The following is a 57,671-nucleotide window of genomic DNA, read 5'->3' as shown; positions in this document are numbered from 1 at the left end:
CACGGTTCCGGCAAAAGCATTGAGCGTACGCTCGGCATAGCCGCGCAGCTCCTCATCCTGGGTAACAGCCGCTAGACGGGCAAGCGTCCAGGCGGCTACCGAGTTGCCGGATGGCATGGCGCCGTCGTACGTTTCTTTGGTCCGGGTGAGCAGCTGTTCACTGTCATTGCCAGCAAAGTAGAATCCGTCATTCTCTTCATCCCAGAAGAGAGCGATCAGCTGATCCTTGAGAATCAACGCCCGCTCTAGCAGCACGGTCTGCCCAGTTGCTTCATACAGTTCCTGCAGTCCCCAGATCAGATAAGCGTAATCATCCAGATAAGCCGGATAGGCGGCATGTCCATCCCGGTAGCGGGCGAGCAGTCGTCCATCTTCGCGGCGCATATGCTGCCAGATAAAGTCCGCTGCCCGCATTGCTGCCTGTGCATATTCCGGCTTCTGCAGACGCTTGCTGCCACGTGCCAGGGCCGCGATCATCATGCCGTTCCAGGAAGTGAGTACTTTGTCATCCTTGGACGGATGGATGCGCTGCTCCCGGTAGTCGAACAGCTTTTGCCGGGCTTCTTCCAGATCGGTCAGCAAAGCCAATTCGTTCAGATCACGCTGCTCGGCAATCTCGGCTGCAGTGAATGGGATCAGATTCGGAATATTTGACCCTTCAAAATTGCCTTCCGGCGTAATATCGTAAATATTGCAGTACTTGTGCATCTCTTCCAGACCGAGCACTTCCTCGATCTCATCCCGGTCAAAGACGTAGAACTTGCCTTCTTCCCCCTCGGAATCGGCATCTTCTGCACAGTAGAATGCCCCTTCCGGTGAAGTCATATCCCGCAGTACATACGTAAAGACCGATTCGGCGATCTGGGCATAGCGTCGCTCATTCGTCAGCTGATACGCATCCAGATACGTAATCGCCAGCAGAGCGTTATCGTACAGCATTTTCTCAAAATGCGGTACCAGCCACTTCTCATCTGTCGAATACCGGGCAAAGCCAAAGCCGATATGGTCATAAATGCCGCCGCGATACATGCTGTCCAGCGTATGCTTGACCATCTCCAGCGCCTGCGGTTCCTGGTAAGTCTGGTAGTAGGCGCTGAGGAACATCAGATTATGCGGCGTCGGGAACTTGGGTGCTGCACCGAACCCGCCATATACCTCATCAAAGGAACTGACGAACGTCTTGTACCCGCGGTGAATAATATCTTCACTGAACTCGCCATGCTGCGTCTCGTTCGCATACAGCATCATGCGCTCGACGATATCATCGCCTGCCTTGACGATCCGGTCACGATCACTGTTCCATTGTTCCCGGATCTGGGTGAGCATATCGATTACACCGATGCGCCCGTACTTGGTCGTTTTCGGGAAATAAGTGCCTGCATAAAATGGCTTTTGCTCGGGTGTGAGCAGCACGGTCAGCGGCCAGCCCCCCTGTCCGGTCAGTGCCTGACAGTAAGCCATATACAGATTGTCGATATCCGGACGTTCCTCCCGGTCGACCTTGATCGGAACAAAGTACTCATTCAGAACAGCTGCTACCTCTTCATCTTCAAAGCTCTCGCGCTCCATGACGTGACACCAATGACATGTGGATGTAATCCTCCGCTAGGAATAACCTACAGACAGAAACACCGGCTTGCCCTCCCGTTTGGCTTTGGTGAACGCTTCGGTCCCCCAGGCCATCCAGTCGACCGGATTGTGGGCGTGCTGCAGCAAGTACGGAGACTTTTCATGGATCAGGCTGTTCGTATGTTGATGGTTACCTTCGATAAATTCGCGCATGATTGATTCCTCCTTGGGTTTGTTATTGATAATATAACCGAATATGAGAGGAAAGAAAAAAGAACCGTCTATAAAAGACGGTTCTCTTTCTGGTATGCCATCCTCTTCTAGTGATCCAGGAACACCAGCTGAATAAAGAACAATACCGCAAAAATATAAAAGATCGGATGAACTTCTTTGCCTTTGCCGCGAAGCAGCTTGAGCAGCGGATAGAAAATAAATCCGAATCCGATCCCTGTCGCAATACTGTGGGTCAACGGCACCAGGATGATGATCAGGAAAGCTGGAAAAGCTTCTTCGAGATCTTTCCAGTTGATTTTGCTGATCACGCTAATCATGAAGTAACCGACAATAATCAGTGCCGGTGAAGTGATCGCCGGGATACCGGAAATAACACTTACGATCGGGGAGAAGAACAATGTGAGCGCCAGCAATATGCTAACTACGATCGCTGTCAGTCCGGTTCTTCCTCCTGCAGCAACACCTGTACTCGACTCAATATATGCCGAGGTCGGACTTGTTCCGAGCAGAGAGCCAGCCGTCGTTCCCACTGCATCTGCGAGCAGTGCGCCGCGGGAACGCGGGAATTTCCCGTCTTTGTTAAGCAGTCCTGCCTGCTCTGCCACGCCAAGCATTGTCCCTGTCGTATCAAACAGAGTGATCAGCAGGAAGGTAAAGATAATCGTGTACAGCCCACTTGAAAATACACCTGCCAGATCCAGCTGGAACGCCGTTGTTGCCAGACCATGCGGCATTGCCACAATCGATGCCGGCAGCTGGAACAGTCCGAGAATCCAGGCCAGAATCGTAGTTACGACCATACCGATAAACAGATACCCTTTGACATTATAGGCCATCAGTACAACCGTAATCAGCAATCCGATAATCGTCAGATACGTCATTGGTGACGCCAGATTACCGATCGTGATCAAGTTGGATTCCGAAGCGATAATCACACCGGAATTCTGCAGACCTACCGTCGTAATAAATAATCCAATACCTGCTGTAATCGCATGCTTCAGACTCGCAGGAATCGCATCCAGCAGCATATAACGGAAAGAAGTGACCGATAAAACAATAAACAAAAGCCCTGCAATAAATACCGCTCCCAGAGCAACCTGCCAGGTCACTCCGTATCCACTCACCACACTATATGCAAAAAACGCATTAAGCCCCATACCGGGTGCCAAAACGATCGGATAATTCGACCATAATCCCATGATCAGGGTCGCCACAATACTTGCCAGTATGGTAGCAATAAATACTCCGTTAAAATCCATCCCTGTGCTGCTCAATATGCCAGGGTTAACGATCACAATATAAACCATCGTGAAAAAGGTAGTGAGCCCCGCAATAATTTCAGTTGAAACGGTCGTGCCTCTTTCTTTGAGCTTGAACCAGTTGTCCATGTAAAGCCAGCCTCCACGCCATCGGTTATTCATAAACGCCAAAAATCCTAATTCTTTTATTAAGAACGCAATTTTCGCGCTGCTGTATTGGTCATTAGGATTCAATAAGAGCAGTGTATGAATAAAATCAAGGCATCTATTTATTATTTTTAACCCGATTCACCTTTCGAATTTTAATGAATTTAACATGCTTTGTCAACGAAAATTGTATCTTTACTTCATTATTCACGAACTATTCATCTGACACATTCATTATTCATTCGTTTTTTATGCATGAGAGATGGGAATATGATCCACCACAATTCAACACGGCGACGCTGTATGCAGGGCACTATGGCAAGCAGAATCACAGACTTTGATAGAATGATAAATCGTATTTGCAAACGGAATATGCGTCTGATACTGGGTATCTTGGTTAATCATTCTTCAACCGAGCATATCCGGCTGCAGGCATCGTACCATCCAAAGATGCTGTATATATCCAAATAATTATTTTGCAGCACTCCTGCATCGGATGATGGTTCCCCTGGCAATAACCGACCAAATCAGGCATTTCTTCTAGCAGTACAAACAAAGCGGCAGGTTATGCTATATGACCCTGTTTGGCAGTACAAAGGCTGACTTCAGCCAGAAAAGCAAGAAAGTATGATCGAAAGCAGTCTACTTTATTTTTTTATGAGTTTGAAACATTCAACAAACTGCTGTTCACATGGCATACGAATTACATAGGCGGGGGCTGGAATGCACCCTTCTGAAACTACCATGATTTACCACACGTCCTTTCGCTTTTGCAGGCTACAGATCATCCTGGGCTGCAAGTGTCAGCGCGCCGACTTCGATGCTGCAGGAAGCGCAGATATGCCAGAAAATGCAAGACATGCGTAAGGGAATCATTCATTTGCTCGAATGTCATATCTTTTAAATATGGGGTAACCCGGGAGTTTGTCCCGTATGAGCCCAAAAGAATGGAGATGAACACATGTCGGTAAAAAGAGAAGATGTTGAGAAGATTATTGAAGCCATTGGCGGCAAGGATAACATCGAAGTCGCTACGCATTGTGTCACACGGCTTCGTTTCTCGCTGCTCGATGAAAGCAAGGTCAACAAACAGGCGCTGGATGATAACGAGCTGGCCAAAGGCCATTTCTCCACACAAGGGCAATTCCAGGTCATTATAGGGCCGGGTATTGTGGACAAGGCTTATGAAGAATTGATAGCGATTACCGGAGGCCAGCGTGCCAGCAAGGAAGATGTCAAAGCCGCAGCCATCAAGCATAAAAGTCCTATCCAGCAATTTATCAAAACCCTGTCCGATATATTCATTCCCCTGCTGCCTGCACTCGTCACCGCAGGTCTGCTGCTCGGGATCAACAATTTGCTCACCGGGCCAGATATTTTCTATAAAGGGCAATCTCTTGTTGAAGTGTTTCCGCAGTGGGCGGACTTTGCAGCGATCGTCTATACGATTGCCAGTACGGCCTTCACCTTCCTGCCTGCACTGGTCGGATGGTCGGCAGCGACGAGGTTTGGCGGCAGTCCGCTGCTCGGCGTCCTGCTCGGTCTGATTCTGGTCAACCCTTCCCTGCTCAGCGCATACGATTATGCCAAAGCCTATAATGCAGGAACCGTACCCACCTGGAATCTGTTCGGTTTTCATGTAAATGCCGTCGGTTATCAGGGACAGGTCCTGCCGATGCTCGTCGCCGCCTACGTATTGGTCGTGATCGAGAAATGGCTCAATCGAAAGGTACCCGATTCGTTGAAGCTGCTGGTCGTAGCGCCTGTCGCTCTGCTTGTCACCGGATTTCTCGCTTTTGTCATTATCGGTCCGGTTACCTTTACGGTCGGTAATTGGCTCACTGCCGGCGTGGTGTGGGTTTTCTCCACGGTTCCATGGCTCGGTGGTCTGCTGTATGGCGGTCTGTATGCCCCGCTCGTTATTACCGGGATGCATCATACGTTCCTCGCGGTCGATCTGCAGCTGATCAACTCGACCGGTGGTACATTCCTGTGGCCGATGCTGGCGCTCTCCAATATTGCGCAGGGTTCCGCAGCACTGGCGATGATGTTCGTAATCCGCTCACAAAAGATGAAAAGCCTTTCTGCCACGACTTCGATTACGGCATTTCTCGGCGTAACCGAACCGGCGGTATTTGGTGTCAATGTTCGTTTTAGATATCCGTTGTTTATGGGTATGCTCGGTTCGGCGATCGGCGGCATATTGCTGACGATGAACAATGTCAGAGCATTTGCTGTCGGTGTCGGCGGATTGCCCGGATTCCTGGCTATTGATGTAGGCAACTGGGGTACGTTCTTTATCGGTATGGCGATATGTCTTGTTGTTCCTTTTGCCGGTACACTGCTCTGCCGCAAGCTGATTATACGCAAGCAGGAAGCCGCTGGAGAGTCTGTGGAAGAGGATATTGCCGATGATGATGTGAGAAAGGTTGAGAACGGTCGCAGTCCGATGAAGGATTCCGATCAGGTACCTGCTTCTGGCTCTTCCGCATCGGCCAACGATGTGGATGTACTGGAACTGCTGGCTCCCATCTCGGGTAAAGCGGTTACGCTGGATAATGTTCCTGACCCGGCCTTTGCCGAAAAACAAATGGGTGAAGGTATTGCGATCGAACCAACAGATGGCAAGGTATATGCTCCATTCGACGGTACTGTAGCCCATGTCATCGACAAGAGCAAACATGCTGTTATTCTGGAACATGCCAGCGGTGTGCAGATCCTCGTTCATATCGGTATTGATACGGTAGGTTTGAAAGGCGAAGGATTCAAAGCCCATGTCGCTACCGGTGATACCGTGACCAAAGGACAACTGCTGCTGGAGTTCAATATGGAGACGATCAAGGCAGCCGGTTATCCGACGATCTCCCCGATCATTGTACCGGTCGGTCAGGATATGATCGAACGTATTGAAGAGATTCCCGGTTCTGCCGAAGCCGGCAAAACACCGGTCATCCGGATTCATCTGACCAAAGCGCATGTGTAACTCATCCGTGGATTACCGAATTTAATAGTATGTACCGTATCGTCTGCTGTTCGGCTCATTGCTGGCAGCAGGCGTTTTTTGCGGTTTCAGTCTTTTGATTTTTTCGATAAATTGTCTTCTCCCAGTCTTCGATCTGAAGCACGGACACCGGGGAACCTGGCATGATACTCGCCTTCAGGAAGATGACATCCACTCTGCGGAATATGAATTTGGCAAAGTCGATTAGAGACCGGTTATCCTCATGGCTGGTTACCTCGGTCACATGGCAGGCTGCTCCTCCTTCATTTGTCCGAATATCCTGTAGCAGCTGGGCCGCTTGCTGGATCGGATGCTGTAGGATTTTTTTTCGGAAATCAGGCAGATGGATATGATATTGTTCGGTTCTACTGAAAAGCGACGTAAAAAAGCGAAATTAGCTAATTGGGTGGAAACCTTGCTTTGCTGCTCGTGAGGTCAACTATTGCGGCGCTGTGAGGAGATGCGCTTCGGAAAGAGATTCTACCACTTCCTCCGGTTAAAAAGGGAGATCTTGAACAACCGCCTGCAGCGGTCGATCTCCCTTTTTAAATGTCGGGCGTTGGTAGAATTCTCTTTCCTGCGCTCTGTGCAGGAAGCTGCTTTGAGGGATCTAACCTTTGTGAGGCAAATAAGTCGGCTTATCTCTTTTGACAGACGTATACCATGTGTTCGCTGGTGGCAGACAGTGGTGTCTTGCGCCAATCTTCATAACGATGCAGAACTTCGAATCCATGCTGATTGAGCATTCTTTCCAGCTCCTGTGGTTTTACTTAAAATACCCTCTGGCAAAGATCAGATTATCGTTATAATCGATGTATATTCCCTCCAGATTGGATCGGGATACATAGAAATTCTGGTAATAATACAGCGGCAGGATAACCATTTGATCAATTAGCATTTTTTCCGCTTTGCGATACAACTGATTGCGGATTTTCTCATTGTCTGTCTGACGGGCTTTTTGGAGATAGCTATCATAGGTTTTACTATGCCAGCCTGAATTATTTTCAGGGCTATCTGTAGTGAAATAATTCAAAAAAGCAGCAGGATCATTGTAATCTCCGCTCCAACCTTCCCGATACAGTTGAAAATCACGGCTGCTGCGGATAGTAATATAATCATTTAGAGGATAAACTACATATTTAGCGGAAATCCCCAGATTGCGCTGCCAATCGCGAATAATCGAGTTAGCTACATCGGTATGTGTTTTGCCTTCATTCAGCGTTATGATTACGGTAGGCAGTTTGTCCATTCCTTCTTCAGCCAATCCCTGCTTTAACAACGTACGGGCTTTGTTGAAGTTTTCTTTGAAATACTTCTGATCGTTAACTTCGGAGCGGAACTCCTGATCCACACCCTGAATGCCCGGCGCCACAAAGCCAAAAGCAGGCTTGCCGATCTGTGAACGTTGGATTGTCATTGCCAGCGCCTGACGTATTTTCAGGTTATTAAAAGGCTTTCTGTCAAAATTGAATTGATAGTAATATGTCGATCGAAGATCATACGGATGAAAATCCTGATGAGAGTAAAGTGAACCATACAGATCCAAATAATCATAATTGCCACCAAACCAGTCAACTTGCTGATTGGTATAAGCTTTCAGCGGGTTACTCGTTACGAGAAACCGGACTTCTGTAAAATGAATGGAGTTTACATCATAATGATAAGGATTCTTTATCAGTACAGCACTTTGATTCGTATGCTCTTGGAGCATAAAAGGGCCATTCGATATCAGTGCGTCTGGCGCATAAGCCCGATCAGGATCAGTCTTGGCAGCTGAGGAATAGACCGGCGCGTAGACAGGCTCTGCCAGTTGTTTGAGAAAATACGATGTTTTCTTTTTTAACTTGATCTGCAGTGTAGAATTATTGATTGCTTTCACGCCAACCTTATTGAAATCTTTGATTTTGCCTGTACGATAGGATTCTGCATTGACAAGCTCATACATAAGAATGTCATAGTTATTCGGCGTATCAGGCTTAAGAGCCAGCTGCCATCCATATTCGAAATCTGCTGCCGTCACGGGTTCATTATTGCTCCATCGGGCATCCTGACGCAGGGTGAAAGTATAGGTCCGCCCATCTTCCGATACTACCCACGACTCAGCCATTCCCGGCACTACATTGCCCTGGCGATCCAGTTGTACAAGTCCTTCAAACAGAGCTTGGACCATCGTCTTGCTTATGCCGCTCATTGCCTCGGATGGTCGATAGGAATCTGGCAAACTCTTTACGCCCATGCGAAAAGTTTGTTTGTTTTCCACTGCAGCAGCCGTCTGCCCCCCGTAAACTGCTGTAAGCCCTGCTGTAATTACAAATACCATAATTGCTGCTATAATTCTTCTTAACATTGGTCCCCTCCGGCGTATGTAATAGGTGCTACTTCTATTGCGGGTGTTATTCACTTAGCAATCCTTTTTAGATCATAGTATCAAACATCTTAAAAAGGGAAAAATAAACAAAATTACCGTTTGCTTATGCATCAGGATCGCGAATGCTAAAAATCCCCTTCTTTCCGCTTATTTATACTATGCTCCATCCGACAACTATATTCATACAACAATACGCAGAAGTCCGGTCCCGGCATTTCTGCGTATCTATTTCTCTAATGATATCCATCTATTTTATAGCAATCTCCCTGCCCTACGAGATAAAACAACTTGGCGACCAGCTGGCTGGATTATTTGCTGTCCGGCATGTGATAGACTTCCTCGCCTCTTCTCAGGTAATAAACGATATCGTCGATAATCTTTTCTGCATGCATCTGGCTGTATTTTCCGTAGACCTGTCCGTTGATCCGGACAATACAAGGAGAATGTGAGATATCCACCGTCGCTTCCTTCAATTCCACAATAGACATCTTGTCTTGCGAGCAAACAAACATTCGAATCTCCTCCCGGCGGGTATCTGCCTGTTAGTTTATTATGATTTCCATTATAAGGTATAAATTATTAAATAATACATGAATTTATCAATCATTATATAAAGCGATTAATAAAGTGTTCCTATTTATTCATAATTTCTTTGGCTGCACTATATCAGTACCCTCCGTATCCGCATTGCTAACACGAATAACCACATTACCCTTTTTATGACCTTGTTCCACGTAGCGGTGGGCATCCGGTACTTCATCCAGCGTGTAATAACGGTCAATGACCGGCCAGATCTCTCCCGCTTCTGCGCGTTCTCGAATATAGATAAGGTCGTCTCTTGTAGTACGGATCATGCCCTGCCCATCTACCGTTATATACGTGCCACCCGGCACAAGAGCTGGAACTGCCTGCTTCTCCGATAATTTCCCTACTGCATCGAAAATAATATCGTATCGTTCCGGCTGTTCCTGGAAAACGGTTTTTGTATAATCAATGACCTTGGACGCTCCCATGGACTGGACCATCTGCAGATTGTTCGGACCGCATACGCCGGTGACGACCGCTCCGTAATGAGCCGCCAGCTGAACGGCCGTGGAACCGACGGCGCCCGATGCGCCATAGATTAATATGCGCTGGCCGGGTTGAATGCGTGCCCGCCGCAGGAAGCATAGCGCGGATGTGCCGCTGTATGGCAGAGCAGCCGCCTGCTCATAGGCCATCCCCTTGGGCATCCGGGTAATCTGGGCACTCTCGGGCAGGCGTATATATTCGGCATGGGCACCGAAGCGCATTCCGGTAAGCGCAAATACACGATCTCCCCGCTGGAACTGGGTGACTTCACTGCCGCAGTCCACCACCTGTCCGGCCAGCTCTACGCCAAGCACCGGATTGCGGGGCTTGCGTATACCGAGCACCAATCGCATAGGTATCCACAGCAGGAGTGGACTCTGGAACTGGCGTACCCGTATATCACCTGCAGATACGGTTGTGGCGTGGATCTGGACAATAATATCCTTCTTACCGGGAACAGGGGTATCCATCTGGGCTATTTCCAGGAAATCTGCCGAACCATAACGGGTACATATAACTGCTCTCATTATTAGCCTCCAACTTATATTTATTTATATTCGTACTGCCATGGTAAAATGTCTCCACAATCGGTATGCTAATGATCAGAAACCACTTTCTACTTTCTTGTAAAAAAGGAGCTAATCATGAATCCAAAACTGCTCAAAGTACTCAAGAAACTGTACAAGCATCCCAATTATACCTATGATGCGGATCGGCGGATCAGTCTCTACCGGACAGACACACTATCCTCCGACGAACAGGAACTGATACTGCAGTATCACTGGGAAGCCAATGCACTGGATACATTTACTCATGACAGCATCCATAAACGCCTGATATCGCTGCAAACCCTTCCTGTACTTTCCTGGGAATCGGCTGCTGCCGCCTTTATCGCCGGTGTAGGCGGCAGCTTCCCGCGCGGCATCTCTTCCCTCGAGAGCTACCACCGGATGATTCACGCCGCTGCGCACCCTTACGAACAGGCTGACAAGTTTATTTGCTGCGGCGTATGCGGATTCAGTGCCCATTCAGCCGGCTGGAAGAATCTATCGTATTTGCGCTATGTGCTTCATCTGGGCAATGCGTATGGCAGTGATTCGATTGGAGCGCTGGTTGATCTGACCGAGCTGGCAGAGATGATGAATGAGCAGCCTGTGCGACCTTCTGCTGAAGATATTGCGGTATTCCGCAGCCTTTTGCAAGTATTGGATGAAGCACCTGCAAATGAGACACCCGGTCAGCTGGAGAAACGGCTCACTGCAATGAAGCTGGTCAAAGGCACTGCCGGTATCCGGCGCGGCATTCTGCAATCGCTGGCTACCGTCGGCATTCTGCCCAATGTGATTGTAGAGCTGTATCCGGATCGCTGGACAAACAAGGAGATTATCATGAATGGAGAACTACAGCTCAGCAATACCCGTGGACGCTCGGATATGCAGATGCCCTGGGCCGGCTGGCAGGGCGAACTGGGACTGGATCACAATAAGTTGCAGCAAATTTTCGGACGCTGGATATAGTCACACGCCATAGTAAAAGCCACAAAGAATCCTGACTCTGATGCAAGATCCTTGTGGCTTTTGTAGATATGTTGGTCCGGATACGCGAATGGGATAAATAAATAGTAAGATAGTTTATTTCTTTTATTCCCGTAAATTATTAAGCTGTATACATACCATCTTGCATTCAACGAGGATGGGCACTTGATACAGGAGATGATCGCACAGGACAAAGCAGATAACTACCTATTCCCACCATCAACAATGAAAAGAGGTCTCTTCCATGAATACATACTGCCAGAGTGTTTTTGATCAAATGGATATGGCGATCGAATCCATGGTTCAACTCATCCGCATACTGGATGAACAGGATCTGCATATTCGGCCGACTCCCGGCAAAATGTCCATCGGCGAGCTGATCGCCCATATCGCCGTATTGTGCAAAGCGGACTTCCTGATTGGCGCAGGGGTTTCGGAGGAAGAGATTGATCGGTTCTATGAGCAGGCCGAACCGGCTATGCAGCCGACAGCACTGGAAACGGCTCTGCTGGAAAATTACGATTTCCTGCGAAAAGGCATTGCTGCGCTGGATGATGTCGAATTGATGCGCAGAACGACCGCTTTCTGGGGAGGTATCCATACCCGTTTTGAATGGCTGCTGGATACGCAGGCCCATCTGTATCACCATCGTGGACAGCTCCATGCCATGATGGTACATGTAATGAAGATCGAGCCGGGTGTACGTTTATTCGAATAATCGCCAGCTTCTTCCGGGTCAGCGGGAACCTTACGGAAGACAGCGAGGCAAACTGGCAGAATGAAGAATTCCTTACAGACAGGGGCGGATGGCATGAAAGAAAACTGGGAACATTCGGGCTTGGCTGCAGGCCTTACACAGCCGGAGATCGAACAGATGATAGCGGCCGCTTTTCCGGATCAGAAGCTGCTGCAAGCCGAGCGTACAGGCACAGGTCTGAGCAGCGGAACATATAAAATCCATCTGGAACATACAGACACCCCCTACTTGCTGCGCATCTCTGCCGGTGGCGCTGCTACCGCGCAGATGGAGCAGGCGATTGCAGCCAAGGTCGAAGCTTCAGTTCCTGTCGCCCGGTATATCCGTCTGGATACCAGCGGTACTGTATCCCCGCATGCGTGGTCGATCCTGGAATGGAAAGAAGGCATTCTGCTGCGGGATATGTTGCAGTCTGCCGGAGAACAACAGATTGCCGAAGCGGCGGCAGCGGTAGGAACCGCGCTGGCTCGTATACATGAATATTCATTTGAGGAACATGGATTCTTCGCGCCTGATCTGAGTATTGCTGATCCGTTTGTCATGGGAGCGGATGGGTTCCTTTCGTTTATTGAAGAAAGCCTGCAGCCGGATCAGTCCGGACAGTGGCTGGACAAGCCGGTACAGGAGGCACTGTGGGACTTTTGTCTGCTTCACTCTCCTCTGCTGTCTGGCTTAACCGAGCTACCGCTGCTCGTTCATTCGGATTTTAACGGTCTGAATCTGCTACTGACGACCGACTCGGCAGGTATAAAGGTCTCCGCTGTGCTTGACTGGGAATTTACGTTCTCGGGCAGCCGGTATGTGGATATTGGCAATATGCTCCGGTATGAGCAGGAACAGTCGTTGTATGAGCAGCATTTTATACAGGCTTATCGTCAGGCAGGCGGACAGCTGGATGACCAGTGGCGGCTGTTATCCAGATTGCAGGAGCTGATTGCGCTGCTGGATATGCTGAACCGTTCTACCGCAGAGATGCCTGTTCGGATTGCCGATTTGCAGCGGCTTATTGCGCGTACGATTATATTGCCCACGTTATGATGTTAATATTAGGAATTGTGAATTTGTCGGATCATTCTTTTGAAATATATGGAAAAAGGGTACAATGAAATGAATCTACCTATAGAGAGGAAGGCCAACACGCTATGGAACATAAATCTGCTTATAATCTTGTTATTGTTGGATATGGCGGCATGGGAAGCTACCATGGGCAGTTGATCGAGAAAACGGAGCGGCTGAACGTATCAGGAGTATATGATACCGCCGATTACCGTATGGATCTAGCCAAAAGCAAGGGATATCAGACGTATGACAGTATGGAAGCGGTATTATCCGATGACAATGTGGATATCGTGCTGATCGCCACGCCCAATGATGTGCACAAGGATCTGGCGATTGACGCGCTGCGTGCAGGCAAGCATGTTATCTGTGAGAAACCGGTCACCATTCACAGTGCCGATCTGCTGGACATTATCAAAGTTGCCGAGGAGACAGGCCGTGTCTTTATGGTCCATCAGAATCGCCGCTGGGATGAAGACTTCCTCATTGTGCGCGAACTCGTCCAAAATCACAAGATTGGCCATGTATTCCATGTAGAATCCCGCGTACAGGGAGCAAACGGCATCCCGGGTGACTGGCGTCAACTCAAAGCTTACGGCGGCGGTATGCTGCTCGACTGGGGCGTGCATCTGCTCGATCAGCTGCTGCTGCTGACCGACAGCAAAATCGATAGTGTCTCCTCTCATCTGAGTACCATTCTGGATACCGAAGTGGATGATGGGTTCACTGCCTTTATCCGGTTCAAGGACGGCCTTACGGCACTGGTTGAAGTAGGTACGACCAACTATGTCAAGCTGCCGCGCTGGTATGTGAAGGGTACGGAAGGAACTGCGGTTATTCGCGACTGGGATCTGAGCGGTGAAGTGGTACGCAACAATCCGGACGTCGACAAAGTGGAACCCAAGCCGATTCAGGCAGGACGCGGGTTAACCAAGACGATGGCTCCTCCTTCGGAAGAATCGACGATCCGCAGTTCGATTGAACGAGCCAAAAACATTCCCGAGGAATTCTACAACAACTTTGTTGCCGTGCTTGAAGGCACAGCCAAACCGGCTGTTCCCAATGAAGAAGTACACCGGGTGCTGGTACTGATCGAGACCTTATTCGAGGCAGCAGAGCAGAACCAGATCATCCACCGCGAGATCTGATCCATCTTCCTCCCAGCTATTCATCAGGGCTGTGGCAGAGGCTGATCCAGTCAGCAGCTGGCGCAGCCTTTTTGTCATGGAAATATGGATTCGCCGCTGTGTTGAATCGCCAGGCTGTACATACTATACTGTAAGGCAATGTGTCATCAAGCCTGAAAAGAAAGGAAATCGCCATGATCCCACAAATCGGAGATATTTATTGTGTCTATTCGCAGCAGCTGCAGCAGTATACGGCCTGTCAGGTGACCGACTATCAGGAAGATGAATCCGGAGGCGGCGGGCTGCTCGCTGCCGTGCTCACCCTGGACTGGACCGGGCAGGAGCTGCCTCATAACGATCAGCTGCACCGGATGCAGCCGCTTGTATGCAATTATTTTTTCTGGAAAGACAAGCTGGATCACAGCTATGTGAATGCCCTTGTGCCTCCAGGCTATATCTACGTCGGCAATATTTCGCCGCTCACCACGAGCAAAACAAACAGTTATGGCGGCGGCTGGAGTAACGGGGACAGTGTCTATCGCCAGCGGCAATGGGAGCAGATTGACCCTGTACGGCGTCGGGAATTCAAAGAGGCTGCCGACGATTACAGTGAAGTGCAGATTGGTCATGCCTCTCTTCCCCGCCGCACACACCGGCTGGATGTGAAAATGCTGTCCGGACTGGAAGACTGGTCGGAGCTACGCAGGCTGCCCTGTCTGACCGAGATTCATACCGACCGCTATGATGAGAATCTGCTCGCCTATCTGCGCAGCAATCCATTTCTGATCAAACTGTCCCTGTCCGGAGAATGTCCTGCTGTAATGGATCTCTCGGGAACCCATATTACGGATCTGAGTCTGAATGTTGACGGGGTAGAGCAGCTGATTACCGGCGAACAAACCACGCAGCTGCATCTATCAGGATCTGCAGCAGCTCCATGGACCATTCAGACACCAGACCAGGGACGCGGAATGACTCTGTCGGTTGGTCATCCCGGACTGCTGTTCAGCTTCCAGGGACTGCAGCGGCTGCATAGTCTGTATGTATACCAGATTCAGGAGCTGGATATGCAGGAGCTGATCCAGCGGTTTCCCCGGCTGCATCAACTGCGGCTCTGGGGCAAGCCGGGACTCATCAGCCGGATGAACACACTCACCCGGCTAAGCAATCTGCATGGGCTCAGTACGCATGATCTGTTCGGATTTACCGGTGAGGAATTTCCTTCACCGGAGCAGATGCCCCATCTATCCTCGCTGTGGCTTAGCAGTCTTCCTGCCGATGCCGCGAAAAGCATCAAAAAAGCATACAAATCCCGGATTCCACTCGGACTGGATCTGTCTGTCACCAAGCCCCGCAACCCGCAGTGGCTGGAGGAGAATCTGCATAATCCTTTTCGGGACTGGGACGGCCGGGAACATATTACCACGGCCCATGCGCGCAAAGCGGCCCAGCTTTACAAGAAGATGCTGTCTGCAATCCGCAAGCTGGACACACAGGCTGCGGAACAAGATATTGTAGAGCAGCTCGCCGCGCTGGTCACCGAGTATACGGAAGCTTTTAACAAAATGGATAAGCGCAAATCATTTATTGATACGATTGAACGTGAGGAAATCTATGCGGTACTGGAGCAGCTGCTGGATCAGGCAGAACTGCGATACGAGCAACAGAAAAAGCCGCTCCCCGTAGATCGGGAGCAGCTGTATTCACTGTTTGACGAATTACGTGATTTTTAAAAGATGGATTCGAATACGGTAAGTCGATTGGGTAGACAGACTGCAGGTCCGCCGAAATCAGATAGAGGATCAAGGAAGCGGCTGGTATCAGCCGCTTTTTGCAGTTACCTCCTCCGGATCATAAATCATGCTGTCCGGGAGCAGCTGATGAAGCTGCTCGGCAACTGTGCTCTTGCCTGTACCAAAAGCACCATTGATCATAATTATCATGGATATTCCTTCTTTCTGCATATATGGATTTGCAGTATTTATCTATTTTATATATTCTCTATGCAGCTACAGATTATGCAGTGTCTGTCCAGTTCCGGACTGTTCTGTTCACATATATAGAGATGCTGTCTCGTCCATTGCCGGGTTGTTCCATCCTACGGTACATAGTCATCGGTTTGGCCGAATGCTGCTCGGCCTTCTATCCGCCACCTATCTGCTATGCTGTCAGGAACAGAGCGATGGATACAAAGCTGTAAACCTTTACACACAAACGCCAAAATGTGTTTTAATAAGACTATTATTGATTACATTAGATGTAAAGGAGTGTCAACCCATGCAAATATCCTACTTTCTGCTGCCCAAAGAGCAGGTCGCCTATATAACTTCCTCTATATCAATGATGGAGGCCATGGAAGATCTGGAGCGCCATCATTACACGGCAATCCCGATCATCGATGATGAGGGTAAATACGTGGGCACCCTGTCCGAGGGCGATCTGCTCTGGAAACTAAAAAATTCGTTCAATCTGAACTTTGAAGCGATGCGCGATATTCCGATCGCCCATCTGCAGCGGCGTGTACATAATGAGAGCGTAGAAATCACTGCCAATATGGAGGATATGCTCACGCTGGCCGCGGATCAGAACTTCGTACCGGTCGTCGACAGCCAGGGAATCTTCCTCGGCATTATTCGCCGCAAGGACATCATCGCTTATTATACCGATAATATTACCGATTAATACACAGGCGCCTTTCCTTTTTGAAAAGGGATATTAACCGAACCTTCGCATCATGCCTGTTCATTATACAGAAGCTCTGCTCTGCAGCAGGGCTTCTTGTTATATGCAGAGAACAATACTATAGCGTATATAGAACTTGAATATATAGATAATTTGAATGTATAAAAGATGAATATGCCAAACTTGAAGATGCAGAACAGGAACTTCGCCCACACCATAATATCGACACAAAAGGAAGATGACCATGTCCATAAAAATACTGATTGCCGATGATGAAGTCAGCATTCGCAACTCAATTGCCTATGCGCTGAAGCGGGAACACTTCACTGTGGAGACCGCTGTAGATGGCCGGGATGCACTCGCACGAGTCACTACGTTCAAACCGGATGTACTGGTACTGGATGTGATGATGCCCGGCATGGATGGCTATGAAGTATGTAGGCAGCTGGATCATCGCAAAGGACTCGGCATTCTGCTGCTCACCGCCAAGTCGGATATCGTGGATAAAGTGATCGGGCTAGAGCTTGGAGCCGATGATTTTGTGTCCAAGCCGTTCGATATTCGTGAATTGATCGCACGGATCAAGGCACTGGCCCGCCGGGTGGAACGTGAGAGTGCTCCCGCTTGGCCGGATACACCGCAGCGGCTCGGCACTGTGGAAGTGCAGCCTTCCAGCCGCCGCGCTGCAGCCGGACAGCAGCAGCTGGAACTGACTCCCAAGGAATTCGATCTGCTGGCTCTGCTCATTACACATCCGAGCCGTGTATACACCCGGGAAGAACTATTGGAGCTCGTCTGGGGAATCGACTTTCCCGGAGAGACACGGACGGTGGATATTCATATCCAGCGGCTGCGCAAAAAGCTCGGTGAGCACCAGGCCATCCTGCAGACCGTGTACGGAATCGGCTACAAGGCGGAATCGGTCTGATGGCCGGGTCGTCTCCTTCTCCGCAGCTGCCGGGTTCCAGAGCAGATCATGATCGTATGCCCCCCGCTAACGATGCAGAGGCTGCATCTGCAGGGGATACGCGGCTATATCGTCGTCAGGGGCTCAGTCTGCGCTGGAAGTTCCCGCTGTTTCTCGGCGCCCTGCTTGTTTTTACCATCGTCATACTTAGTACGCTCGTTCTATCCGGAATCCGGGCCAATCAGCGTGAGCAGACAGAGTACCAGCTGCAGGATCAGAGCCGGAATATGGAGATGCGCATCCGGCAGGAATATCTGACCGGGGCGCGTCTGACACCCGAGCAATTTATGCAGCGCCGCGGTTCGGAACTGGCTGTTGATCTCGGTCTGTCCGGCAATATGCGTGTGATTGTCTATGATGCGCAGGGACAGCTGGTTGGGGACTCCCAACCGCTTGCCCGCCGAACGGATACAAGCTCTGCCCTACCGTATGCGCTTCAGGGCAAGACGGCTTATATTACCCAGGGCTCCTCCATCCTCTATCTGGCTCCGGTGCAGGGACCGGATGGGCTGCTTGGCGCGGTGCAGCTGCATCTGTCGATTGCACAGCAGCAGGATTTTTACCATAATACACTGCTGCTCTGTATGCGGACAGGTGCGGTTGTACTGCTGGTGAGCTTTGTGATCGGCTGGTTCTATATCCGGCGGCAGACATCGGACATTCACAAGCTGATGGCAGAGTCCCGTTCAATTGCTGGCGGCCAGTATCCGAATGAGCAGCAGAGCCTGCTGCGACGCAGGGATGAACTTGGACAGCTCGGGGACGGGATTGTGCATATGGGCGGGATGATCCGCCGCAGCATCCAGGAGCTGCAGAGCGAGAAGCAGCAGCTGGAGCAGGCAGTCACCCGGCTGAGCGAACTTGAACAGCTGCAAAAGGCATTTATCGGCAATATCAGTCATGAGCTGAAGACGCCGGCCACTTCCATTCAGGCCTATGCGGATCTGCTGGAGATGTACGGGGATGATCCCCAGCTGGTGCACGAAGCAAGCGCCAGCATCTCATCGGAGATCCGGCGGCTGATCAGTCTGATCGAGGACTCCATCCGGCTCTCGCTGCTGGACAAGTATGATTTTGAAATGAGTACCGAGGCGCTGCAGCTGAATGATGTGCTGCAGGAGGCTATCGAACGAACCTGCGGCAAAGCCGCTGCCGCAGGTCTGCAATTGACTGCTGAACCGATTATCACCGAAGTGCAAGCGGATCATGGGCATCTGATGCATATCCTGCTGAATCTGCTGGACAATGCGGTCAAGTACAATTTACCGGAACAGGGCTGGATTCACATTGCTCCGCTGGATGATCATGCTCATCTGACCGCTCCGGCTTCTTCTACCCCTCCGTCTTCATCTCCAATGAATAAGATACGAGTAGCGATCAGCAATTCGGGACCGCTGATCCCGGAGGAAAAGTGGGAAGCCGTATTTGAGCCGTATACAACGCTCAGCAGCGACCGCTCCCGCACAGGCAGCGGCACCGGGCTGGGACTGCCTCTCGCCCGCCGACTGGCGGAACGAATGGGCGGACGATTGTATATTCATGCTTCGGGTTCGCAGGGCAACCGGATCATTCTGGAACTTCCGCGCACATGAAAAAAGCCGTTCCGGCAAAAGCGGAAGCGACTTGGGGATATACCGGGAACCAAGCTTATCACTTGGCTGTTTCTTCGATGACATCAATACCGTAAGGCGTAATGGAAAAGTGGATAAAACCGACAACGTCCTTGATCTCAATCAGGCCTTTTTTGCTGAGATAATCGTAGGCGAGCCGGGTCTCCTTGTCCGTGAGCGGGCCGGTATTTTTCTTGGGTCCGGGCAGATTATAGGACTTCTCATCCGGGCCGAAATGGTATTCGTACAGATCCTGGAGCAGCTTCATTCTCAATTGCTTTCTCTCTTCAATCGTCATTGTCATGGATACGTTCACCTCCAGTGCAGCGTGCATCTCAAGCCAGAGTGTCTGCCGACCAACCGGCTGTATGTAAGCGCCTTGTATAATCTAATGATAGCACGAAGTGAACTATTTGTATGTTGCTGCCGGAAAGTTTGTAAACCGGTTTTATTTACAAGTTGGATACATTCCGATATATTGCGGCAACTTTTCCCCTCTATACTTACCGAAGCAGCTGCCTTTTCCCAGTTATCTTACCTGTGTCAGCGACCACAGCCTGATGGCAAAGGAGATATTTGAATGATTGATTTTAGAAAATTCACTGCAAGACGCCCCCCTTCTTCCCGGCGATATGGACTGACCAAGGCAGGCAGTATAAGCAGCATGATGCTGGCGCTGATGCTGCTGCTCGGCGGATGCGGTAGTGACAGTGTGACTACAGGCAGCGGAGAACAGCAGCTTACGGTTATACAGGATGATTCCGCTGCAGCCGGCAAGCAGCCGACTGTCATGCTCTCTTCGGTCGACAAGCTGGACCATGTGTATGCCCGTACCTGGCTCAGCGCCGATGAGTTGCTGCTGAACAAAAATGATCGGCTGCTCGTCCACCATCTCTCTACCCGACAGTCGACTCCGCTCACTCCCGAGCGCAAAGCTCCGCAGTATCTGGCCGAAGCTTCGCCGGACGGCAGACATGTGTATTTTACAGAAGGCCAGGCAGATGATAAATATGTGATCCATGGCTATATTCTGGACCGGGATACCGATAAAGTGACCCCGATCGGAGATATGGATATGGTCAATGAGATACGATGGGCCGATAATGAGCAGTTAATCGCAGGGTCACCGAAGACCGGTGTACGGCTGATCGATCTGCAGGGCAAGTCCACCCTGCTGAAGTTCCGTGAGCCCCATCCGACTGAAGGCATCAGCCATGTAGAAAAGGTTGGAGACCGTATCTATTATCTCGCCAGTGACGGCCAGGGATATACTACGCTGAACCGCTTCACGACAGCCGATCTGCAGGCGACCGTGGTCGCTTCCAATGTAGCCGATTTCTCGGTCTCGCCGGATGGTCAATCCATTGTGATCCAGCAGGTGAAATGGAATACATCGGAGCCTTTCCGGCTGATCGTGATGGATGCCAGCGGCAAAGTCAAAGGAAGCGTCGGTGAAGGAACCCTGCTCGGCCGTCCCGCCTGGTCGCCGGATGGAGAACTGCTGGCGTTTACCATTTATCAGGAAAGTCAGCAGGGCCTAAAAGGTCTGTATATTTTTGATCAGCGCACAGGCAAGACCATTCCGCTGACAAGCGAGATTCAGGGATACAATGAGTCGATCCGCTGGAGTCCGGACGGTGATCATCTCTCGGTGTATATGGAAGACCAACAGGTGGTTACCGATATTGTCGGCATTATTCGCTGAACTCGGGCAAGATCAGTTATACTCAACAAAAAGTAGTCCAGGTTCTAACGCAGTGGACAGCTGTGATTACGAGAGAGCGCCTGTCGGATAGCAAAAAAAGCAATCCTCCTACTGCATACTGGCAGTTATCTGCCGTGTCAGAGGGAGGATCGCTTTTTTGGCTTTTATGCTTATCAGTGCTTCTTGTAACTCATTCTTTTTATGCTTTGCTTATACTTCGGTATACCCCTGCTTCAGTCTGGCTTCGTACTCCGCATCCTCTTCTGCACGCTTGGCTTTGCGCTTGTCATCACGGCGGGCCATTACCATATACAGCGATGGCACGACGAATAGTGTCAGTACAGTGGAGAATACGAGACCAAACACGATGGCAATCGCCAGCGGACGGAACAGTTCCTCTCCCACGGTAGCCATCGGCAGCAGTGCTACAATCGCGGCGAGCGACGTCAGCAGAATCGGACGGAATCGGGCCGAGGCTGCCTGAATAATCGCTTCCTTCATCTCCAGCCCTTCATGCCGGGCATCCTCGATAAATTCGATCAGTACAATCCCGTTACGCACCACGATACCGGCCAGAGAGATAATCCCCATAATGGACATGAAGCCGATTGGCGTCTGACTGATGAACAGCCCCAGCACCCCGCCTGCTGCCGCCAGATAGACGGTCGTCATGACGATCAGCGGAATCCACAGCGAGTAGAACTGCATCGTAATCAGAATTAGAATCAATACCACGACCACAGCGAACAGCTTGGCGAGATCGATGAAAATATCCGACTGCTTGGAGGTCTCACCGCCCGCTTCCCATGAATAGCCCTGCGGGAAATTGATTTTGTTCAGACCGGCGGTAATATCGGACATCGCTTCTGTGGCGGTACGTCCGGTTACGTCCGCTTCGATTGTATTCACACGGGACAGATTGTAATGGTTAATCTGCTTGATCGAAAAGTCCGGGCGAATATCGACGAGCTGGGACAGCGGAACCTGAACATTATCCGAGTTCGTCACATTGACCTGCTGGAACAGGATCGATGGGTCCACCGTAGAGGCATCTTTCATAAAGATCTTGATATCGACCAGATCTTTGCCATTATCAAAGTCACCCACACTGACACCGGTGCCCATCATGAGCAGTGTTCGAGTCAGATTCTCGTAACTCACATTATACCGGTCCAGCGCAGGCTTATTCACCTCAAAATCCAGCGTGTAATTCTGAATGCCCATGCTGTCGGTTACGTTGCTGGTACCGCTGGTCGCTGCAACTACATTTTTGACCTGTTCGGTCAGCTTACGCAGCTCATCCAGATTGGTACCGGTGACCCGGATCGAGACTGGCTTGCCGACCGGAATGCCCAGCTCGGTCTGCTTGACCGCTGTGCTGACTTGCGGGAACTTCTCTTTGAGCAGCAGCGGCCAATCGGTCACTGCCTTGGTGCTATCGAGCTGTTCACTGTCCCCTTTGAGCAGAATCTGGGCCTGAGTCGTAGAGAAGCTCGCTATATTCGTAATATTGTAAAAGAGCGGCGCTGCCGTGCCACCAGCGGAATAGGAAATATTCTGCACTCCCGGCTGCTGCTTCACCCAGGCGGCCATTTCCTGTACTGTCTTGTTCGTATCCTGGATCGACGAACCGGTAGGCATCGTAATATCCATCGTCAGCTCCGCATTACTGGAGCGCGGGAACAGCTGCACCGGTGTAAATACTGCCAATCCGTAGATCGCCGTACTGATAATCAATCCGAGCAGCGCGATCAGCATCGGCCGTTTCAGCACGCCGGGCATCATTCGGTGGGCATACGTATCCGAAGCCATCTGAATCTGCTTGCCCAGCAGGCCGACAGGCTTGTCGCTGAGGCTTTTTTTGCCTTTCAATATATTGCGGCGTTCATACCATTCCCGGAAAATCGGGATAATCGTCAGCGACATTGCCATGGAGGCAAGCATTGCCAGCGAGATCACGACCGGGATCGGCTTGATAAATGCACCGACATCCCCGCTCAGGAACATCAATGGTGCAAAGGCGGCAATCGTCGATAGCGTCGCTGTCAGAATGGAGATCGCGACTTCCTTGGTTCCCCGGATCGACGCATCATGCGGATTCTCCCGCAGTACGGACAGCCGCCTCTCAATATTATCGTTGACGACGACAGCATCATCGACCAGAATCCCCAGCACGATAATCAGCCCGACTACCGTAATCTGATTGAGCGTAATGCCCATCACCGGCAGCAGGATCATCGCGATAGCTACCGATATCGGTATCGCCAGCGCGACAAAGGACGACGTGAGCCAGTTCAGCCCGAGCATGCAGACGATCACGACAACCGCAATTGCGATCATGGTCTCATGCAGCAGATTGTCGAATATGCGATCAGTCTCGTCTTTTTGGGCAAATAAGGAAGTGATCTTCATCGTGGCAGGCAGTGTCGGTTTCAGTTCATCCATCTTGGCGTTGACCCGTTCATACACCTGTGGCACGTCCGAGCCGACTTCACTGTTGATCAGGATGGAGATGGACGGCTGGCCGTTATAATAGCTCATATACTCGGCTTTTTCGATGGTCATTTTGACGGTGGCTACATCTTTGAGGTAGACGGGCGTACCCTGGGAAGTGCGGAATACGACGATATCCTTGAGGCTGTCCACCTGATAGTTGAGCGGCACTTTCAGCTGATAGCTGCGGTTCTTGTAATCCAGTGTACCGGTAGGTACCCGGTTATTCTCGGACTCGACCGCCTTCATGACTGCTTCCCAAGGAATGCCGTACTGCTGCAGTCTGGACATATCCGCTTCGATTCGTACCTGCTGCTCCGGCAGTCCGTTTACCGTTACATCCGTCACGCCTTCCACCGAGCGCAGCTGATCTTTCCAGTCGGTCATCAGATCCTGCAGTCCGAGCAGGCTATTGTAATCCTTGTTGTAAATAGCAAACGATTGGACGAACGACTTGGTCAGATTATCATTGATCACCGGTTTGTCGGCGGAGTTTGGCAGATCCGACTCGGCATCTTCCACTTTTTTGCGCAGCTCATTCCACACGGCTGGAGCATCGGCTTTGGGCTGTGTCTCAAGGGTGATCACCGATACCCCGGCTCCAGAAATGGAACTTACCGTTTTTAGATTGGATACTTCCTTGATTTTGGATTCCAGGACACGGGTGACCGTCGTCTCCATCAGCTCCGGTGTGGCGCCCGCATAGGTCGTCGTCACGGTGGCCTGCTTGACGATAATATCCGGCATCAGCTGTTTGGGCAGGCCCAATCCGCTAACGGCACCTACGAGGATGAGCATCCCGAAGAACAGCAATGTGATCTTGCGCTTTTTGACGATATATTCAATCATTGCTGGCTGGCCCCCTGTGCGGCGGATGCAGTCTGTCCCTTGATCTCGTCGCCATCAAATAACCGGTCCGCTCCCGAAGTCACAATCTGATCTCCCGGCTTCAGTCCACTTGTAATCACCAGCTGGTTATCGTACAGACCACCGGTTTTGACCGGTGTACGAACTGCTTTGCCTTTTACATTTTTGAATACATAAGGGGCATTGTCCGTGCTGATCACCGCTTCGATCGGGATCATGATGCCTGTTTTGGATTGGGTCTGACGGGAAGCTTTGACGACCTGACCGGGCTTCCAGTCCAGCTTGGGGTTGGCGATGCGTACTTCCACGCTGATGGAGCCGGTATTGTCATTTGTTTTGGGGTAAATGCTGGTGACTGTTCCGGTGCGCTGCTCATCGTAGAGTGTAATGCTCACCTGCTGGCCTTTTTTCCATTGTCCGATTTCATCATCCGGTACAGGCAGCAGGACTTTGAGCGGATTAATCTCTCCGATCGTAAATAAGCTTGTTCCTGCACCAGCAACCTGTCCGGTCGAGATACTTTTCTCCAGAATAACGCCGCTGATCGGAGACTTCAGTATGGACTTGGAATGGGCAAGCTTGGCCTGGGCGAGAGCGACGCCAGCCTGATCATAGCTCGCCTGGGCCTGCCGGGCACCAGCTTGAGCCTGCTCAATCCCCGCCTCGGCCTGGGATACACTCGCCCGGGCGGATTCGATACCGACCTGCGCCTGCTTGACGGCTGCAGCTGCACTGGCACGGTCGGATGTACTCGCGCCTTCCCGGACGAGTGACAGCTGTTCTCTGGCGTCTTTTAACGCTGCATCTGCATTGGCAAATGCCGTCTGGGCCTGTTCATTCTCCTGCTGGGACAATAGACCATTCTGGTACAGCGTTTCGGCCCGCTTGGCAGCAGATTCTGCCTGGTTATAGGCCGCCTGCGCTTTGTTTACCGCATTTTGCGCCTGCGCTTTCTCCTGGCTGCGTGCTCCGTCGAGTACACCCTGCTGCTTACTCTTCGCTCCTTCGACCTGTGCCTGGGCTGCAGCTACACTTGCTTCGGCAGCGGCACGTACTGCCTGGGCATTTTGCAGGGAAGCTCTGGCGGCGCTGACTCCGGCGGCGGCCTGCTGCACCGCCTGCTGTGCCTCGGCTACTTTCAGATCCAGATCATCCGTATCGAGCCGTGCGAGTACGGTGCCTTTATTTACGGTATCGCCAATATCAGCGCCCAGTGAATCGACAGTTCCACCCATTTCAAAGGATACCGGTGAGGATGTCCGGGCCTGCAGGGTGCCGGACAGATCATAGACGGCGGTCAGCGGTGCTTCCTTTACTTTCATCAAGGATACCGTATTGGCCGGATGTTCTGCGGCCGGTGCTGGCGAACATCCAGCCAATAATACACTTAACAGTATTCCACTTATCCATATCGAACTAGATTTTTTGCTCATGCGTATGGCTCCTCCACAGTACAATTATCGTCTCTGATCAAGACCACTATGGTCCCGGGTTACATCAGTACTTTGCGCAGCATTTCAAAAATCACTTCGTCTTTCAGCGGCTCATGATGCAGTTCCCACTGCGCAGTAAGGGCATCATACAGATGAGCCAGCGCAAAGGCTGTCACTTCCGTATTCTCGATATGCACGAGGTCACGCTCCACTGCTTTGTCCAGCAGTTGTCGCACCGAAGCGATAGTAGCATTGTTAAATTTGTTCAGTGCATTATGGGAGACTACCGTACCGAATTGTCCGGCTTCCAGGGTGAGCTTATCCAGAATGCATAGATTTTTGCGGTACATGATACAGGCGTAGATCGCACGATACAAGCGGTCTTCCGGGGTGCCTTCCCCATTGATTGCTTCTTCGGCCTTACCGATCATCTCACGGATATAATTATCCATGACTGCAATCAGGATCTCTTCCTTGGTCTCAAAGAAAAGGTAGATCGCCCCCTTGCTGATTCCTGCTGTTTTGGCGATTCGGTCAACCGTCGTCGCCTTGTAGCCTATCATGGAGAATACCTCTGTTGCTGTGTTAATAATCTTCATGTATCTCTCGTCCGTATGGTGATTGGTCATCTGTATACATCCTTCCTCAGGTAAATGGTCCAGCATAAATGATAATTTAATACTCGGTTCATCCCATTCCATCTCGTTCATGGTTTCCTCTCCAATCCTGTACCCGTTAAACTATTGGATAGTTAGACAGTTAGCATCACGCAGAGTGCTATCCCATTTGCTTGTCCATCTGGCAGGTTCAGCAATGATTTTCTTTTTGACCAAAAAACTATTTTGGTTTTATGGTCAAAATATAGCATGGATAAACAGTGATTGCAATTTTTGATTCTTTTTTGTCGAAATCACGAAAAAGACTGCCCAAATGCTTCCGTTGTACATACGGTCAGGAAGCTGCATTCAGGCAGCCGTTGTCAGCGCATGATGGCTGTTGGCTGGATCTATCATTTGATATACGACTTGTCCTCCCTACTCTTTATCCGGGTAGAGGACGACATACAATCCATTCTCTTCGGACCATTCCGCGCAGAAGATCCGGCTGATATCGGAATAACCGCCTTCTTGCAGCTTTTCCCTGACCCACTCTTCATCCCGCTGGCGATCCTGATCAAAATCCGCTATGACATACTCGCCTGTATTCGCCAGCAGAATAGAGGGTGTACGGCAGAGCTGTTCTTTGTGAATCACACTGATACCGCCATTCGTCTCCAGAATCGCATACGTCACATCCGACATGGAGAAGACTCCTTGCTGACGGAGAAGGGTGCGGTACTGCTCCACTTCCATTTTATGTTTAATAAAAGCCTTTACTTTCATTTCAGAGTCGGATACGAGCAGGACTGCCGCTCCTTTGATCAGACTACGGGCCTTTTCTTTGCGGCTCACAAAATATTCAATAAGATAAATCATGATGCACCAGAGCGCAATCGCTCCCAGCAGATGATACAGCTGTACCTGCTCATCATATACCGCCTGTATCAGTACTCCACTCAATACAACGACATATATAAGATCAAGCGGCGTGGTTTGAGCCAGTTTCTTTTTGCCCAGCACTCTTGCCCCAATAATCAGAGCTACCAATCCAATGACCAATTTCATCACTATCATTAGGAAAAACATCGTATGACCGCCTTTTCTCTCTAGTTGCAAGGTATATAAGGTATAAGGATACATTGCATACATGTCCCTGTTCACCTGGGCGCATTTCTTGCTGCCCAGGACACAAAAACGAACCGCCTGCAAAGACGGTTCGTTTGGGAAAACCTATCGTGCGTATTATCCGTTATGTGAATTAATCGTTGTCGTTATTGTTGGAGCGCGCTTGGCCGCCTTTGCGTCCTGCTTCTTCACGACTCATGCCGTCGGAATCGCTGCGGGCTTTGCCGCCTTCGCTGCCGATTTCCTGATAGAACTCCTTGCCATGGGATTCAGAAGTAGCTTCGCCGCCTTTTTGACCGATCTCCTGGTAGAACTCTTTACCATGAGAATCTGAAGTTGCCTGGCCACCTTTTTCACCAATCTCCTGATAGAACTCTTTGCCATGAGAATCAGAGGTTGCCTGGCCGCCTTTTTCACCGATTTCCTGATAAAATTCTTTGTCGTGAGATTCGGATGTTGCTTCTCCACCCTTTTGGCCAATTTCCTGATAGAATTCTTTGTCATGATTCTTGGAAGTTGCTTCGCCACCCAGACGGCCTGCTTCTTCTCTGCTCATTTTGTTATCATCATTATTATTTGCCATTTGTACTCACTCCTTGAATTTATTTTATAATCTGTAATGTTTTGTAAGCGTCGACACTATATCATTACCCCTGCATCTGCTAAATAAACGGCATTTGTCGCTTTCTTTATATTCGTGACTTTGTTCATTGGTAATGATGGGTCTTCCACACTATCCGGGTGCTGACAATCCCGACATTTTACCCGTCTGTCGCCAGCAAAACAGCCGCTGTGACAAAAAGATAGCATCCGCGAGGATGCCATATGTAGTTCGTCTGAAGTTAGATGCTGCCTGAGCAGGTATATGGGTGTATCCTTTTCAATGTACTCGTTTAAAATGTTTTCGAAAACTCATCCAGCAGCAATTCCTGTACGACCTCAAGCGTATCCCGATCATGGCTGTGAATCAGTCCGTTGCTGTCATAGACTTCTTTGTTCCGATAAATGTCATTGCCTTTGAGGATAAATTTCTTGAGACCGATGCAGACCATCCATTCCAGTGGATAGTGACTGGTTAGCGTCTGGCTCGTCGGTACACCAAGACCCTCAAGCTCCTCCAGGCAAATTTTTAATACGGCTTCAATTTCTTCCTTAAGCTCTTTGTGCACTCTGTATCTATGGGATATAACCTCCGCCCAGCTCATTTCTCTCACTTCCCTGTTTGTCTGTCATTTTGCTTATTATTATCTGCAGTCAGATTATTGTCTGTTAGCCATCATTTACCTGTATAACTACCAGTTGAATCTGGATTTACTGTAATAATTTCACTTTATTTAATTAATATATTATCTATACCAGCCTTTTTATAATGTATTCTCCAGAAAATTCAGCCTGACCGGAACGATATACTCCTGCGGGTTGTATTCCCCTTCCATCTGGGATTGCAGCAGCTTCACTGCCCACATCGCCATCGTCTGCTCATCCTGCATAATGCATGCTACCCCCGGCAGCCCCGGATCGTCAAAGGAAATGATCTCCGTGACTCCGATCCGGCCCAGCTGCTGCAATGATGCATGCGTCAGATCCGCCGCTTCCGCAGTAAGCGCAAATACCGCCGTAAGATAAGGATACCTCTGCAGGAAAGCAGTGACATATTCCTGTGCTCCCGCCGTTCTCAGAATATCCAGTGGTACATGGCAGAGCAGATTTTTGTCGATAGAAATATGCTGATCCATATAGGCATGCTCCAGACCGAGCGTGCGATCCTGAATCGCTGTATTGGTATTATCCGGCGAGATCAGCGCGATATGCCGATGTCCCTTTTCCAACAAATAAGAGACCGTCTGGTACGCTCCGGTAAAATTATCCGAGATCACCCTATAGGTCTCAATATTGCGCAGATACCGATCCATGAATATAAAAGGGAACTTGTCCAGCGACAGGCGCAGCAGCGATTCGCTGTATTTCTCGTCTTCGGTAGGAAATACAATAATCCCCTGCACATGCCGATCGATCAGCTGACGAATCGCTTCAGTCTCATTAGTAGCGCATTCACGTGTTATATGCAGGATCAGCTGATAGCCGGCCTGGTTGGCATAATACTCTGTATAATCGACCAGCTTCTGAATAACGCGCGTCTTCATCGTCGGAATAATAAGACCGATTACCGGAGCCGGCGCGGTGTTCTGATGATAGGGGAAACAGGCGATGCCAGCCTGTCCGGCAGTGAGCGTACATGCTCCCGGCTCTAGCGAGACAAATGTTCCTTTGCCCTGAATACGCTTGACCCATCCCTCTTCGGCCAGTTCGATCATGGCATTTTTGACTGTGATTTTGCTGACCTGGTATTCCTCCATCATCTCCTGTTCCGAAGGCACACGGTCACGATAGCGCAGTTCACCGGATGCGATTTTCTGCTGAATATGCTGCTTGATCTGTTTATAGAGAGGAATCTTCTTCATTACGGATCACCCCATTTTCCTGGAAATTAAATTTACTGAACTGTTAGAAATCACAAAATTTTATCACTTTTTTACGTATTTATTTATAGTATCTGCTCTTCCCTTAATTTCTCCTCTCTATGACACGTCCCTGTTGGTGTTGACATTATCTTACAAAATGTTAACGCTTTCAATATTAATTTTATCGTTAATGTAAAAATATATTTTTTATAAATTTATAACCAATTGATTATATAAATTGATGGATGCGCATTTTATAATACACGAATAAAGCGCTTACAATACTACTTTGCTGGAGGTTGGATAATGAAAAAAACCGGATTCTTTCTCTCTCTGCTGCTCGCTGGTTCGATGGCTCTCACCGGATGCGGCAATTCCGGAGCATCTTCAGGCTCGGGTGGTGACGCAGATGGCAAGGTAACCCTGACCGTTACTCACTACATGGTCGAGAAGCCCAAAGTCGATACGTTCAAAAAATTGACCGACCGCTTCACCGAGCTTCATCCCAACATCGAGTTTGATATCCAGGTCATGCCAGTCGACAAGTATAATGACAATATCAAGATGAAAGTCGCTGCCGATGACCAGCCGGATATCATTTTTGGACGTCCGCAGGGCATGATTGATATTACCAAATCAGGTGCCTTTCTCGATCTGACCAACGAAGCGTTCATGAAGCGGGTCAATCCGGATTATCTGCCTAATGTCTCGTACGAAGGCAAAGTATACGGACTACCGGTGGATCTGATGACCAACGCCGTCATTTACAACAAGGATCTGTTCAAGCAGGCTGGTGTGGAAGTACCCACAACCTACTCCGAACTGGTCGACGTATCCAAAAAGCTGCAGGCCAAAGGCATCACCCCCTTCGCCGCTTCCTGGAAAGATGCCGCTTCCTACATGAGCTTCATGTTCCCGGATATGTTCGGCAACCTCCTCAAGGACAACCCGGATTATCCCGGACAGATCATGGCTGGAGAGAAGAAATTCTCGGATATCCCGGGCTATCGCGAGTTCCTGACCCGTCTGAATGAACTGAGCAGCTATGCCAACAAGGATGCCAAGGATATCGATTATGACCGCTCCCTCCAGTACTTTGCCCAGGGCAAGGCTGCGATGGACATTATGGGCAGCTTTGCAATCGGTACGATCCGCAGCTACAATCCGGAAGGCAACTTCGGCGTCTTCATGTATCCCGCGACTGACAACCCGGACGAGAATGTGATGACCTATTCCACCGATGACACGTGGATGATCGGTGCCAATTCTGAGCATCTGGATGCCTCCAAGCAGTTTTTTGAATTTATGGCTTCCGATGAAGGTGCACAGATCTGGGCCGATGGTGTCCAGACGATCAGTACGATCTCCGACGAGATCAAGCCCAAGCAGCAGGACCCGATCGCCAGCGAATTCCAGGACATTTTCAAAACCGGCAAAGTCGTCAACAACCAGGTCAAGCCGCTCTGGTACGGACAGTATGACACTACATTCGGACAGGATATGACGTTCTTCCTCGTCTCCGATCCGGCGACCCGCAGCGTCGATGCACTGCTGCAAAAGCTTGACGAAGACTTTGTTAAAATCAACCGCATGAATTAGACACTGAGCTGACAGCGTCAGACGGGTATCATCCTTTGCCGATATCTGCCTGACGCTACATACGATCCAGACAATCCATTGATTTCAATCCTGATGAACCATGGAGGTGAGCGTTATGACGCATAGATTCCGGGACGAGTGGGTCAAGTTTACCTTTATCATCCCTGCCCTGTTGTTCTTCCTGCTCGTCGTAGTCTTTCCGTTCCTGCGAGGTCTGAATATTGCCTTTACCAACTGGGATGGTATCGCACCGACGTATGACTATGTCGGCCTGCGCAATCTGCAGCTGCTGTTCTCCGATACCGAACTACTTGATCCGATCAAAAATACACTTCTCTTCACCGTCGTCACCACAATCTGTATCAATGTGTTCGGCCTGCTGCTTGCTGTTGCGCTGAACAGCAAGTTCCCTGGTGTCAATCTGCTCAAGAGCTTTATCTTTATGCCGATGGTGATCAGCCTCGTACTGGCCGCGATTATCTGGCGGTATATTTACAGCGATATTTTCCCGATTCTGTTCCAGACCGACGGCGGACTGCTAGGCAATCCGACTACCGCCATGCTCGGGATCGCCATTATCTGTGTGTGGAAAGAAATCGGACTCGCCATGGTCATCTACTATGCCGGTCTGCAGACGATTCCCAAGGACATGTACGAATCGGCCCGCATCGACGGAGCAACCAACTACAAGCAGTTCACCAAAATCACCGTTCCGCTGCTGCTGCCGGCCTTCACCTACTGTATTCCGCTCTGGATCGGAACCGGTCTGCGGCAGTTCGATTACCCGATGGTCGCTACCAAAGGCGGCCCCGGTACCTCTTCCCAGACGCTGGCCATGTATGTGTACAATTATGAATTTCCGTATTTCAAAGCTGGCTATGGACAGATGGCGGCACTGGTGCTGTTTGTCTTCATCCTGATCGTAACCGTGATTATCACCAGCTATTTCCGGAGAAGGGAAGTGGAGTATTGAATACAACTCATCCGACTGCCGCTGCCGTCCAGGTACGCGAGCCGCGTCCACGCCGTAAATGGTCGCATATTCTGCGAATAGCGCTGTTGTATCTGATCGCCATTTTGTTCCTGTTTCCGTTCTACATCGCCGTCATCTACTCAATCAAGACACCGGTCGAGACGGCGCAGAGTCCGCTCGCCTTCCCGACGCATATCGCCTGGTCCAACTATGCGGAAGCGATCGAAGCCTCAAACTTCTTTCTCGCGCTGCGCAACAGTGTGCTGACGACTGTCGGTACGGTGGCGCTGACGATTGCCGTCTGCTCAATGGCTGCCTATGTGATCGCGCGCAACAATACGCGGTTTTATAATTTCTTCTATTATCTGTTCATGTCCAGCATCATGCTGCCGTTCCAGGTGCTGATGTTCCCGCTGTACAAGACATGGAGCGAGCTGAGTCTGCTCAATACGATTCCGGGGCTGATCATCGCGCTGACGGGGGTGCAGATCGGGTACTTTGCTTTTCTGTATGTAGGATTTATCAAGACCGTGCCGCGTGAGCTGGAGGAATCGGCGGTGCTGGACGGAGCATCAAGGTACCGGACGTTCTACAGCATTATCTTCCCGCTGCTCAAGCCGATCAACTCGACGATTCTCGTGCTGAGCGCACTCGGGGCGTGGAATGACTTTGTCGTGTCGATGATTCTGGTGCAGAAAAAGGAAGCTTCCACCCTGCCGCTGGTGCAGTTCCAGTTCTTCGGGGAGTATACTTCTCAGGTAAATATGGCCTTTGCGGCGATTATTCTGTCGATGATCCCGATCATGCTGTTCTATCTGTTTGCGCAGAAATGGATTATTGGTGGGGTGACAGCCGGGGCGGTGAAAGGGTAAGTATAGGTTATTGTACTCGCTTCACGCTTCAATATTATCGGGAGGCATCAATCACTCCAGAAAGGAATAAGGACACGTCCTCCGGTGGAGCCCGGGAATCTACGAAATAGGCAAGAATGTAGATTCCCGGGCTCCAATCTCGTCCTTTGCCCTTATTTCCTTTCTTCCGTTTTGTGCATATTGCATCATTTGTTATGTAGTCATAGCATCATTTCAGATCACGGATATGCTTTTTGTTTTTACCTTACTTCTATACATATTCATTAATAAGTCTCCAATTATATTTGCGCTGTATTCTCTAGTCATCATCGTCTAATCAAGTGTCGATTTTTCGCCAATCGGTATTTTTTTTGTATAGCCAATCATCTTGCTTTATCATGAGAAAGAAAGATAGATCATCCACACATATTCCTTTTACATACCAAGCGAGGTGCATACCATGATACACATCCATCCTCTCCAACCCGGGCAAAATCCGCCGATGGAGCTGCTGCTATCCGCCGACCCTTCACCTACTATTATCAAAGACTATCTCTCTCGCGGACAGTGCTACATTGCCAACCAGCAACAAAACCAAGAAATGATCGGCGTCTATGTGCTGCTGCCAACTCGCCCGAAGACCATCGAACTGGTCAATGTAGCGGTTGTCGAATCCTACCAGAACAAGGGAATCGGCAAGCAGCTCGTTCAGCATGCAATTCGAACCGCGAGGGACCAACAGTATCATACGATAGAACTGGGCACCGGCAATTCCAGTGTATCCCAGCTCGCCCTGTATCAGAAATGTGGATTTCGGATTATCGGCGTCGACATGAATTTCTTTGTCCGGCATTATGAGCAGCCGATCTATGAACATGGCATCCAGTGCCGGGATATGATCCGACTGGCCCTGGATCTTCATAGACAGGAATGAAACAGGATTAAATTCCAACAAAGACAACTGTATCTTCGACTTGTTATCCATTTTGCTTTGGGAAGCCTGTATCATCAACTAAAATTGAGGTGAAACCCTATGGACTCATCCAACGATCTGCCTCATTCCAACCTGCAATCTCCGAACAGCCTATTCCATATCGACCGCCAGCATGTCCCTGCGCTGCTGTCAGCCATGCAGACCGGACAGCAGGACGAGATTGCCGAGCAATTCGCCGGCAAAGACTATGCGCTGCCTCTCCTGCTCGCTGTAGAAGCCGCACAGCAGCGGGCGAACGAACTGGCAGAGCTAGCACGGAACTGGTCTCCCCCTCTGTCCATTGATCTGGCACTCTGCTCGATCGATTGTACGGAGGAATACTCACCGACAGCTGGTCATCTGCTGATCTTCTGGTTCTATTCCGAAGAAGGTCCCGAGAACTGGATAGATGGCTATTCCGATCAATTTTATGATATAACGGTGGAGATCAACGCCGATCTGCTAACCGTTCACCGTACAGCCGGACCGAGCCGTTGACTCTAGCTGTATGCAGCAGCTTGTAACCCAGTATGTATTTACCCATGATCAGAATACAATCGTAATCTCTATCTTACTCTCCTGAAAAAGCTGCAGGAACAGCGTCCCTTCAATCTCGGCCTCATTCGCCAGCCGAGTATAATCCATATACACCGGAGTAATCGACCGATTCTCGCATACGAGTACAAATCCACCTTTCATCTGCAAAAATGCATACAGCTTGCCCTGATACATGAATTCAATCTCCCGCTGCTGTGTAAAAAATTCCATTAACTCTTCATAGGTTATATGATGCTCATCCATTCTATTCACCGCCTCTCATTTCTGCTTGGAGCTGCGTACCTTTCTCAGCTCCATGATTCCTTCCATATCTATCAATAAATAGGCAACGACATAAATTATCACAGCCAGCCGGACCAAATCCATAATATCCTCGGGTCTCCTCATCTATTGATCGATATGTACTCATAATGAAATGCCGGGCAGAAGGTCTTCCCTCTCCCGGCATTCGTTGTTCCTGTCATCTGCAGGAGTATTTATGCTGCTATTTTATCTATTCCACTGCTCTGTACAGCTTCGTTCAATCGTCTACTCAGAAATTCTCGTTCACAATCCACTCCGCCTCGGCATCATCCGCGCGGTAATGGGTTAGCAGCTGATTCATCGCGTGGCGGATCGCTGCCTCCGGGGTATGCTGGCCCTGCTGTTCCAGTACATCCGGCGCGGACTGCTTGCCCGGCTGGTAGAAATGGCTCACATCATGGAAATACTGTCCACTGCGGTCCTGCTTGACCCGGATCGCTACGCGGCTCTTGCCCAGCCTGGCGTGCTGCAGCCAGATCTCCCACTCTCCGACAATCGTATAACAATCTATTATCTGCTCATAATCTGCGAATAGTTCGATAGGTTGGCTCATGTTCGCACCTCCGTTGATTTGTGACAGGTCGCTTGTCTTTCACAGGTTCCATTACCCATATTCAGCACCTGTACCCTTTGCGGATGCCTCATATTATAAAAGCCCCGGCAAAAAGAAGTCAAATTCCGCGCCATCTGCCCATATGGAGAATACACTGTACATACAGCCGCTATCCCATGATCTATCCGCCTATTCCACCGCTGCCACTTCTTCCCGGTAAGCACGAATATCGTCAAAATACAGCGTCCCTTCAGGTACTTCCACCCCATCTCCCTTGTTCACATAGATCGAGAACATACGGATATCCCGCAGCGCATCACCATCCATCGTCTTGCCGGCATTCGCCGTATCCCACGGTGCCGGCTTGAACGCACTGAATGGAATCTTCACCACTCCCGCCTCGGTACCGTTAAGCGAAGGATACGCTTCAAAGGAAGTCCCGCCCGCATTGACCTGAATGACCAGCTTGTTGCCGCTACCATCTGGCTTGAGCCAAAACTGCAGCGCATCTGCACCGGACCAGTCGGCACCTTGCATATTAAGCGACTCTCCGGTATAGCCCTGCGCAGCCAGCATATATTCATACTTCAGCCCATAGCGTCCATCCTGCTTTTGCTCTGCATCCAGTGAGATTCGGTTGGCATCCCCAGCAGGTGTATAGGCATTATCCAGCAGTTCGTTACTGCCTTTGTAATGTTCAAAGGTATCCACGACAAGCGGATCAGTCGTTCCATCATTGTCGCTCACATACACCTGGATCGTCTGGGTGAGCACTTTTCCATTTTTCAGATAGGCTTTGACAGTCAGCGGGGTACCGTCCTCTGCCAGTGAAGCATCCGGCTGCCAATTGGCTGTGTAATACAGACCATTCCGGTCACGCGTCAGCTTGTGCTCGGCCGGGTCTGTCCGGGTCTGGTACGTCACCCGGTCGATCTTGGCCTCCACTATGCGTACCCGCAGTGTGGATGGTGTGCTCAGCCGCACCGTCTCCTGATTCGTCGGAGACACAATATGCAGGAAAGGCTGCTCCGCCGCCGTCTTCACCCGCAGCGCATACGGCTGGCCCGCCTGTACTTCCCGGTCAAAAGAGGTATAGTCATCGTCATAGAATGCCGTAAAGTCCGGCAGCAGTTCATGGTCACCGAGTCCATTTGGCGCATCCCGGTAAGGGACGAAGATCGAATCCGTACCAAAGTTCGCCCAGGTCAGCATATACGTCAGCTTGCTTGCTTCGGGATCGTTCTTGATCGCAGACAGCAGCCGGGTGTAGAACTGCAGGTCTTTGGTGCCGGTTGGCTTGACATTGGAATAACCGAATTCCGTCAGCGCCGGAACCTTGTGCTTCTCCTCGGCCAGCTGCACGACGAGCCGTGCATCGCGGACGACACTGTCATACCAGGTCGGCGTATTGCCATCATAGTAAGCATCCAGCCCGAGAATATCCACGTATTCATCTCCCGGATACGTCTCCAGATAGGTCTCCCTGCTATCGTTAAACGGCACATTCGGCGAGTAGGCATACAGGAAGTTATGTACCCCTTTGACATCGCGCAGATATTCGACGGTGTAGCGGTAGATCTCGATATACTGCTCCTTGGTCCGGTATGGTGCACCCCACCAGAACCAGCCGCCACTTTGCTCATGGAACGGGCGGAAGATCACCGGAATCTCCTCGCCGCGATCATCCTTCAGATGCAGGGCAAAGTCCGCGATCTTGTCCAGAAAGGCATTGTACTCCGCGTGCTTGTCCCCGCCCGGCAGGATATGGCTGATCACATTGCCCTTGGTATCGTAAAAGTCATTGCCGGTCACAAAGTTCGGCATATGCGAACTGAGCGCCAGCACGCCGCCCTGCTCGTAGGCCTGCTTCATTACCCGTACCAGCTCATCCCGGCTCTGCTCCGCCGTTCCGCCATATATACCCGGCTTCTCCTTGCCTTCCAGACTGAGCGTATCCCAACCAAACATCCCCGGCAGATCCCCGACCGAACGCTGCACTTCCGACTGGCTGCCATCATGAGCCGTGATCCCGATTCCTTCGGTCGTAGCATGCTGGTGTCCGAAAATAATCTCCTTGCCCTGCAGCTGATCCAGATAGGCGAACAGGGATCGTGTCGACCGTGTCGCATTACGGTCTGCCAGGTCGACCGTTGGCTTCCTGGCATTACTGCTTTCCGTGATCATAGAGGAAGCTGGTGTACTTGCGGATTGTGCCATGGCAGACAGCGCTGGCGTCAGTGCCAGCATGGCGGTGAGGATACCGATAGTGCAGTGCCTGAGATTGCTCATTTACATCGCTCCTTTGGAGTTGGTGTGGTATAGCAGACGGAGGCATGATAATTGACAGGATGCAGCAGAATCATGGATACAGTACAATTAGCATAGTAGGGTAAGCGTTTTCAATATGAATATAACAAAGTTCCATTAATTCCTGATATAGCGAAATAACGAACTACTCCGGCAGAAATGGGGTAATAGAGAATGTTCTTTGCATTCAGCTGACTCTGATGTTGGTACTAATTAGATGCTTCTTACTCTCATGGATAAGGTGTGATTTTATGTATTTGACAGCGTTAATCGTTCTGATCGGTAGCGGGATCATTGTCATAGGCGATATTATTCTCGGATTACAGGATATAGGCGGCGGTGCTGCTCTGTCTATTCGCATAGCTCGTTTGTTGTTTGTGCTGTCTTTGCTATTTTTTGTTACGAAACTGCCTGTTAAGAAGAAAAAAACCTAGAAAAGAACAAAACTATTATACTCCTGTTCTTTAAAATTAAAGTAAGCCGGGTGATCATATGGTAAATGTTGCAGCCTATTACTCACTTTGGTTTCAGCTGCTATGCTCCTGCTCAGCTAAGCTCCAACAACAGCAACCCTGTACAAGATGATTACCATCTTTGTCGTTTTGAAGATGACCTGCATATGTTTAACACTCCTCTCTAAAATGGCCAGGAGAGGAGTGCAGGATAAATTTAGTGAAACAGCATGAATGCATCATACCTTAAGATCGTCTGCAGATATAGGAATATAGGATTTTGAAATCACCAAATCACGACCGTCCAATTGTTGATGTGCAAGAATTTCAAAACTTAATACATTCAATTTGTTTTTCTCATAATATGGTTGATTAATGGTAAAACTGTACTCATACTGCGTGGTCTCCGAATCAGACTTTAGCACTTTAGTAACAGGGTTTAAGATGATTCCTTTCAGTTCGTTTGGAACTTCAAAAGTAATCTTTGAACCCGGTACATTTGACATGTTAAAGGTCATTTTTACTTTTGTGCCCATTTGCTGATAGTGGCTGCCCATCTGATAGACCTGCTGTTTTTCCGGAATAGTATCTTTCGGCAGTCGTTTACCAAATACATATTTACCTGTATCCAGATGAATTTCATTGCCATCCTTATCGATAATCATTAATTCATCAAATGGCTTAGGGACTGTCTTCGATTTAACAATCAACTTATTCTTGTCAAAAGGCTTAACTGTATTTTGTGGATCATGAAGATCTGTAACTACCCGACCATTTAAAAGCAGCGTGGCCTTTTCAATCGGATGTATAAAGTCCACGGCATATGGAAATTGAATAGTAAATGATTGATCAACGAACAGATAAGATTCTTCACTTACATCAACTTTCTCTAACGCTTGAAGCTGTTGGTTATAGCCACTTCCATTTTGCTCAACGGCTGGAGTTGTAGTGGCATTGTTCGTATCTGCTTGTTCATTGCTGTCTTCGCAAGCGGTTAGAAGCAGAACCAGCAGCAGTATCGAGGAAATTATTTTATTTTTCATTTCATCACCTTCATATTATAAGAGCACTCTGTTTTATCAGAGTGCTCTTATGTTTATTTTATTTGATTACTGTATACCCAGTATTCATTACCGCGGTGGTCCAGACTTGAAGCCGTGTAGCGTTTATCACCAAACCAACCATCGTGTGTGTATCTATAATTTTGCTCCAAAGCTTTTTTAGCGCTTTTTAGCTCAGTTACATGATAACCTTTCACTTTTACATCTTGTGTAAACTCCTTGCTATAAGTCTGACCAATAGTAGCTGTCATAGAAGCTTGGGCAACAGCAGCAAAGTTATATGACATTTCTCCACTAATAGAAGCGGTCATGCTAGAAGTAGTTTTAAGAGTAATCGGAACGGTAGCACCCGTTCTGTTGTTGTAGCGATCCCAATCTGTTCCTGTATAATACGTTCTCTCAGAGACTTTTGTCCATGATCCTACACCTTGTGTACTTATTCCTCCACTTTTATCATGAATAGAGTCTGCAGATTTTTGAAATTCTTTTTCTTTTAGCTCAGCATAATTATCAGGAATAACTTCAATCCCATCTAAGTATGTAACTCCATTTACTGTCTTCTCATCTGGTGCTCTAAAATTACCTTCTTCTGCATAAACTGGACTAGCTAATACTGTAGAAACAATTAAGGATACCCCACATAACTTGATAAAATTATTTTTTTTCATCATTTCCTCCTTCTATTATTTAATGCTGTTACACCGTAACATTTGAAAATAATGTCTGTAAAGCGAGCAACTGAGCAATTTTTAATGATCTTTTATTATTCAGTTAGCTTGAGATAGGACAAATTCTATTGTGTAGATAGGTAATTGACGGTGTTACATATTATAAATTATTCCAAAAAGTAAAATAGAACAGGCTTTTTAAAAAATAGCTTCATAATAAGCAAATCCATTCCAAAGTGGTGCTCCTTATCCGTTTATTCAAAAACAAATCATTATATATTATTTTGCTCATACTTACAGCAAGCGCAGGTTATCATTACCACCAACACAGTAGCGATATTCAAGGAAAAGATTGATCGCACATTCGTATTTCAACTGGGCTATGTGCAGCACCAGCTGGAACGATTCTCTGCCAATTCCATGGCAAGTAATCTCTATGCGCTGCAAAACCATGCTTCCAAAGCCAATGTCCTTACCAGACTGACCTCTTATTATATTGTTCTGCCGGAGATCGATTCCTTAACCGGGCTGCTGGAAAGCTTCTTCGCCAATTATACCGCCGAGGGCAGACGGCTGAACGATCCCGAGCGTCAGCAGTTCGTATCCAGCCTGGAACAGGTTATCCGGAATCCAGCGGATTTCGATGCTATTGAAAAGCTTAAGCTGCTTTTACCCAGCCTTAACAGCGAGTAGTCATTACAGTAAAATGCCGGAGACCATATCGGTTCTCCGGCGTTTTGATTCTGCTGTGGGAATTACCTTTTGCCTTGATCCTGCTGTTGCATCCTCATCGATCCGGTTGAATATGAAAAGGCTCCATGATGATTAGTCCCAGATACTGGCGAAACCGCAGCAGCTCCTCCATCGCCTGCTGCTCTTCCCGGAAGACGCCTACGGTAAAGGCCGATTCAACCGTGCCATCTCCAGCGTAGGCAGACAGGACAGTTCCCATGTCTGATGTGTCGGCGGTAAGGGCAATGGCTTGGACACAGACTTTGCCGTTTTGGCTGATGATCCACATATGTAAAATACTCCTCTCATAAGTGCTATGAGAGGAGTATAGGATAAAGTTGGTGAGTTGGGAATATGAGGCAACAAATCGTTGCATGATTGTTACTCTATGCAACAATTTGTTTCTGAATTTATATCAAAAAAATTCTAGGATGTGTCTGAAAACTAATTATTGAGTGAGTTTGAAAATAGAAGCCGCATAAATAAAAGTTAGAAACGACTTTGCTAACTTGTTATAGCGCGTGGCCACACGGCGAAAATACTTTAGTTTGTTGAAAAAACATTCCACCAAGTGGTGCTCCTTGTACAGATGCCAATCGACTTTCCAAGGACGGAGGCAGTTGGCTTTCGGTGGGATCACAAAAGAAGCCTGCTTCGTGATCAACCATTTTCGAAAATCTTCAGAGCCATAGGCTTTGTCGCCTAGAATTCGGCTTCCGGCAATCTCGATAGCTTGAAATAGCTCCATGGCGGGTACGGAATCATAGACTTGTCCTCCCGTCAGCAAAAAAGCAAGGGGGTTTCCCAAGCCGTCAACAAGGGTATGAATTTTAGTCGTTTTTCCTCCACGGCTTACTCCAATATGTTGGTTGACTTCGTGTCCGTTCGCTTTTTTTTAGCCCCTGCACTGTGCTGGTGGGCTTTCACTGAAGTCGAATCGATACTTATATGTTCAAAGTTGGGTTCAATATGAAGCTTTTGAAAAATAGAGGCTAAAAGTTCGGTATCTCGCCAGATACAAAAGCGGCTGTATACCGTTTTCCATGAGCCATACCTCTCCGCAGGTAAATCGCGCCAAGCAGCGCCGCTGCGGGCGATCCAAAGGATCGCATTGAGAGCAGTACGCGAGGAAAGTTGAGGGGGACGTCCTGTACGATAAGAAGGAAATAGATCCTTAATTTGCTCCCATTGTTCATCGCTCAACTCATATCGTCTTTGAATCATGAGGATCGCTCCAATCCTTTTCTTTAAGCCTACCACAAATTATTCTAGTTTTCAGACACTTCCTAGTAAGTAGAATAATATTAAAATCACCAATCATTATTAAAGTGATGATTGGTGATTTTATATTGAAAAGTACTGTTATTTATTAATACTCAAATCTACATAATTAATTTGTTTTGTTATTTGATAGATTAACTGCAATTTGAGCCCAAGCTTCCTCTTTTGTCTTATTGGTAAAAATTTTTGAAGAAATAAAATTGCTATAATACAATTTATTAATTTCAACTAATCTACTATGAAAATCATTAGTAGATTTAATAATTTCAGAATACATTTTAAGAAAAATAACTGCTATAAACTCAACTAAAATCCCACTAATCCCTCCTAATGTTGCAATTACTGTTTGGCTGTTGCCTTCAGTCATATCTAGATACACTAAATAAAGTGTTGACAATATGATTAAAAAGCCAATGATTAAAGTACAGATACCTACTAGCATTATTAAAGAACTATGCCTTAAAGCTTGATCATAATATCTTTTGAGCTCATCTTGATGCGCTCTAAACAACTTTTCAGATCTTTTAGCATCGCTCTCCACCCCTATTTTCTCAAGTTCTATCTCCGTTTCTAGCCTAATTATTTCATTATCATATTGTGTAGGATGAGATAAAAATATATTGATCAGTATGATTATTTCTATAGCTGAAACCACTACGGCAAATGATTTAATAGTGTTATTTTCTAGTGTAAAATCTTTCGATTCTAATAAAAAGGTTGTGAAAATAATTACTCCGAAAAAGAAATACCATAGACTTCGATTGTTGATAATTATTTTTTGTTTCATTATTTTCATTTCATTTAATCGCTCTTGAAGGTTCACTGTCTCCTCTCCTTTCATCAAATTTTTAATTTAAAATTCTGCATCCCTTCAAAATGTGTTTCATCATCAAATTCATATACAATTGCGACACTATATTTGGCTCTTGTTAATGCCACATAGAATTTTGCCAGACTTTCCGGCTGTAACACGCAACGGCTATCTTTGATCCATTTAGTTATGGGGTTAGTTGGATAAATTAACACTCTATCAAAAGTAAGCCCTTTAGATTCTCCAAAATTTAAAACTTTAAAATCATTGTTTACTTGAGTTCGAGAATTGTATCTTAGCTGCACAGCTTGAAATTCCTGTAAATACATATTAATATCTCTTTTTCTAACCAAAAAAATCCCATCGTGCCTAGTTACTTCATGTTGTTTTGAAAGACATATTTCAAATTGAGGATATAATTTAGATGAATAGTCACAAATTTGTTGGTTGTTTCTTCTTGAATATTTTAGTGAGTTCTGGTCAATCTCACATTCTATTTTTTTACATTCATTTTGAATGAATTCCATGATTTTACCATTTGAGTACTTTGAATATTTAATACCTCTATGTGTTGAATAGGTGACTTGCCGAGGATCTCCAACAAGTAATATTGCTGATTGACTCTGTAATAATAATTTGATTATTTCTAAATCATACCCAACTAAATCTTGCACTTCATCTATAAATATATCAGTGTAAATTTTATTTATTCTCTTTATAACTGCTCCATGACTTTTATCATTGGACTTCACCATAAACTTAGCTATTTTATCAGAGTAAATCTCACCATTTTTGTTAAAGTAGTAGTTTTTGAATTCATTTTCTCCATAATATTTTTTTTTCTTTTGACTCGTAGTATACTTAACCCCCGATCTTTCGCTAACTAACATCATTCCTTTTATTTTATTTTCATATAAACTACCTTGATAAGGCTTAACTCCATGTTGTAGTAAGAATGAAAACCAGGTTTGTATTGTTACATTTTTAGGTATACATCCATATAGTTCGACCATTTTCTTTTTTATTTCTGCTTCATTTGCTAAAGTAAAGGTAGTAATAAGAATTTCAGATTCAGACTTTATTAAAGCTTGTTTAACTAGATAAGTTGTTTTTCCGGCACCTGCAGCAGCAATTATTAATTTGTTTTTACTCATTGGATTGTACTAATCGCTTCTAAGATATAATTTGGAAATTTTATAGCTTCTTCACTATCAAATACTTTCAAAGCACAGTCCGTTTTATTTGTTCTCATATGCTTGTGCATATCATCTTCATTTTTACACTTGGTATTATAAATCCGATTAAGGATTTTTAAATTATTCACTTTTAACAATTTAGGCTCCAATGTATTATAATTAAAATTTTTACCACCTATTAATAGTGATCCAGAGTCAATTTCAGCATCATAACAGATTTTAATATTTTCTTTTTTATTTTCATTAATATATTCGCTATATTTCTCTTCTAAAGATTTAACATCTCCATCATTGTCTGTAACAACTACTACTTCTTTTTTCAAAGCCGATGCTATTTCAAGGAATCTTAAAAATGAGGTGCCTACTGAAATCACATCAATTTGATCTTCTATAGGCAATTTCCCATTATTTGACGACATATAAGCTTTCTGTACAATTAGTTCATCTGAATCCCCTTCAACTAAAATTGCCATTCTGCAAAGAATTAGTCGTAATGTATCATATCCAGATATTTTTTCGAAAAAATTAGTAGTACTATCTTTTAATTCTTCTAGCCTTAATGTTTTTTTATCATTTAATAAGATCAATTTATCTAACCCTAATTTGTTTGCAACAAAACTGCTATGCGTGGATATAATAATTTGTTTATCTTTTTGACGATTTTGAATACGATTAATAAATTGATTTAATTTAGTATGAGACAAATGATTTTCTGGTTCTTCTACTAAAATAATATTAGCCTCTTGAGATTTCTTGTGACTTAAAGCTAATTCAGTTTTAACGATACACTGTTCTCCCTTTCCTAAAAAGTGAAATGGGATCTTGTTTAAATAAGTCATCAAACTATTTTCCCATGCATTTTTAGAAAGAAGCTCTACAGAAAGTTCTACTTTTTTTCCAGATAAAACTTCATTGTTTTGAATTTTTTGATTAATTAATTTTATAGAAGATGAATTCATAAAACTTTCTCTCATTTTTCTATGTGCTTGAGATATATTCACAATATCTGTAGGTTCTAAATGATCACGTACAATGCGAGAAATGTAAATATCCGAACCATTTTGATAACGATTACTAGATGAGTCAATTAAAGCAGACTTTAATGGTAGTCTTCTATGAGTTATATTTTCTCTGGCAAATGTTTCCAAGAATATATCATAATACTCAATTGGTAAAGTTTTAACATCACTGTTTTTCACTAATTCTTCGTACTCTATTTGATATTTATCATCAAAAGCAATTCTAAAAGAAATTCCACAGGCACCTGTTTTAGTAAGATTACTATCTCCTTCAAATTTTGGGCAATCGTCTCCAGCAATATAAATTTCTATTAATATATATGGTAATGACTGCTTCGTTTCATCCTTTAAACTATCTATATATTTTTTTACTACTCTATTATTAAAAAGATACTCAGTAAGTTCACTTCTTAGATTTCTGCCATTTAGTAGTCCTGTTAAAGCAAGATGTATTGCTTCTAAAATAGTAGATTTTCCTGCTTCATTATCTCCCACTAAAATATTTAATCCATTATTAAAATTAATTTCGAATCTCCCTTCGTAAATTTTGAAGTTTTCTATGATAACTTTCTCAATATGCATTTTAATCACTCCTATTTATTGCAGAATAAAATAGAATTATAATAATCAATTTATTAATTTTGATTACTTTTTATCTTTCACTCTCAAAATCATCTCCACCAACTCATCCCGCCCAACCAGCCGCACATTATTCGACCGCGCCAGATTAACCGCCTGTTGTGTATACCCGCTATTCGTCACCACCCAAGCCGCCGAAGCCTTGTAATGCGCTACCGCTCCATAAGCTTCCTGTACCGCCTTCAATCCCACATTCTTGCTATACCGCTTCGCCTGCACTACAATCTTCTCGCCATTTCGGCTGATGACCAGATCTGCACCGTAGTCCCCCTGCGCCTGTGTGGCACTCGCATTGTACCCTTGCAGCCGGAACAACTGCTCCAGATATTTTTCAAATTGGATGCCGTCCATCTTGTCGATCTCGGCAATGCCGGAGCGGCGCAGTCGGTTGAGTCTCGCTTCGTTGATCAAGCGACTAACCAGCGCTACCGCGATAATCCCGATCACTACTACCATACCCGCGATCATGAAGCTTCTGGTGTAATACAGCATTCCGAGTCCGCCCAATATGACGAGGCTGCCTATCGCATTGACTGTTTCCTGCTGCTGTTTCTTTTTGCTCTTTCTGCGTGCCATTCGTACTTCCCCTTTGTCTCTGTTCTGGTTGTGTATATCACTTTTACGGTCTACCCTTGCCCTGATCTACTGCCGTCTGAGCCTTCTCACCTACCCACTTCGCGAATCCTTCCAACCTGCTGTAACTCAGATACAAATGCTCCATCGCCCGCGTCATCCCAATATAGAACCGCGATACTTCCTCATCCCAATCTTCTTCCTTCGCTTTCCCTCTCGGCATACCGTCCACATTCACGATAAACACTGCCCGAAAGTCCATGCCTTTCGCACTGTCGATCGTGGAGATCTTCACGGTTGGTTCGTACCGGTCAAAGCTATCCTTGGTGCGCTTGTTCTCGGTGAACCAGTTGTAGGGAATCTGGTGCTGATCGAGTCCCTGACGGATCGCGTCGATGATGTGGGTATTACTGTAGCTGCCTTTGATCCGGTACAGGATGGCCATGTCGGCGTATTGTACTTTCTTTTCCTCATGCAGGGACTGCATCTGCTCCACCACCCACTGTATCTCTTCCTGAATGGACTGGCAGCGGCGGGACTGCGGCTCTGGTCCTCTTCGCCGAGTGCCCTGCGGTGGGATGATCTCGGCGGGTTCGCTGGTGGTGACTGTCGTCTGGAACTTGTCGCGCAGCCTGGAGTGCGAGCGGTAGAAATCCCAGGCGTAATTCACGATCTGCGCGGTATTACGGTAGTTGATACTCAGTACTTTGGAGCGTCCGCGGAAGTCGAGTCCGGTGTTGCGGGACAGGCTGACTTTGCGGCGGAAGATCTTCTGAGCTTTGTCTTCGACGATCAGCAGCGATTGGGTCTCGGGATTGAGCGCTTTGCTGATCAACTCCAGCCACTGCGGCTCCAGATCCTGACCTTCGTCGATCAGTATCGCGTCATACTGCGGCGCAGTCACTGTGCCTGATGCCAGCTGTTCCAGCAAAGCAGCGATCTGGCGTTCCTTTTCCTGTTCACTTTTGGAAAAGGCGATCGGGAACCGTCTGTACAGCCAATCGTGGAACGTCGTAATCTCCAGCTGCTCGGGCAGTGAATGATCCTGCGAACTACCGGATGATTTCGCCTCCATCGCTGACCATTCGAACAGATCCTCCGGTTCGTTCAGCTTATGCATAATCATGCTGCGGATATTGCAGGATAGCGGACTGCCGTAGCAGAGTACGAGAATACGCCAGTCCGGATGTTCATGCAGCAGCGTACGGGCGCGCGTCGCGAGAATGAGTGTCTTGCCACTGCCAGCGACGCCGCGAATGAGCCGGTGTCGATCTCCGATCTGCCGGGCGAGTGATTCCTGATGCAGATCCATCGCCTCGATGTTATGCAGCGACAGCAGCAGATCGTCCTGGTAATAGCCGTGATCCCGGATATCTGCGCTGATCCGCACCTCGGGGAACAGATGATAGCGGATCGCTTTCATATCTTCTTCGCTAAGCATCTGATTACGGTGGAAGGCTACCGGGAACATGCCGTTCAGGCGATTGATTAGATGGTCTTTATCGAAATATTGATCTTTGGGATCGATCTCTTCCTTGGTTAAGAGGAGAGGCATATGAATACAGCGATGAATCTCATTACGGACAATATCGGTCTGCTTCATATCGGTAAAAACGACCCCGTGTCCATAACGGAACTTGAGACGGTTCGCATAAGTCCCGGTCTGCTGGAGCAGATTACGGTCTTTTTTTAGTTTGTCGTAAATATCAAATGAATAACTGCGAGCCTGTGAGATCGGGTTAATGACGGTCTCCAGGGTAGCGGTTCCTTTTTTTGTATGTAGCTGCCATTCGGTGGGGGTAAGCTTGTATAGCGTGTTCTCGGTATAGCCTTTAACCTCCAGTACGAGCAGGCCGAGATCTGGGCCAATGATGACGTAGTCGGGTCGTTTGCCGTAGATATGGGGTTCGTAGTAGACGACATAGTCGTCAGGCAGGTGTTTTTTGAAGGTGTTGAACAGGGTGCGTTCGCCGGCAGTTGCTTTGCCGCGGATCGTCTCCGGAATCATGTATGCCATAGGTGTATGCTCCTTGCTGCCGTCGATTCCGTAGGGGTGATTTCCAGTGCTTCTGGAATGCTGACGGGGATTTATTTTAAATTTGTAGGTATATTGATTTGAGTACATAGACACTATTAAGTAGGTTAACCGCTTTTATCATACATCTTTTGGACTATATTGGAAATACCTTTTTTGTTAATTTGTGTATGATATCTCTCTTTCATACAAAAAAGCGATCCAATCCGTCTGCTTGAGACGGATTGGATCGCTTTGAATCCGGGATGTATTCAATGACACTTCCCTCGTTAGAATTTCAGCTAGAGAGTAAGTATTTGGCTTGCCGGCATTGCCCTGCCAGTATTATTATTTATGGTCTTTTCCGTTGATCTTCAACTGGATAGGAAATGCAACCGGTTGAGGCTTCTCGATATGCCGGACTGTAGAATCGATTCCGAGCTGTCCATTTACATTACTGCCTATGGACCATACTTTGCCTGAACGTGTCCGTACCAGCAGCGCCAACGCATTCTGCTGTACAGCCATACTATCGGCCGGATACCCTTTTAGTAATTTTATATCGTTGTTAGATGTAGTGGAATATACCTTACCGCTCTTGGTAACGACAGCTATGTTGTTGATCTGTTGAGCAGAAATATGCTGGATCGGTTGGGTTATCGCTAATTGAATAGACTTACGGGAATCGGGATCATAGATCCAGCCATGTTGATTCTGATCAATGGCTGTTAATACCTTGCCACCCTCATGAATGGACTGTATAGAAGGCAGTCCTTTTAACAACTTTGGTGCTGCGGCTTTATTGCCAGAGGATGCTTGCCAGAACCATATCCTACCGTCTGAAGTCAATGCATATCCTCCATTTTCGCTGGCTGTAATTGCTGTGATATGATCAGGCAATCCTTGAATGGCAGCAGGCTTATTGATAAAGTCTTGATCGGCTCCGGGAATCTCTCCTGACTCATTGCTTCCCCAGGCCCATACTTTACCGTCCTGATCCAATCCGAGTACAAAGTTCCCACCGGCTGCAATCTGCTGTATTCCACGAAATCCCTGTATGATAATCGGTGTACGGGATTGCTCTGCCGATTTGCCTGGCCACTTTTCCGACCAGCTCATAACCTGACCTTCGGATGTTAGAGCTGCATTAATATGTCTGCCGCTGCTCACCTGCTTCAAGCGTGCAGTAGGTGAGGTAATCAGACGAACCGGTGCGAAGCGATCCTGTTCATCTCCCAGACCCAGGTTGCCATATTGATTGTATCCCCATACCCATAACCCTCCCTCTTTGGTAATAGCATATACACTGTTATTCATACCGGAGAGTTGAATCACACTCGTCAACGACCGTTTGACTGTGCTAGCAAACGATGTGCTGGGAACCAACATGGTTATGACCAGATAAGCTGCGAGAGTAACACTGATTATCCGAATCCATTTTTTTCTCATTTTATGCTCCTTTCCCATTGATAGTCTTACCTTATTAAGCATACCCAATACATATTCATAAGTAAATTTATTCGTATTAAATAAGATTATATATTTATAATGCGCATATTCAGACACACATGAAATAGTGTCATCAGATATGTACTATCGTCGTTGTTCAAACAAACCGGATTGTTGATTATTTGCATGTATAAAGAAACTGTAAACAAACTGGTAAATCCCTGCTAAATATCAATTATAAAGCCTAATTCCACCAGCTAATCTCACACTTTTTTAACAAATGGATAATTTATACACTAAAGTAAAATATAAGTTGAAAAGACTGATAAATCAGTTATAATCAACTCGAAATCCCTTATTTCAAAATTTATTACAAAGGAGACGATGCAATGAAGTTAACCTGTCTTGGCCTGAGGACACTTGTCCTGCTCCTGCTGTTCAGCTGGGTACCGTCCGCATTCAGTTATGCTGCCCCTGCCGCCGGCACATCCGGACTCGCCGAAGATGCTGCTTCACCTGTCAACCCACTATCGACCGGAGGAGGTGGCATGTGTTTCCCTTATTTGACTTCTGATTCGGTCAACCCAGCGACAACAACCGCAGATACCTACATAACACCGGATACCGCTGTTTCCGCAGCACCCTCCTCTGCCACTCTGGCTCCCTATCCTGTCAACACCTCTGCAGCAACCGCCATCGAGCTGACACCGGGTATACCGATCGAAGGTTATCTGCCCCCCGATGATCAGGATTGTGTCTGGTTCCAGGATGCCCTGTATTACAAGATTACCGTCACCAAGACGCAGAAGATTACTGCCCTGATGCTCGTTCCTCCGGGTCTGGATTACAGTATGTATCTGGAAGGCACTGCTTCTTTTCGGCATAAAGGGCCTTATGACCAGCTCAGCTATGTCGCCCAGCCGGGAACGTATTATTTGCGCGTCTCCGAAGGAGGTACCCGTGGCAGTCTCAGCCAGCCGTTCAATCTGAAGGTCATGCTGTCGGACAAATTCGATGATTACGAACGATATTCCGATGACAGTTCGGCGACAGACGCCTATTATCAGGGAACTTCGGTTCAGACGATCGACAATTTGTATGATGAAGACTGGAAAATGTTCGGTCTGGATTATCCCGGCACAACTACCGTTCGTCTGGATAATCCTTCTTCCAAAGGTGTCTACAAAGTCGAGATCTGGGATTGGGATGAAAATGTCATCGCCACCGTGAAGCAAAATGAACCCAAAGCCCTGCGCCTGCCGGTCGATTCCTACTTTATCCGTGAATATGCGCCGACCAAATACGATCCTGACGTTCCCTACACCCTGACACTGGATACCAAGTATGATCCGCGTCCGGTATGCGGATGGGACGAAGAACGCCCATGGGAATGGGTATGCACCTGGCCGTAATAGACGGGACGGCAAACAACATGTTTTCGCTAGTTTCGGTCAATTTCCCCCTATCCCACTTATCGAGGAGATGATCCAATGAGGACGAGACTGCTGGTTATCCAAATGGTGACGGCACTGCTTCTGCTCGCCTGTATACCGGGACCTACGCTGACGGCTGTGGCGGCAGATACTGCCGCTCCTGTGTACCCGGAGCTAATCCCGCTAAATAGCAAGGGTCGGACGGCGCCACAGGCGTATTCGGGAGATGTGTCCGAGTGTCTGCCTTTCTCCAAACCGGTGGCTCCTCCTGCCACAGGCGGTACAGCGACAACCGCTACCTATGTAACAGCGGATACCTACGGAACAGCGGGTAAAAAGCCGACTACCGGTATCCCTTCCATTCCTGCTCCGCCGGGTATGCCGACCAATATCTCTACCTTTGCCGCGACTGAACTGACTCCGGGCGTACCGGTCGAAGGCTATCTGCCGCCGAATATGCCGGGCTGTATCTTCTGGCCGGGTGGACTGTGGTACAAAGTCACGATCGACAAGCCTCAGAAGATCACCGGCCTGCTGCTGACACCGCCGGGCATCGACTATTACCTGTATCTGTACTATGAGCGCAATGGTCCGGGTGATGTGAATACCGGAACGGTGTCTTTCCGCAATTACGGTCCGTATGACCAGGTTGCCTATGTGGCCCAGCCAGGTACGTATTATCTGTTCGTGACCGAAGGGGGAACGGGCGGCAGCATGAAGCAGCCATTTAACCTCAAGGTCATGCTCAGCGACAAATACGATGAATACGAGAAATACACCGATGATGCGACTACAACCGAGACCTACTATGATGCCTACCGTGATGGTCCGATGATCCATACGATTGACAATCCGTATGACGAAGACTGGAAGATGTTCAATGTGAATCCGGACGGGGAGCTGACGATTAATCTCAAGAATCCGTCACCCAAAGGCTCCTACAAACTCGAACTCATCGACCAGTACGGCGTTATGGTAGGTACGGTGTACCAGAATACGACCAAGACATTCCGGCTGGATATGTACAATGCCTACTATACACGCGTATTTGCCACCAATCCGGCCAAATATGATCCCGATGTGCCTTATGTATTGACGATGAAGTTCAAGCCTGATCCGCAGCCGATCTGCGATTGGGATGAAGAACGTCCATGGGAATGGGTATGTACCGGACCTTAATGGGTGAATCACCGGGCAATGATTGAACAATCGTGTGTAGATTAGGCTTCTATGCAATATGATGCAAAACCGTGCTGCCGCCTGCGGGTGGTTGCACGGTTTTTGCTTTTGATTCTGGTTTTGGATGTAAGAGCTTCATTTGTGGCTATGCCGATGGATGGACAGACGCATCCTCTGCACAGACGGCGCTTCTTTTCCAGCAGATTCAAATTCGCTTTCGCTGCAGTATCGATATTTCTTTTGCATATTTGCAGCGTATGGGTTACTATTTTTCTATCGACAAATTTGTATGTCTATAAAAGGAGGCTTTTGCAATTATGTGCCCCCGGACAAAAGAACAAAATGAGCTGATACGCCTGCAGCGCAGGGAACAGATTCTGGATGTCGCCGCACGCTCTTATTTCCGCACAGGCGGCAGCTTTGATATTCGTGACGTTGCTCGCGAAGCGGAGCTGGGTTATGGGACGGTGTACCATTATTATCCCAACCGTCATTTATTAATAGATGATCTGCTGAACAGCGGATTTGAGAAGTGCGAGAGCGTCCTGACCGAATGGACGAATGCCAATGGCGATTCCCCGGATGAACATGTGCTGCCGGCCTATTGCAAAGCTCTGCTGCAGCTCTGGCAATCGGATGCCCGTACGTATCTCGTCTACAAAATGGCGTCCGAACATTACACCGGCTTGACGGAGAAGGATCAGTACTCCGCCAGGAAAAGATTCATGAAACAACTATATATCCCTCTTCAATCGATCGCCGGGTGCGAAGATGACCGTATCGACCATATGCTGGCCATACTGGTCGGCTGCTGTGGACTGCACTATTACGGCGGCAATACCAACCTGAATATCGATCGAATCGCAGAGCTGGCTATGCAAGCTATGACAAAGGAGTCCTGAAACGAACATGATCATCTTAAAAAGCAAACATGAAATTGAAGCTATCCGCAAGGCCTGTCAAGTGGTGGCCGAATGCCATCGTACGATCGCTCCAATCATCCAACCGGGCATTACCACAAATGAGATTGAGCGCATTTTTGAGGAAGTGATGCTAAAACATGGAGCCAAGCCTTACCAGAAGGGATATAAAGGTTATCCCTATGCGACCTGTGCCTCTGTGAATGATGTCATCGCGCACGGCTTTCCCGGCAAGCAGCCGCTGGTGGAAGGCGATATCGTGACGATCGACACCGTTGCCGAGCTGGATGGCTGGTTGGGTGATTCGGCATGGAGCTATACCGTGGGACAAGTCTCTCCGACAGCCGAAAAACTGATGCGTGTCACCAAGGAATGTCTGGATCTTGGCATCGAACAGGCGAAGTCCGGCAACCGAATCGGTGATATTACCAGCGTGATTCAGCAGCATGCGGAAAGTAACGGCTTTGGCGTTGTACGTGACCTGCTCGCCCACGGCATCGGCCGGGACCTGCACGAAGAGCCGACGTACATGCATGTCGGCAAGCCTGGCAAAGGCGTTCGTCTCAAAGAAGGCATGGTATTCACAATTGAGCCGATGATCACCGAAGGCACCTACCACATGACGATTGACTCCGACGGCTGGACAGCCCGAACTCTTGACCACAAACTCGCTGCCCAGTACGAGCATACGATTGCCATCACGGCGGAAGGTACAGAGATTCTGACTGCGCAGTGATTATGAAATGGAAGAAATAGATATGTAGCTGTTTTCGCAGCTGGATGCGTTTTTGTTGATATACTTTAACTAAAAATAACCCCCTCGAGATGTCCTTGCTGCATGGACATGACGAGGGGGTTATTTAAATAGTCCGGTTAATAGATGACTTATTTAGGGAAAACTTTTGTACCTTCCCAGGTGACGATTCCATTTTCAAACTTGTATTTCTCTGGATATGGAGCATTGATAATTGTTGTATTGATAAAAGTCACATTTCCAACCTTAGCACTTCCCCATACACCTGCCGGAAATTTGGTCGCATTGCGGCTGGTATTGCCAGTGAAGGTAATATTGTCGATAACAATATCATTTGTATTTGCAGAATAACCTCCATATACGAGCATCTCTGCATGACCACCAGTTGGCTTTTGTGCTGTACTATCAAGTGTATTGTTGTTGACCGTAATGTTATTCACTGGCTGTGTCTGATATTTTCCTTCTGTTGCAATATAGATTCCCGCCATCTGAGTACGTTGTATACTGTTACTCTCAATCCATACATCATGACCACCTACAACTGTAATTCCTCTCGCTCCAGAATCATACCCGACATCATTATTGAGTATGCGAATATTATGTGTAGCTTCCGGCCGACCTGCAGCATCCAGATCCGTCCCGTAGCTGACTACAGCAATGGTATCATCGCCTACATGCTGAACCAGATTACTTTGTACGGTGATGCCGCTGCTGCCGCCTGTCATATGAATGCCATCCGCATTTGTATTTTGAACGGTATTATTGGTAATGGTGCCACCTGTAGACTCTTTTACCAGAATGCCCGCTGTGCTGGCTTTATTAACAAGCACTTGGTCTATAGTGAAGTTGGTCGCACTTCTAACCGTAATGCTGTTTTTCTCATTTTCTCCATTTCCGCGAGGTACTACAGTCGCATATTCGTGCTTCAGATCCCGCAGTGCCGGGCTGGTTCCTGTCAGATCAATAGAGCCGCGTTCCGGATTGGTGGAAGTTAAGATCGATTTGTCTTTACCTGCACCTTTCAGCGTAACGCTGTTCACATTGATAATATCACTCAGCTGGAATGTTCCTGCAGGTACATATACATCCTTGCCCTGCGCACGGGCTGCTGTGATCGCAGCATTGACTGCCGCGTAGTCATCTTTGCCATCATTCGCTACCGCGCCAAATTCCACAATCGACAGACTGTGATCATCCGGTACATCGGCTGCAGGGGTAAAGGCAATCGCCGGATTCCACAGCGTGTGGTCAAAGCTGATCGAACCGACCCGGTTGACGATAAAATGAATGGCTGTCCCTTTTTGCACAGCAATCTTGGATACACCGCTTGGTGTTACGCCGGTTGTGGATTGGACTTTCTGGCTCCACAGCGTGGTATCGTCCTTTTTGATCGTGGCGAGGATACCGTCTCCGTCAGCGCTTCCTTTCTCCACCGCTCCGGTGATCGTAATTGTGCCATTCGCCGGTGCGATCCAGGTACGAACGGAATCGGCGTCATTGCCGGGATGTTGGGCGTTGGCAGTTATCCATGGATAGGTGCCGCCATTGTCCCAGCGGCTGGCTCCTGTCTGATATGTAAGCTTGCTGTATGTCGTCCCGGATAACTTCTCATACTGCCACTGGTTCGTCCCCTGAATCGTACTATAATCGGCAGATGCCTGGTAGTTGACTGTATCCGCTGCGGACACAATGCTTGCCCCGGCAGTAAGCGCGAGCCCTAACGAGGTGATACTTGCAGCAATACGTTTTTTGTTCATGTGCAATTGAATTCCTCCTGTTTTTGTATTAGTTAATTATGTGAATTATATTAACCTTCCATTATTAACCTTTTATAGGAGGTATAGAATCCTGCAAATGAAAATTTATTTTCGCAGTTGTGCTATCTGGTCTGCCCAGGATTCGCGGTGCAGTACATAATGACTGTACTCCTCGTTATTGATCCAAATCGTACCATGCAGCGTAAATCCACATTTTTGAATAACTTTATGAGAAGCTATATTTCCTGTGAGGGCAATCGCATTCAGCAGCGGCAGATCTGTATTGGCAAATAAATACATGATCATGCCCTGCACCACCTGGGTGGTATAGCCTTTGCCCCGGTGATCCTTGGAGATGGCGTACATGATTTCCCGGTTGGGCGACGGCAGTTCATCCTTGATGCCGGAGCAGCACCAGCCGATGAATTCGCCTGTCTGCCGGGATATGATGGCTAGCCGGAGATACATATCCTTGATGTCTTCCCCTCTTTGCAAAGCATTCACAAACTGCCGGTTCCCCGGAATCTCGTAGTTTAACAGCCAATCGGCACGCTGCTCTCGGGATACGTTCCAGCCTGGCAGATATTCATGGATTTCAGGCTGCCAGGTCAGGTTATGCAAATCATCCAAATCCGCTGCAGTAAATTCTCTCAGAATGATATCCTGCCCGTCTATGATCAGCATATTCTCTTCGGGTATCGTCTCGTTATGGGTATTCATCCTATCATTCTTCTCCTTTCATTAAGCGAAATACCAATGTGTCCGACTATTTGTCCTCTCCAGCCCTCCTGCTGCTCAAGGCTGTTCGGGTGCAGCAGACGGATTCACCGTAATCTTCTCTTCCGGCTGAACGACTTGAATGGCACTCATGCCCGTATGCGCAGGATACGACGTCTCCATGGGGCCGCTCATATTGAGCACCACCTTCTGCCCGATCGGAATCCGGTCGGTATGGCTGATATTTCGCACACCTATCCAGGATGCATGAGGTGAAGCCTGTTCCAGAATCTGTTCAACCGTCTGCTGATCCATGAGCTGCGGATCGATATCCCAGACGAACAGCAGTGCACCACTGTCGGGATCGCGATCAATAATATAACCAGCGAATTGCCAGTTACCCTGAAGTGAATCCTGCTGTTCTCTGGACAGTACTCCTCCCAGGGTGGGAGAATCGCTGCCAGATATGGAGCAGCCAGCGAGCAGCCACAGGCATAAGATTATGAATGCACGTATAGTAATATTCATATCCTGCTCTCCTCTTTTCCGGATACTTTCCGTCAAACTGGGGCATTCACCGTAAAATGATTCCATATTTAGTAAACGATTGCCGATTGGATGATGTTGCATTTCTATTTTATTTTATGGATTTCAAAATCAATTGATTACTACGCGATAAATTCCAACTTCTCAATGTATGTAGAAACCTGTTACACATTTACTGACTATCGATTAAAGTTCTTCGGCTTGTATATCCATTCGCCGCTTGTATTCAAGTAGCCCCATTCCCCTTCGTAAGTGACCAGACCCAGTCCATTGGAAAATGAATCCG

General features: G+C 47.9%; 50 protein-coding genes and 2 pseudogenes (1 of these 52 running past the window's edge). 21 read left to right on the top strand and 31 right to left on the bottom strand.

Annotated elements, in window-relative coordinates:
* A pseudogene (locus WH45_RS21740) lies at positions 1-1,782 on the bottom strand (thioredoxin domain-containing protein); it reaches 327 nt to the left of the window's first position.
* A gap of 107 nt (positions 1,783-1,889) precedes the next feature.
* The gene (locus WH45_RS21735; RefSeq protein ID WP_046216520.1) at positions 1,890-3,191 is read right to left on the bottom strand and encodes an NCS2 family permease; all 1,302 of its coding nucleotides are present in this window, start codon (positions 3,189-3,191) and stop codon (positions 1,890-1,892) included.
* Between the two features lie 979 nt (positions 3,192-4,170).
* Here WH45_RS21735 and treP point away from each other — a divergent pair.
* Complete coding sequence (gene treP, locus WH45_RS21730) at positions 4,171-6,192, top strand: PTS system trehalose-specific EIIBC component (RefSeq protein WP_046216519.1); 2,022 nt, start codon at positions 4,171-4,173, stop codon at positions 6,190-6,192.
* A gap of 784 nt (positions 6,193-6,976) precedes the next feature.
* On the opposite strand, the gene WH45_RS21720 is transcribed toward treP, so the two are convergent.
* From WH45_RS21720 to WH45_RS21710, 3 genes are all read right to left on the bottom strand, one after another.
* Entirely contained in the window at positions 6,977-8,557 is a 1,581-nt protein-coding gene (locus WH45_RS21720; RefSeq protein WP_082097042.1) for a peptide ABC transporter substrate-binding protein, read from the bottom strand.
* Positions 8,558-8,886: 329 nt separating this feature from the next.
* Positions 8,887-9,090: a hypothetical protein gene (locus tag WH45_RS21715; protein WP_046216516.1), complete on the bottom strand. Its 204-nt coding sequence runs from the start codon at positions 9,088-9,090 to the stop codon at positions 8,887-8,889.
* 129 nt (positions 9,091-9,219) lie between these two features.
* Positions 9,220-10,176, bottom strand: coding sequence for an NAD(P)-dependent alcohol dehydrogenase (locus WH45_RS21710; RefSeq protein WP_046216515.1), 957 nt, complete (start codon positions 10,174-10,176; stop codon positions 9,220-9,222).
* Positions 10,177-10,293: 117 nt separating this feature from the next.
* Here WH45_RS21710 and WH45_RS21705 point away from each other — a divergent pair, with 117 nt between their 5' ends.
* The 5 genes from WH45_RS21705 (at position 10,294) to WH45_RS21685 (ending at position 15,857) form a co-directional block, all read left to right on the top strand.
* Complete coding sequence (locus tag WH45_RS21705) at positions 10,294-11,166, top strand: hypothetical protein (RefSeq protein ID WP_046216514.1); 873 nt, start codon at positions 10,294-10,296, stop codon at positions 11,164-11,166.
* A gap of 262 nt (positions 11,167-11,428) precedes the next feature.
* Positions 11,429-11,902, top strand: a complete 474-nt coding sequence (locus WH45_RS21700; protein ID WP_046216513.1) for a DinB family protein — start codon at positions 11,429-11,431, stop codon at positions 11,900-11,902.
* A 93-nt stretch (positions 11,903-11,995) separates the two neighbouring features.
* A complete protein-coding gene (locus tag WH45_RS21695; RefSeq protein ID WP_046216512.1) occupies positions 11,996-12,979 on the top strand; it encodes a phosphotransferase family protein in 984 nt (327 codons plus the stop codon).
* A gap of 104 nt (positions 12,980-13,083) precedes the next feature.
* Entirely contained in the window at positions 13,084-14,145 is a 1,062-nt protein-coding gene (locus WH45_RS21690; RefSeq protein WP_046216511.1) for a Gfo/Idh/MocA family protein, read from the top strand.
* A 173-nt stretch (positions 14,146-14,318) separates the two neighbouring features.
* The gene (locus tag WH45_RS21685) at positions 14,319-15,857 is read left to right on the top strand and encodes a hypothetical protein (RefSeq protein ID WP_046216510.1); all 1,539 of its coding nucleotides are present in this window, start codon (positions 14,319-14,321) and stop codon (positions 15,855-15,857) included.
* Positions 15,858-15,962: 105 nt separating this feature from the next.
* Here WH45_RS21685 and WH45_RS24005 read toward each other — a convergent pair.
* Positions 15,963-16,067, bottom strand: a pseudogene (locus tag WH45_RS24005) (AAA family ATPase); the annotation flags it as partial.
* A gap of 334 nt (positions 16,068-16,401) precedes the next feature.
* Here WH45_RS24005 and WH45_RS21680 point away from each other — a divergent pair.
* The 3 genes from WH45_RS21680 (at position 16,402) to WH45_RS21670 (ending at position 19,365) form a co-directional block, all read left to right on the top strand.
* The gene (locus WH45_RS21680; RefSeq protein WP_046216509.1) at positions 16,402-16,806 is read left to right on the top strand and encodes a CBS domain-containing protein; all 405 of its coding nucleotides are present in this window, start codon (positions 16,402-16,404) and stop codon (positions 16,804-16,806) included.
* A 244-nt stretch (positions 16,807-17,050) separates the two neighbouring features.
* Complete coding sequence (locus WH45_RS21675) at positions 17,051-17,734, top strand: response regulator transcription factor (protein ID WP_046216508.1); 684 nt, start codon at positions 17,051-17,053, stop codon at positions 17,732-17,734.
* Complete coding sequence (locus WH45_RS21670) at positions 17,734-19,365, top strand: sensor histidine kinase (protein ID WP_235338449.1); 1,632 nt, start codon at positions 17,734-17,736, stop codon at positions 19,363-19,365. Before WH45_RS21675 ends, WH45_RS21670 begins: the two co-directional genes overlap by 1 nt.
* 58 nt (positions 19,366-19,423) lie before the next feature.
* Here WH45_RS21670 and WH45_RS21665 read toward each other — a convergent pair whose 3' ends face one another.
* Positions 19,424-19,687 carry a hypothetical protein gene (locus tag WH45_RS21665; RefSeq protein ID WP_046216507.1) on the bottom strand — a complete coding sequence of 88 codons (264 nt, stop codon included), beginning with the start codon at positions 19,685-19,687 and terminating at the stop codon, positions 19,424-19,426.
* Between the two features lie 276 nt (positions 19,688-19,963).
* On the opposite strand from WH45_RS21665, the gene WH45_RS21660 reads away from it, so the two are divergent.
* Entirely contained in the window at positions 19,964-21,088 is a 1,125-nt protein-coding gene (locus WH45_RS21660; RefSeq protein WP_235338448.1) for a WD40 repeat domain-containing protein, read from the top strand.
* 210 nt (positions 21,089-21,298) lie between these two features.
* Here the strand turns inward: WH45_RS21660 and WH45_RS21655 are convergent, their stop codons facing one another.
* The 7 genes from WH45_RS21655 to WH45_RS21625 all read right to left on the bottom strand — a co-directional run bounded on the left by WH45_RS21655 (position 21,299) and on the right by WH45_RS21625 (position 30,067).
* Entirely contained in the window at positions 21,299-24,430 is a 3,132-nt protein-coding gene (locus tag WH45_RS21655; RefSeq protein WP_046216506.1) for an efflux RND transporter permease subunit, read from the bottom strand.
* Positions 24,427-25,881, bottom strand: coding sequence for an efflux RND transporter periplasmic adaptor subunit (locus WH45_RS21650; protein ID WP_052723911.1), 1,455 nt, complete (start codon positions 25,879-25,881; stop codon positions 24,427-24,429). Before WH45_RS21650 ends, WH45_RS21655 begins: the two co-directional genes overlap by 4 nt.
* Positions 25,882-25,940: 59 nt before the next feature.
* Complete coding sequence (locus WH45_RS21645) at positions 25,941-26,591, bottom strand: TetR/AcrR family transcriptional regulator (RefSeq protein WP_046216505.1); 651 nt, start codon at positions 26,589-26,591, stop codon at positions 25,941-25,943.
* Between the two features lie 324 nt (positions 26,592-26,915).
* Positions 26,916-27,566: a DUF421 domain-containing protein gene (locus WH45_RS21640; RefSeq protein WP_046216531.1), complete on the bottom strand. Its 651-nt coding sequence runs from the start codon at positions 27,564-27,566 to the stop codon at positions 26,916-26,918.
* A 172-nt stretch (positions 27,567-27,738) separates the two neighbouring features.
* A complete protein-coding gene (gene gsiB / locus WH45_RS21635; RefSeq protein ID WP_046216504.1) occupies positions 27,739-28,188 on the bottom strand; it encodes a glucose starvation-inducible protein GsiB in 450 nt (149 codons plus the stop codon).
* A gap of 310 nt (positions 28,189-28,498) precedes the next feature.
* Positions 28,499-28,810, bottom strand: a complete 312-nt coding sequence (locus WH45_RS21630) for a hypothetical protein (RefSeq protein WP_046216503.1) — start codon at positions 28,808-28,810, stop codon at positions 28,499-28,501.
* A gap of 159 nt (positions 28,811-28,969) precedes the next feature.
* Positions 28,970-30,067, bottom strand: coding sequence for a GntR family transcriptional regulator (locus tag WH45_RS21625; protein ID WP_046216502.1), 1,098 nt, complete (start codon positions 30,065-30,067; stop codon positions 28,970-28,972).
* A 306-nt stretch (positions 30,068-30,373) separates the two neighbouring features.
* On the opposite strand from WH45_RS21625, the gene WH45_RS21620 reads away from it, so the two are divergent.
* The 5 genes from WH45_RS21620 (at position 30,374) to WH45_RS21600 (ending at position 34,961) form a co-directional block, all read left to right on the top strand.
* Positions 30,374-31,666, top strand: coding sequence for an ABC transporter substrate-binding protein (locus WH45_RS21620; protein ID WP_046216501.1), 1,293 nt, complete (start codon positions 30,374-30,376; stop codon positions 31,664-31,666).
* Between the two features lie 115 nt (positions 31,667-31,781).
* The gene (locus WH45_RS21615) at positions 31,782-32,639 is read left to right on the top strand and encodes a carbohydrate ABC transporter permease (RefSeq protein ID WP_046216500.1); all 858 of its coding nucleotides are present in this window, start codon (positions 31,782-31,784) and stop codon (positions 32,637-32,639) included.
* A complete protein-coding gene (locus WH45_RS21610; RefSeq protein WP_046216499.1) occupies positions 32,636-33,511 on the top strand; it encodes a carbohydrate ABC transporter permease in 876 nt (291 codons plus the stop codon). The genes WH45_RS21615 and WH45_RS21610 overlap by 4 nt, the downstream gene beginning before the upstream one ends.
* A gap of 442 nt (positions 33,512-33,953) precedes the next feature.
* Positions 33,954-34,424, top strand: a complete 471-nt coding sequence (locus WH45_RS21605; protein WP_046216530.1) for a GNAT family N-acetyltransferase — start codon at positions 33,954-33,956, stop codon at positions 34,422-34,424.
* Between the two features lie 99 nt (positions 34,425-34,523).
* Complete coding sequence (locus WH45_RS21600; RefSeq protein ID WP_046216498.1) at positions 34,524-34,961, top strand: hypothetical protein; 438 nt, start codon at positions 34,524-34,526, stop codon at positions 34,959-34,961.
* Positions 34,962-35,009: 48 nt separating this feature from the next.
* On the opposite strand, the gene WH45_RS21595 is transcribed toward WH45_RS21600, so the two are convergent.
* The 3 genes from WH45_RS21595 to WH45_RS21585 form a co-directional block, all read right to left on the bottom strand.
* On the bottom strand, positions 35,010-35,264 hold the full coding sequence (locus tag WH45_RS21595) for a hypothetical protein (RefSeq protein WP_046216497.1): 255 nt from the start codon (positions 35,262-35,264) through the stop codon (positions 35,010-35,012).
* 289 nt (positions 35,265-35,553) lie between these two features.
* Positions 35,554-35,877, bottom strand: coding sequence for a hypothetical protein (locus WH45_RS21590; protein WP_046216496.1), 324 nt, complete (start codon positions 35,875-35,877; stop codon positions 35,554-35,556).
* Between the two features lie 189 nt (positions 35,878-36,066).
* On the bottom strand, positions 36,067-38,166 hold the full coding sequence (locus tag WH45_RS21585) for a glycosyl hydrolase (RefSeq protein ID WP_052723909.1): 2,100 nt from the start codon (positions 38,164-38,166) through the stop codon (positions 36,067-36,069).
* Between the two features lie 269 nt (positions 38,167-38,435).
* Here WH45_RS21585 and WH45_RS21580 point away from each other — a divergent pair, with 269 nt between their 5' ends.
* A complete protein-coding gene (locus WH45_RS21580; RefSeq protein ID WP_046216495.1) occupies positions 38,436-38,618 on the top strand; it encodes a hypothetical protein in 183 nt (60 codons plus the stop codon).
* 257 nt (positions 38,619-38,875) lie between these two features.
* Here WH45_RS21580 and WH45_RS21575 read toward each other — a convergent pair whose 3' ends face one another.
* Together WH45_RS21575 and WH45_RS21570 are read right to left on the bottom strand one after the other, a co-directional pair.
* Positions 38,876-39,679: a hypothetical protein gene (locus WH45_RS21575; protein WP_046216494.1), complete on the bottom strand. Its 804-nt coding sequence runs from the start codon at positions 39,677-39,679 to the stop codon at positions 38,876-38,878.
* A 53-nt stretch (positions 39,680-39,732) separates the two neighbouring features.
* The gene (locus WH45_RS21570) at positions 39,733-40,368 is read right to left on the bottom strand and encodes a hypothetical protein (protein WP_152663627.1); all 636 of its coding nucleotides are present in this window, start codon (positions 40,366-40,368) and stop codon (positions 39,733-39,735) included.
* 381 nt (positions 40,369-40,749) lie between these two features.
* On the opposite strand from WH45_RS21570, the gene WH45_RS21565 reads away from it, so the two are divergent.
* Positions 40,750-41,058, top strand: coding sequence for a hypothetical protein (locus tag WH45_RS21565; RefSeq protein WP_046216492.1), 309 nt, complete (start codon positions 40,750-40,752; stop codon positions 41,056-41,058).
* Positions 41,059-41,152: 94 nt separating this feature from the next.
* On the opposite strand, the gene WH45_RS21560 is transcribed toward WH45_RS21565, so the two are convergent.
* The 8 genes from WH45_RS21560 to WH45_RS21520 all read right to left on the bottom strand — a co-directional run bounded on the left by WH45_RS21560 (position 41,153) and on the right by WH45_RS21520 (position 50,079).
* Entirely contained in the window at positions 41,153-41,386 is a 234-nt protein-coding gene (locus WH45_RS21560) for a hypothetical protein (protein ID WP_046216491.1), read from the bottom strand.
* 159 nt (positions 41,387-41,545) lie between these two features.
* Positions 41,546-42,321, bottom strand: a protein-coding gene (locus tag WH45_RS23295; RefSeq protein WP_200897769.1) for an IS5 family transposase whose coding sequence is annotated in 2 segments (ribosomal slippage) — positions 41,546-41,988 and positions 41,988-42,321 — 777 coding nt in all. Because the reading frame shifts where the segments join, the coding sequence is not laid out codon by codon here.
* 166 nt (positions 42,322-42,487) lie between these two features.
* Positions 42,488-43,201, bottom strand: a complete 714-nt coding sequence (locus tag WH45_RS21545; protein WP_052723908.1) for a TRADD-N-associated membrane domain-containing protein — start codon at positions 43,199-43,201, stop codon at positions 42,488-42,490.
* 17 nt (positions 43,202-43,218) lie between these two features.
* The gene (locus WH45_RS21540; protein ID WP_046216488.1) at positions 43,219-44,343 is read right to left on the bottom strand and encodes a UvrD-helicase domain-containing protein; all 1,125 of its coding nucleotides are present in this window, start codon (positions 44,341-44,343) and stop codon (positions 43,219-43,221) included.
* On the bottom strand, positions 44,340-45,986 hold the full coding sequence (locus WH45_RS21535; protein WP_046216487.1) for an ATP-dependent nuclease: 1,647 nt from the start codon (positions 45,984-45,986) through the stop codon (positions 44,340-44,342). Before WH45_RS21535 ends, WH45_RS21540 begins: the two co-directional genes overlap by 4 nt.
* A 63-nt stretch (positions 45,987-46,049) precedes the next feature.
* Complete coding sequence (locus tag WH45_RS21530) at positions 46,050-46,619, bottom strand: restriction endonuclease (protein WP_235338447.1); 570 nt, start codon at positions 46,617-46,619, stop codon at positions 46,050-46,052.
* Between the two features lie 43 nt (positions 46,620-46,662).
* A complete protein-coding gene (locus tag WH45_RS21525; RefSeq protein ID WP_046216486.1) occupies positions 46,663-48,633 on the bottom strand; it encodes a 3'-5' exonuclease in 1,971 nt (656 codons plus the stop codon).
* 345 nt (positions 48,634-48,978) lie between these two features.
* Positions 48,979-50,079 (bottom strand): RCC1 domain-containing protein, encoded by a 1,101-nt coding sequence (locus tag WH45_RS21520; protein WP_046216485.1) that lies wholly within the window; start codon positions 50,077-50,079, stop codon positions 48,979-48,981.
* Between the two features lie 389 nt (positions 50,080-50,468).
* Here WH45_RS21520 and WH45_RS21515 point away from each other — a divergent pair, with 389 nt between their 5' ends.
* The 4 genes from WH45_RS21515 (at position 50,469) to map (ending at position 54,347) form a co-directional block, all read left to right on the top strand.
* Entirely contained in the window at positions 50,469-51,491 is a 1,023-nt protein-coding gene (locus WH45_RS21515) for a hypothetical protein (protein WP_046216484.1), read from the top strand.
* A gap of 78 nt (positions 51,492-51,569) precedes the next feature.
* Complete coding sequence (locus WH45_RS21510; protein ID WP_046216483.1) at positions 51,570-52,691, top strand: hypothetical protein; 1,122 nt, start codon at positions 51,570-51,572, stop codon at positions 52,689-52,691.
* A gap of 317 nt (positions 52,692-53,008) precedes the next feature.
* On the top strand, positions 53,009-53,593 hold the full coding sequence (locus WH45_RS21505; RefSeq protein ID WP_046216482.1) for a TetR/AcrR family transcriptional regulator: 585 nt from the start codon (positions 53,009-53,011) through the stop codon (positions 53,591-53,593).
* A gap of 7 nt (positions 53,594-53,600) precedes the next feature.
* A complete protein-coding gene (map, locus tag WH45_RS21500) occupies positions 53,601-54,347 on the top strand; it encodes a type I methionyl aminopeptidase (protein ID WP_046216481.1) in 747 nt (248 codons plus the stop codon).
* A gap of 149 nt (positions 54,348-54,496) precedes the next feature.
* Here the strand turns inward: map and WH45_RS23290 are convergent, their stop codons facing one another.
* From WH45_RS23290 to WH45_RS24270, 4 genes are all read right to left on the bottom strand, one after another.
* Positions 54,497-56,122, bottom strand: coding sequence for a right-handed parallel beta-helix repeat-containing protein (locus WH45_RS23290; protein WP_046216480.1), 1,626 nt, complete (start codon positions 56,120-56,122; stop codon positions 54,497-54,499).
* A gap of 105 nt (positions 56,123-56,227) precedes the next feature.
* Positions 56,228-56,842 (bottom strand): GNAT family N-acetyltransferase, encoded by a 615-nt coding sequence (locus WH45_RS21490; RefSeq protein ID WP_052723907.1) that lies wholly within the window; start codon positions 56,840-56,842, stop codon positions 56,228-56,230.
* A 75-nt stretch (positions 56,843-56,917) separates the two neighbouring features.
* On the bottom strand, positions 56,918-57,367 hold the full coding sequence (locus WH45_RS21485) for a DUF3221 domain-containing protein (RefSeq protein ID WP_046216479.1): 450 nt from the start codon (positions 57,365-57,367) through the stop codon (positions 56,918-56,920).
* 197 nt (positions 57,368-57,564) lie between these two features.
* Positions 57,565-57,645 (bottom strand): hypothetical protein, encoded by an 81-nt coding sequence (locus tag WH45_RS24270; RefSeq protein ID WP_407668047.1) that lies wholly within the window; start codon positions 57,643-57,645, stop codon positions 57,565-57,567.
* Positions 57,646-57,671 lie beyond the last annotated feature (26 nt).

Origin of the sequence: Paenibacillus wulumuqiensis, from assembly GCF_000971965.1 — a bacterium.
Taxonomy (GTDB): domain Bacteria; phylum Bacillota; class Bacilli; order Paenibacillales; family Paenibacillaceae; genus Saccharibacillus; species Saccharibacillus wulumuqiensis.
This window is presented reverse-complemented; position numbering and strand designations above follow the sequence as displayed.

Excerpts from the sequence above, each read along its gene's own strand:
- WH45_RS21735 (WP_046216520.1), bottom strand. The coding sequence starts at position 3,191 with ATGGACAACTGGTTCAAGCTCAAAGAAAGAGGCACGACCGTTTCAACT.
- treP (WP_046216519.1), top strand. The coding sequence starts at position 4,171 with ATGTCGGTAAAAAGAGAAGATGTTGAGAAGATTATTGAAGCCATTGGC.
- WH45_RS21720 (WP_082097042.1), bottom strand. The coding sequence starts at position 8,557 with ATGTTAAGAAGAATTATAGCAGCAATTATGGTATTTGTAATTACAGCA.
- WH45_RS21715 (WP_046216516.1), bottom strand. The coding sequence starts at position 9,090 with ATGTTTGTTTGCTCGCAAGACAAGATGTCTATTGTGGAATTGAAGGAA.
- WH45_RS21710 (WP_046216515.1), bottom strand. The coding sequence starts at position 10,176 with ATGAGAGCAGTTATATGTACCCGTTATGGTTCGGCAGATTTCCTGGAA.
- WH45_RS21705 (WP_046216514.1), top strand. The coding sequence starts at position 10,294 with ATGAATCCAAAACTGCTCAAAGTACTCAAGAAACTGTACAAGCATCCC.
- WH45_RS21700 (WP_046216513.1), top strand. The coding sequence starts at position 11,429 with ATGAATACATACTGCCAGAGTGTTTTTGATCAAATGGATATGGCGATC.
- WH45_RS21695 (WP_046216512.1), top strand. The coding sequence starts at position 11,996 with ATGAAAGAAAACTGGGAACATTCGGGCTTGGCTGCAGGCCTTACACAG.
- WH45_RS21690 (WP_046216511.1), top strand. The coding sequence starts at position 13,084 with ATGGAACATAAATCTGCTTATAATCTTGTTATTGTTGGATATGGCGGC.
- WH45_RS21685 (WP_046216510.1), top strand. The coding sequence starts at position 14,319 with ATGATCCCACAAATCGGAGATATTTATTGTGTCTATTCGCAGCAGCTG.
- WH45_RS21680 (WP_046216509.1), top strand. The coding sequence starts at position 16,402 with ATGCAAATATCCTACTTTCTGCTGCCCAAAGAGCAGGTCGCCTATATA.
- WH45_RS21675 (WP_046216508.1), top strand. The coding sequence starts at position 17,051 with ATGTCCATAAAAATACTGATTGCCGATGATGAAGTCAGCATTCGCAAC.
- WH45_RS21670 (WP_235338449.1), top strand. The coding sequence starts at position 17,734 with ATGGCCGGGTCGTCTCCTTCTCCGCAGCTGCCGGGTTCCAGAGCAGAT.
- WH45_RS21665 (WP_046216507.1), bottom strand. The coding sequence starts at position 19,687 with ATGACAATGACGATTGAAGAGAGAAAGCAATTGAGAATGAAGCTGCTC.
- WH45_RS21660 (WP_235338448.1), top strand. The coding sequence starts at position 19,964 with ATGATTGATTTTAGAAAATTCACTGCAAGACGCCCCCCTTCTTCCCGG.
- WH45_RS21655 (WP_046216506.1), bottom strand. The coding sequence starts at position 24,430 with ATGATTGAATATATCGTCAAAAAGCGCAAGATCACATTGCTGTTCTTC.
- WH45_RS21650 (WP_052723911.1), bottom strand. The coding sequence starts at position 25,881 with ATGAGCAAAAAATCTAGTTCGATATGGATAAGTGGAATACTGTTAAGT.
- WH45_RS21645 (WP_046216505.1), bottom strand. The coding sequence starts at position 26,591 with ATGAACGAGATGGAATGGGATGAACCGAGTATTAAATTATCATTTATG.
- WH45_RS21640 (WP_046216531.1), bottom strand. The coding sequence starts at position 27,566 with ATGTTTTTCCTAATGATAGTGATGAAATTGGTCATTGGATTGGTAGCT.
- gsiB (WP_046216504.1), bottom strand. The coding sequence starts at position 28,188 with ATGGCAAATAATAATGATGATAACAAAATGAGCAGAGAAGAAGCAGGC.
- WH45_RS21630 (WP_046216503.1), bottom strand. The coding sequence starts at position 28,810 with ATGAGCTGGGCGGAGGTTATATCCCATAGATACAGAGTGCACAAAGAG.
- WH45_RS21625 (WP_046216502.1), bottom strand. The coding sequence starts at position 30,067 with ATGAAGAAGATTCCTCTCTATAAACAGATCAAGCAGCATATTCAGCAG.
- WH45_RS21620 (WP_046216501.1), top strand. The coding sequence starts at position 30,374 with ATGAAAAAAACCGGATTCTTTCTCTCTCTGCTGCTCGCTGGTTCGATG.
- WH45_RS21615 (WP_046216500.1), top strand. The coding sequence starts at position 31,782 with ATGACGCATAGATTCCGGGACGAGTGGGTCAAGTTTACCTTTATCATC.
- WH45_RS21600 (WP_046216498.1), top strand. The coding sequence starts at position 34,524 with ATGGACTCATCCAACGATCTGCCTCATTCCAACCTGCAATCTCCGAAC.
- WH45_RS21595 (WP_046216497.1), bottom strand. The coding sequence starts at position 35,264 with ATGGATGAGCATCATATAACCTATGAAGAGTTAATGGAATTTTTTACA.
- WH45_RS21590 (WP_046216496.1), bottom strand. The coding sequence starts at position 35,877 with ATGAGCCAACCTATCGAACTATTCGCAGATTATGAGCAGATAATAGAT.
- WH45_RS21585 (WP_052723909.1), bottom strand. The coding sequence starts at position 38,166 with ATGAGCAATCTCAGGCACTGCACTATCGGTATCCTCACCGCCATGCTG.
- WH45_RS21580 (WP_046216495.1), top strand. The coding sequence starts at position 38,436 with ATGTATTTGACAGCGTTAATCGTTCTGATCGGTAGCGGGATCATTGTC.
- WH45_RS21575 (WP_046216494.1), bottom strand. The coding sequence starts at position 39,679 with ATGAAAAATAAAATAATTTCCTCGATACTGCTGCTGGTTCTGCTTCTA.
- WH45_RS21570 (WP_152663627.1), bottom strand. The coding sequence starts at position 40,368 with ATGATGAAAAAAAATAATTTTATCAAGTTATGTGGGGTATCCTTAATT.
- WH45_RS21560 (WP_046216491.1), bottom strand. The coding sequence starts at position 41,386 with ATGTGGATCATCAGCCAAAACGGCAAAGTCTGTGTCCAAGCCATTGCC.
- WH45_RS21540 (WP_046216488.1), bottom strand. The coding sequence starts at position 44,343 with ATGAGTAAAAACAAATTAATAATTGCTGCTGCAGGTGCCGGAAAAACA.
- WH45_RS21535 (WP_046216487.1), bottom strand. The coding sequence starts at position 45,986 with ATGCATATTGAGAAAGTTATCATAGAAAACTTCAAAATTTACGAAGGG.
- WH45_RS21530 (WP_235338447.1), bottom strand. The coding sequence starts at position 46,619 with ATGGCACGCAGAAAGAGCAAAAAGAAACAGCAGCAGGAAACAGTCAAT.
- WH45_RS21525 (WP_046216486.1), bottom strand. The coding sequence starts at position 48,633 with ATGGCATACATGATTCCGGAGACGATCCGCGGCAAAGCAACTGCCGGC.
- WH45_RS21520 (WP_046216485.1), bottom strand. The coding sequence starts at position 50,079 with ATGAGAAAAAAATGGATTCGGATAATCAGTGTTACTCTCGCAGCTTAT.
- WH45_RS21515 (WP_046216484.1), top strand. The coding sequence starts at position 50,469 with ATGAAGTTAACCTGTCTTGGCCTGAGGACACTTGTCCTGCTCCTGCTG.
- WH45_RS21510 (WP_046216483.1), top strand. The coding sequence starts at position 51,570 with ATGAGGACGAGACTGCTGGTTATCCAAATGGTGACGGCACTGCTTCTG.
- WH45_RS21505 (WP_046216482.1), top strand. The coding sequence starts at position 53,009 with ATGTGCCCCCGGACAAAAGAACAAAATGAGCTGATACGCCTGCAGCGC.
- map (WP_046216481.1), top strand. The coding sequence starts at position 53,601 with ATGATCATCTTAAAAAGCAAACATGAAATTGAAGCTATCCGCAAGGCC.
- WH45_RS23290 (WP_046216480.1), bottom strand. The coding sequence starts at position 56,122 with ATGAACAAAAAACGTATTGCTGCAAGTATCACCTCGTTAGGGCTCGCG.
- WH45_RS21490 (WP_052723907.1), bottom strand. The coding sequence starts at position 56,842 with ATGAATACCCATAACGAGACGATACCCGAAGAGAATATGCTGATCATA.
- WH45_RS21485 (WP_046216479.1), bottom strand. The coding sequence starts at position 57,367 with ATGAATATTACTATACGTGCATTCATAATCTTATGCCTGTGGCTGCTC.